Origin of the sequence: Cognataquiflexum aquatile (assembly GCF_003316845.1) — a bacterium.
Lineage (GTDB): Bacteria > Bacteroidota > Bacteroidia > Cytophagales > Cyclobacteriaceae > Cognataquiflexum > Cognataquiflexum aquatile.
Window position 1 is genome coordinate 1 of the sequence record NZ_QMIK01000011.1, and the last position, 57,671, is coordinate 57,671.

Below are 57,671 nucleotides of genomic sequence, written 5' to 3' on the forward strand. Positions count from 1 at the left end.
GTGCCGATCAAGTCGGCACTACACAAGGTAAACATCCAAGTGAACGATCACTGTATGCTTCCTCTCCGGTATCGTAAAGGTAAAAAAAATTAAAATAATCTTGATTTTAAAGATAGTACCTACACCTAGATTCACCATCAAAAGTCAAACTACACTCAGAAAGGGGTTCATGACGGAAAAGCCGTCAAACTTCTCAATAGCCTCCAATAAAACCTTGGGTAAAGATGAAATAGGTTAGGCTTTAAAAAACCCCCGAGGGGATTATTTCAAACTGGGAAATTAAGTTCACCTTCTAATAAACATTTTGAAAGGTAATCTAAACTTGCATTATGTAAATTTTTCCTCTTTCTAATTCTTGTTGGATTATCTAATTGTTCTCGAAGTTTAATTACGAAGGCTTTTTCGGGAAATAGCTTTTCAAAAATGTTTTTTCTATACCTGTTGATAAAGTAATGTCCTAGCTTCCAAATCTGTTCGTTGTCAAGTTTGTTAATTGTCCTGATAGTTTTATTTAAATTAAACTCCATCCAAAAAGGAGAAAAGCGATATTCTTTGTTTAGGTCTTGAACTTTTTCAATGAAAGCACTATAGTCGTTTTGGAAAAGTTTAAATAAATTTTCCAATTCATTGTCATTAGTTGTTTCCCTGAGCGAATTATTTATTTCTAGACAAAACCTAACTATTTCAATAACATCATCTTTAAATTCTAAATCCTCGCTAACTGACATGTAAAAATCTATATTTGAGAGGTATTTATAATTTGGTCTACCTTTTAAAATGCCTTTTTTAAATCTCTTTTTTAGTTTAATAAAATTTAAATTTAGAATGTTATTAAATCGAGTTGCGAAATGAAAAATTGTTCCATATTGTTGAAGCTGATATTTCCCTTCATCTAGGAATGATAACATTTTAAAAGTTTTTTCGCGGTATTCTTTATCGCTTAGGTTTAAACAATTAAAATAACCTAAATCATTTAAAATTTTTTCTTGATCAGGAACTAATCCATCTTTGATTATGAAATATGCCTCAAGCTCTTCCTTCAATTCATCGATCTTGAATGCCCTAGTACCTGTTATGTAATCAAAAATGGATTTAAAAAAATAGTAGTTCTTATTTGTATAATACTTCTTCTTAAAAATTTCAATGTAATCCAGTTCTTCGGATTCAACTCCTTTCTTTTTTATTTTATCTAAAAAGCTATTAGAATCAACAAATTCAAAACGACCTTTGTCTATATCAATTATATCTTCAAGGTTTGTAGAGTTTAGTAAACCAAGTTTATACTCAATAGAAATAGCTAAAGTGAAATCTAAAATGGCTTTTTGTTTTTCATTTTTTAGAACTGAAAAATTATCATCCGCTTGAAATATGCTTTCAATAGGGCCAAAAATTTGTTTGAAATGCTCTATAAAGAAAACTAAGTTTCGGAAATTGTTATTATTTACTTCAATGGTTCTTACAATTTCATCTTCTGAATTAATAAGAAATTTATGATAAATACTAAATGCAGATGAATATCGACTGTCGATTATTTGGTTGTAGATTTTTTTGGGATTTGGGTTGTACTGAATAGAAACTCCAATAACTTTCTCCCTTAGGTTAGATGAATAGTTCGTGTCTTTAATTAGTTGCTCCTCATTTGCAATAATAAGAATTTTGGCGCCTTGATTTTCTACTAAAGAATTTATAAATCCAAAAACGTCTCTTAAGTCCAGTGAATCACTTTTACGGTCTAAGTCGTCAAAACAAATAACTAATTCATCATACTTAAGCCAATCATCAGCATCTTGGTTTATATCTCCAATATATTTATCAATGTCCCCTGCTTGATTAAGTTGTGCAATACCTCGAATTATTGATTTCCCGATTCCTGCTGCAAGTTTAAGTCCCTTACTTTTAAGAATAGGAAATAGTTCTATGAAAATTGCTGTTTGTATTTCTTCTAAACTCTTGAAACCAAATAAGGAAATATGAATAGGAGTAAATTTTTTAGATTCGTCTTTTATCAAGGTAGTTTTTTTTATTTCTGGGGCAAGCTCATTTTTATAAAAATGTGTTTTACCAACCCCATATTGCCCGTTAATAATCACCGCATAATTTGTCTCTATTTTAAGATATTGTAAAACAATATCGATTTGATGTGTGCTCATTTTTATGTATTTTTTCATGGGGAATATTTAAATATCTGATTAGTTTATCATTAATCCAATCCTTCCTTCAAACATTCTGTTTATTCAAATCCTCTGTTTTCCATCCCCTAAACCCCACAAAAAAACCACCGCAATTGCAGTGGTATTTGAGGTTTGATTGTGTTAGTGTTAGTAGTAAATATTGTGATGTGCTTACCTGAGGGTAAAGGAAGGCAGCTTCATGATCTGACCACCGGCCATCGCGGACTCATGGGCAAGGATTCCTACGCAGGTGATATTGGCGGACTGTCTTGCATCAGGATAGGGAGCCCTTCCTTCGTGCAGGGCTGACAGAAATTCATTGACAAGGTGCGGATGCGAACCGCCGTGTCCCGCCCCTTGGATAAAGGAAAGGTGTTGGTTGTCATCCGAATCATACACCCCTGCGGTGGTGAAGGAAGCGATTTCCTTTGGCAGCAGGTGGGCATAATCAGGGATTTTGACCCGCTCGGGGACTTCCCCGGTATGGATGACGGAGTCCTCATGCTCGATCAGTGTCCATTCAAATGACTTTTTGGAACCATAGACATCAAAGCTTTCGCGGTATTGTCTCGCCGTGTTGAAGAGCGAGCGGGTAACTTCTGCAGAGAGGTCGGAGTCTTTGAGTTTGATATGGCAGGTTTCAATGGCAAAGGGAGAACCGTATTTTGGGATGAGGTTTTCGTCTATTCTTCCCGACCCAAAGCATGACACGTATTCGGCCTGTGCTTTTGGCAGTGCCAATACCGGTCCCACGCAGTGTGTCGCGTAGTGCATCGGCGGCAGCCCTTCCCAGTATCCCGGCCAACCGGCCATCTCCTGTTGGTGACTTGCTCTCAGAAACTGGATTTTACCCAATTCCCCTTTCTCATACATCTCCTTGACAAAAAGGAATTCACGGGAATAGATCACCGTCTCCATCATCATGTACGTCAGTCCTGTTTTCTCACAGGCTTCGACGATCTGACGGCACTCTTCCACAGTCGTGGCCATAGGCACGGTGCAGGCGACATGCTTGCCGGCCCTGAGTGCTTTGAGCGATTGCTCGGCATGGGATTGGATCGGGGTGTTGATATGGACTGCGTCTATGTTTGGATCTTTGAGGAGCTCATCGTAGTCGCTGTAGCGTTTCGCTACGCCAAAGGCATCTCCGATTTCATTGAGCTTGTCTTCGTTTCTTTGGCAGATGGCATACATATTGGCTAGCGGATGCTTCTGGTAGATGGGGATGAATTCCGCCCCAAAACCAAGTCCGACGATGGCGATGTTGAGTTGTTTTGGCATATGGCTTTTATGGTTATTTGTTAGAGGTTAAATGGTTATTGGGTTAATGGTTATTGGTTAAGGGTAAGTGGTAAGAGGTAAAAGGTAAGAGGTAAGAAGATTTTGGGGCTCTCCAGCTCCGTGCTCCCTGTGTGCTTTGTGGTGAAAGACCTCCCTAGTGTGTGAATTGTTTGCCGGAAAGCCAGTCCTTGAGGAAATGAAGTCCGCGGGAAGCAAATTCATCCTGACTTGGTGCAAGGGGTTTCCAGATGCAGACAGCACCGGCGAGTTCCTGCACATTTGGCGTAAAGCTCTCAATCGAAATCACTCCGGTATAGTTCACGGCAGCCAATCCCCTTTTGAAGGAGAACCAACTTGTCTGACCAGTTCCGGGGATGCCGCGGTGGTTTTCGGAAACCTGCACGTGGAGCAATTTATCCCCGACATGCCTGACGGCTTCTTCCAGATTGGATTCTTCAATGCTCATATGAAACCCATCCAAGAGCACTTTGGCAGCGGGATGGTTGATGTCTGAGATGAGCTGCATGAGTTCCTTCGTGGTATTGATCAGGTCAGTTTCGAAGCGGTTCAAAGCTTCCAAAGCAATCTCCTGTCCCATGGACTCAGCCATCTGGCAGACTTTGTGTAGGTTGGTGACGGCGCGGTCCCACTCTATCTTTCGCTGCTCGGGAGAGACGAGCCTTGCTTTTCCCACCGCAGAGTACATCGGCCCGGCCACGAACTTGGCGCCGAGAGCAGAACTGATCTCAAAGCATTTTTGCAGGTAGTCAAAGCTTGTCTTGTGAAAACTCGGATCATCATGCGTCAGGTCCCTTGTCGGCCCAAAAGCCCCACAAATGATGGGCTGCAGGCTGAATTCTGCAAGTGCTTTTTTGACGGAAGGAATGTCGATCAGATCCGGGTTTTCGACGGGTATTTCTACCGCGTCGAAGCCCATTTCTTTGATTTTTGAGAATAATCCAATTGTATCTTTTTGGAAAGGAGATGTCCAAAGCCAGGTGCTGACACCAAAAGTTGCATTTATTGCCATAATTTCCCGGTTTTTACTCGACGATCATTTTACCGTTCATGATGCGCCAATGACCCGGTACAGTACATACAAAAGGATATTCTCCTTTTTGGGTAGGTGCAGTGAAAATGATGGATTCGAGCCCTTCAGGATCCACAAGCTTGGAAGCGATAATGATCTCAGGGATATTGGGGACATAGTTTTTTTCGATTCCTTTTGGATCTCTTGCCATTTCGTCAGCGGCTTTTCCTACCTTTTCGAGCGAACCAATCTTGGCAACGATCAGGTTGTGCTGCATGAAATCTTTGTTTTCGAAGTCAATGATCACTTGCTGTCCGGCTTTCACCTTGAAGCTTGTCACATTGTACTTCATTTCATGGGGAATGACGCCGATCTTCACTACCAAGGCATTTTCCCTTGATACCGGAGAGGCTTTTTCAGGTCCTTTGGCCAAATATTCCTGCAGGTTGAAGTTGGGATCTTTGAGGCTGAGGTAGCTGTCTCTACCCATTCTTCCCCTTAGCCAAGAGAAACCTTCGTAGTCACCGACCTGATTTTCTTCACCCATGTCATTGCCGACACGGATTCTGTCCGGAGTCAAGGGAGCGGTAAATAGGGAAGGTGCTTTTGCTTTGGCAACCGGATTGTCATTGACCTGCAATGTCATCACTCCGCCCTCAAGGAGCTTTGCTTCCACCTTAAACAGTTCCTTTGGCAGGTTGCCGGCGGTGATTTTATAGGTTTTGCCGTTTTGTTTTACCACCCAATTCAAGGTAGATTTTTTTACAAAAAGGGAATACCCGTTCATCTTGTTTCCCTGCGCGGCGATGACTCCTTCGAGCGGTTCGTTTCCTTCCGCCAACTCGGTGACGATATGGATTTCTTTGTTGCTGACATCAGGAGGATAGACGATCGCTGCCCTTCTGTCGAGGTTGTATTGCTCGACGACAAGACTCTTGGTCAGCTTTTCTGTCAGGGTGTAGAGAGAATCTACTTTTTCTTCAGGGAAAAGCGTGGCAAGGTTTTGTTCAAAATAACTTGGATGGGCGAGTACCCCGGAAAAAATCACCTGAGGAAGATAGGCGTCTTTGCCGTTGGCTTCGTCCTGACTTGCTTCATAGATCAAAGAGCTGATCTCAGGAGATGTCGGGATTTCTGCCAACGCAAGGAAAGTAGCTTTCCTTACATTGAGGTCTTGGTCCTGATGGAGTTTGTTGGATTGGATCAGTGCAAAAGTTTCCTGTGTTTTTGGAAGAACTTCAATGGCGTTTTTCCTGACACCTGCAGAAGGGTGACTGAGTGCTTTGCCGACTATTTTGAGGGCATTGGCATCATCACCGCTCAGTGCGCCGAGGCCATGCAATGCCCAAAGGGCATGGTTGGCAGCGGTATTGAGACCGATTTCATCCACATCCGTATTTTCAACCAGCTTGTATAGGTCACCGATGATGCTTTTGTTTTGGGTTTCGACAATGAGCCTTTGGGCAGTCATTCTCCAAAACATGTTGTCGCTTTTCAAGCCTGCGATCAGGTCAGCGTTTTTGGTCGGATCAATGGAGAATCCTTTGTATTCCGGCGCGCCTCTGTATACCAATCTGTAAATCCTGCCGTGCTTGGCATCTCGCATCGGGTTGATGTAGGCATTTCCGGCACCGTTTTCAAATCCTTTTGGAGTAGGATTGTGCTGGATGATAAAATCATACCAATCCGCAATCCAAAGAGAACCATCCGGTCCGACTTCAGCATGCACTGGAGAGAACCATTCGTCTGAACTTGCTACGATATTGAAGCCGTTCTTTTCTTTGAATCCTGATCCGTCTTTGGTGATGATGGCATTGTGAAGTACCCTTCCTGTTGGTTCGGCCACAAAAGCCACCCTATTCCAATAGGATTTAGGGAAAGTTCTTGCTGTGTAGAAGTTATGTCCTGCAGCAGCGGTATAGCCGCCATGGTAATCCACCTGTCTCAAAAACTGCGTCAGGTGCGGCATGTCGTAGTGGCTGTCAATACCAAAGACGGTATTGTTCATCCCACCTGCAATGGGTCTTTTGACGTTTTTGTTGGTCATAGCCAAGTAGGCAGAGTGCTGACCGTTGGCAGTGGAAATGAAGACATTGAAATCTTCCGAGAAGCCAAGTCCCCAGGTATTGTTACTTGTCGAACCTAAAAACTCAAAATTGGATGCATCAGGAGCGAATCTATAGACACCTTGGGAGAAATTGAATTCCTGCCCGCCAACAGTTCCTTTGAAACCTGAATATCCCAAAACACCCCAAATGTTATTGTCATAGCCATACTTCAGGTTGGAAGGTCCGGCGTGTGTATCGCTTTTGCCCCAACCTGTGATCAATACTTCTCTTACATCGGCTTTGTCGTCACCGTCTGTATCTTTTAAGAATACAAAATCCGGAGCCATGGAGATGAGGATACCTCTGTTCATGGCCATGATGCTTGTGGGGATGTTGAGTCCATCAGCAAAGACAGTTACTTTGTCAGCTTTGCCGTCGCCGTCGGTATCTTCAAGGATTTTGATGCGGTCATTTCCGCCTTCAGTGCGGACTTCGTTAGGATAATCTTCTGTTTCGATCACATACAACCTTCCCTTTTCATCCCAACACATTGCCATTGGATTGACGATCTGAGGCTCAGAAGCGAATAGCTGCAATTCAAATCCTACAGGAATCTGAATCAATTTCATGGATTCTTCCGGAGAAAGCGGATGTTGGTATCTCGGTGCCGGGTCTTTGTTTTCGTAGTTTGGAATGACGGCCTCTTCAAAAACCGGTTGAGGGATTTTGAAATCGGCCACCTGCTTGGCTACATCATCTCCTATCGCCCAAATTACGCCATTGGCGACAAGGGTATGGAAGTTCGGCTGAGACCAAGTGCGTTCATTGTGTCCATAAGCGGTATAAAATACACGTCCTTTTCCTTGATTTCTCACCCAAGTCCAAGGCTCGCGGTGTCCGTTTTCTTCCCTTTCCATCAGGACGGTCATGTCGGGATTGATCCGGGTATGGATATAGGTTTCATCCCATGTTTCAAATACTTCCACGCCCTGCATTACGGGATGCTCAGCGGCAATGATATCAACCTTGAAATCACCCGTGCCATGCGATTGGAACTGTCCGCCTACGGCTTCGACATACCAATCAGAATTCTGGAAACAGAAAGAGGCACTGTGGAGGGGAATAAAACCTTTGCCGCTTTCCACATACTCTTTGAGGGCAGCTTCCTGTTCTACAGTAATACTGTCGTGGTTGGCATAGATCATGATCCCGTCATACTGATTCAGGTTGTCCAGGTTCAGGTCATTTGGATCAGAAGTATAGGTGAGGTTTATGCCTTTTTGGAAAAGTGGTCGAGCCAGATAAGGCATCAGTTTCTCCGAATCATGGTGCTTGCTGTCATGTCCGAGGAAAAGGATTTCTGCTCTTCTTGGCCCTGTGGGAAGCTCCGGTAAATTGGACTTTTTGCCACAACCGATGACAGAGAAGAGGAGAAGGAGGAGGAGTAAATGAGAATATCTCATGGATGGTTTTATTTAGGGGAATTTAGGGTTTATTGGAAGATTCAAATTCCACATTTATCAAATGGCAATCTTCCTTTTTTTTTGCTGATTATGACTTTATTTTGTTCAAAAATTTAATTTTCATGTATAATTATGGCATAATTGACTAATCATGAAACAGGCACTTCAAAAATCAAGGATTCCTGAGGACAAAGCTTTCGTTGCCAAAGCGCTTGTTGCCCCTAATTTTGACAAACATTGGCACTTTCACAATGAGTACCAATTGTTCTTGGTTTTGGAAGGAAAAGGGACAAGGTTTATCGGCGATCAGATGAAGCCTTTCCGTGAATTTGACATGGTTTTTACCGGTCCAAATCTCCCGCATCTGTGGCGGAACGACCCGCAGTACTTTGATAAAGACAGCGGCCTGAGGACCAAAGGGATTGTGGTGTACTTTGGCAAGGACTTTTTGGGAAATGCCATTCATGATAAAGAGGAGTTTGAAGGCATCAAGACCCTGCTCCAAAAATCAGAGCGGGGATTGGAGATAACCGGAAAGACCAATGAATTGCTCCGCCCTCAATTTGAGAAATTGACGGAATCAAAAGGAATTGACAGCATCCTGAAATTGCTGGAAATCCTGAAAGTCCTGTCCGAATCCTCCGATTGCCATCCGATCACTCAGGCCGGCTATATCAACACCAACAAAGAATCCGAAAAAGACCGGATGAGCAAGGTATATGAGTATGTAATGGAAAATTTCCGCCAAAAAATCCTGCTTGAGGAGGTGGCCTCCATGGCCAATATGACGGAAAGTGCTTTTAGCAGGTACTTTTCTTCGAGGATGAACAAATCCTTTTCGGAGTTTCTCACCGATGTCAGGATCGGGCATGCCTGCAAATTGCTCCATGAGATGGACGCCAATATCAGTGAAATCTGTTATGAGAGCGGTTTCAATACCCTTTCCAATTTCAACAGGCAGTTCAAAGAAAGGATCGGCGTGACTCCTTTGGTTTACAAAAAGGATTTCTTGAAAACACTTGGGTAGAAGAAACCCTCCAAGGGTTCTGAACCCTTGGAGAGTTGGATATTTATAGATCAATCCGCAGTCCCGCCTTCGATCACCTGACCAAAGAATATGGCATTGAGGAAAAGCTTGTTGGTTCCGTACCATATCGCCCTGAAGTTGGGGTTGTCTACCATGCCGATGACACGTCCCCGGCCGAGGCGCTTGACCTGAATGGCGCTGCTGTTTCTGACCATTTCGAGGTTTTCGGGATGGACATAGCCACTAGCCAAAGGCTTGTCTGTATAGACCATGGGATTGGAGTAAGGATTTTTTCCCGGTTCGAGCACTTGGTTGCTGTTTCTGAAAGTGAAAATTTCCGACTTGCCATATCCATAACCAATCGGATGGGTCACATCTAGCTTTGCATGGAAAATCGTACCGCTTGTCATCCTTGCTCCGGTGTTTTCTGTATAGTCTGCATAGGGTAGGTCAGGCTTTTTCTCTTCTTCAAGGGTATCCTTTTTGAAGGTAAAAGAAACCAATTCATTGCTATTGAGCCAGGTCATGGCATTTCCCCGGGCGATCAAAGTATTTCCGGCACTTGCCCAGGATTTGATTTCTTCGGCTTCGGATTTTCCCCAACTTGAATAATTGCCATTCGGCATGATAAGGACATTGTACCTGCTGAGGTCTGTATTTCCCAGTCTTTCTACAGGGAGCAAAGTTATCGGCATGTCAAATCTTTGGTCTAGCAAATGCCACATTTCACCGGCTTCTCCACTCGCTACACCTGTCCCGACCAAGACGGCGACTTCAGGTTTTTTCAGTACATCTATGCTTGGTGAACCGATATTGACACCTGCAGTATATCCCGTGCTGATGCCATAGACGGTGATTCCCGTTTCGGCAGCAAGGGAAGTTAATGAAGAGTGAAGTTTGGTGGCAGCATCTTCTTCAGCATCTCTTTGTGTACTGACTAGAATACTTCCTCTTTTCAGGACCTTTCCGTCAGCAAGGGTGATCGGTTCATGGGTCAGGCGAACCAAAAATCCTTCATCCATCAATTTGTAAGCAGCCTTTGGCGCATAATAATCTGCCCATTCAAAGGCGTAGGCATAGGCGTTTTTTTCACCGATCAGGGCTCCGGCTTTTTTGCCAAAATCCTCCTCGAGAAGTGTGACATCGGCAAGATTCATGATTTTGCTGCTCAGCGCGGTGTAGTCAAGGTTGAAGGACATCGGCAATGTCCATGCGGAGACGTCGTAGAAAAGACTGTCTTGAAAGTTGTTTCGGGTTTCAAAGATCGCTTTGATCAGCTTGTATTGGGGCTGGTCAAGGGGGACGATATAGGCTTTTTCTTTCTCAAAAGAGACACCGTTGACAATGATATTTTGGTTGAGGGAGTAGACATCGATCTGATGCTGTTGAATCATTTCAGCCAGGTGAAAACCACGTGCGGCATCTGCGGTATCACCAAAGATATATGCCTTGTTGGTGTCCACGGCAGATTCTTTCAAGGATTCAGCATAGAAATCCTGCATAAACTTGTTGATTTCTCCCCGCATGTTTTTGGCGGCCTCAAAGGAACTCACGCTGGTGCGGAACTGATTTCTGATTGTAAAGGAAAAAGGCAGCGGTCCGTAGATACTTTCCTGCAAATGCCCTCTTGAAGAAGCCTGCTCAAACAAAATGCCTATCGAACCCTGGATATCCGGATAAGTGGAGCCATAGCCAAAATAATACTCGTCAAAACTTTCCCTCGAATGGTAAAGGGAACCCATCTCATCCATGGCCTTGGCGTGGTATTGGGCGATTTTTTCAGTCAGTTCCAGATTTTTCTTTGGAGTCAGTGGATGGTCCCGGCTTGGGATTCCCGGCTGAAAAAAGAATGTGTTATTGGTTCCCATTTCATGGTAATCCAGATAAATATTTGGAAGCCATTCCTGAAATTTAGCAACCCTGTTTTGTGATTCCGGATGCTGCACGAGCAGCCAATCCCTGTTGAGGTCAAACCAATAATGGTTTCCTCTTCCGCCCGGCCAAGCTTCGCTGTGTTCACGGTTTGCAGGATCGCCGTTGAGGTTGTATGATCGGTGGGTATTGACCCAAGAAGCGTAGCGGTTACTTCCGTCAGGATTCAGTGCGGGATCTATCAGGACGATGATATTTTTCAGATCTGCCTCGATTTCATTGGCAGCTGCAAAATGGTAAGCGGTCAAAATCGAGGAATTGATAGCACTTGCCTCATTGCCATGGACCGAATATCCCGCTGCCATGACCAAGGGCATTTTATCAAAATCAATCTTGGCATTTGGGTCACGGAGTTGCTGTCTGTCGGATTTGATTTTATCGATGTTGGCGAGGTTTTCGGGAGAGGTGATCGTCAGCATGATTTGGGGCCGCTTTTCATAGGTATATCCGATGATTTCAAACTTTACCCGGGGAGAACTGTCTGCAAGTTTTTCAAAATAGCGGATGACCTGATCGTACCCTGCATTCCATTCGCCCACTTCAAACCCCAAAATGTCTTTTGGCTTGGGGATTTTTTCATTGTAAGTAAAACCTGGGGGAAGGTAATATTGAAGGGAGATGTCTGCGGTTCCGGCAGGACTTTTTTGTCCAAAAACAGAGAGGGTGGACAAAAGGAAAAACAGGAAAAGACTTTGTAATTTTTTCATGGGAAGGTGGTTTTGAAGGCGGAAAGGAAAATAAGGAAGAAAATTTATTTTTTGCCAATTCGTTCACAAAATGCAATGCTTCCTTATTTGTTCAAATACCCCTCGTGTAAAAGCTTATATTGAAAGATTTCATTGTATTTTATAATTCACGCAGAGACGCAGAGGAAAAGGAAAAAAGGAGGGAATTAAAAATGCTGAATGAATAATGGTTTGGGAGGTACTATCATCGGCGGGTGATATGATCCTGAAGGGATCAAATAATAATAACCCCGAGTAATCCCGATAGCTATCGGGATTACTCGGGGATAAAGACAAAAAATACGATTTTGGTTTTTGGCCGAAACAAGGAGAAGAGAGTTATTAGAGTTTCCGCCAAAAACAGTGAAGCTCAAAATCCTTTGCGTTAAAAAATATACCCCACGCAAGTACGCAGAAGAAATAAAGAAAAAAGCACATGATGCAACGTAAGCAAAAGATTAAACCACCAAGGAACAAAAGGGAACAAAGAGAATAAGAATACAAAATTTTCCAAAGTCGGGTGTTTGAATATGCTTTCGCAGTATAAAAAGGTCAAACACAAAGGAACAAAAGGGAAAAAGATCGGGCTTTTGTTTTATTTGTTTCTTTGGGTTCAATAAATACTGATGTAATATTATAAAACAAAACTGCCCTTCGGAATTACCTAAGGGCAGTTTCATGGTTTATATCAATTTTTTACCAAAATCTAAATAGGTATTTTAAACCCACCTTTCACCTCTTACCTGTCACCTTTTTTTTCTACCCTTTAGCCAATAACCTATTTATTCCACCGTCACCGACTTCGCCAGATTCCTTGGTTGATCGACATTACAGCCTCTCATGACTGCGATGTGGTAGGAGAGTTGCTGCAAAGGAACCACTGCAATTAAAGGTACAAAGGCTTCTTCAGTATCAGGGATTTCAATCACGTGGTCAGCGAGGCCTCTTACAGTCGTATCGCCTTCGGTTACTACTGCGATGATTTTACCTTTTCGAGCTTTCACTTCCTGAATATTGCTCACCACCTTATCATACGAACTGTCTTTGGTCGCAATGAATACCACCGGCATTTCTGCATCAATCAAGGCAATAGGGCCATGTTTCATCTCCGCCGCAGGATAACCTTCAGCATGGATGTAGGAAATTTCTTTCAGTTTTAAAGCACCTTCCAAAGCTACAGGGAAGTTATACCCTCTTCCCAAATACAGGAAGTTGCGGGAATCTTTGTACTCGGCTGCAATGACTTTGATTTTTGCATCAAGTTTCAGTGCCCTTTCGACTTTGGATGGAATAGTAGCCAATTCATTCAACAAATGCATGTACCGTGTTTCAGACAAAGTGCCTCTTTGGTATCCCAATTTCAAGGCCATCATGGTCAAAACAGAAATCTGTGCCGTGAAGGCTTTGGTGGAGGCCACTCCGATTTCAGGACCTGCGTGGGTATAGGAACCCGCGTGCGTTGCCCTCGGGATCGAAGATCCCACGACATTACATACTCCGAAGATGGTCGCTCCTTTGGATTTGGCCAACTCGATGGCGGCCAAAGTATCGGCTGTTTCACCTGATTGGGAAATGGCGATGACAAAGTCTTTTTCTGATATGACGGGGTTTCTATACCTGAATTCGGAAGCGTATTCTACTTCCACAGGGATTCTTGCAAATTCCTCAAAGAGGTATTCGGCTACCAAACCCGCGTGCCATGAAGTTCCGCAGGCAGTGATGATGATCCTGTCGGCATTTTGGAATTTGTTCATATAATCCCTCAGGCCACCAAGTACCAACCTGCCGTTTTTGGCATCCAACCTCCCCCGCATACAATCGGCAATAGACCTTGGCTGCTCGTTGATTTCTTTCAACATGAAATGCTCATAACCGCCTTTTTCGATGGCTTCGAGTTCCATTTCCAATTGGTTGATATATGGATTGGTCTCGACGTTCTCAATGGTTTTGATCTGGAGCTTGTTGTCACGGATGACCGCGATTTCATAATCATCCAAATAGACCACCTGATTGGTGTATTCAATGATGGGAGTGGCATCTGAAGCCAAAAAGTATTCATTCTCGCCAACGCCGATCACAAGCGGTGAACCCTTTCTTGCCGCAATCAGCGTGTCAGGTTCTTCAATGTTCATGATCACGATGGCGTAAGCACCGACTACTTTGTGCAAAGCCAACCTTACTGCTTCCTCTAGGCTGCAATAATTATTAAAATAGATGTCTTCTATGAATTTGATAAAAACCTCAGAGTCTGTTTCACTTTGGAATTTGTACCCCTTGTTGATCAGGTCTGTTTTCAAGACATCATAATTTTCAATGATGCCGTTATGGATCATTGCAAATTTTTCATTGGAAGAATAATGGGGATGGGCATTGACATCATTGGGTTCGCCGTGGGTGGCCCAACGTGTATGTCCTATGCCGATTTTTGAATTCAGGTTTTGGAAAGAACCAAGATGGTTTTCCAATTCTGATACCTTGCCCTTTTTTTTGTAAATACTCAGGCCGTCTTTGTTGAGAAGGGCTACCCCGGCGCTATCATAGCCGCGGTATTCCAGTCTTTTAAGTCCTTTGATGATGATTGGCAGGGCTTCTTGTTGCCCCACATAAGCTACGATTCCACACATATATAAAAATTTAAAAGCCCAAATCTAAACTTTTTCGAATTACAAGTGCAAATTCTAGGTGAAAAATTATACTTCTACAAAATTTCTCGTGGATTGCTCCGACTTCTTTAAAATTACTTGCCTACAAAGATCTGCTTCTTGAATAAAAGATTTTCAGTTTGATGGTGTTTTGGTCAAAAACATAATCTCTCAATGATTGAATGATACTTCTGTCCTGGGTGGAGGAACCAGGGTATAAAAGGAAGTCTTTTCTGACCAGTTTTTTTCTGTAAATAGCATTCATATGCGAGGTAATGAACTGTCTGTAATTCTTTTCATCCTTGATGAAAGCTAGCAAAGCAGGTTGGTCAGAATATATTGGTTCTGAAGTGGTGGGGTCCACCTGAGTCCTTCCATCGGGCTGTACCGCCATAGGAAGTCCATCGGTCCTAAAGAGTACCTCATTGGTTTCATTCGTGAAAAACATCATGTGGAATTGTGGAGGTAACCTATCTTTAGAATAGTTGACCAAGGGACCCATTTCTAATGTCACTTGATTGAAATTCGCATTGACCAATGTATCCAAAAATTCATCTAAGGGGCTCATGTCTAATTTCACATACATTCCAAAAGTAGATTTGCCACCTACAAATTGGCCAACATCATATGCGGTAGTGGGTTCAGTAACACCCTCAATTGGTGTACCTGTGGGATCGTTGATCACTTGACTGAAATGTCTCGCCAAATTGAAATTGATTCCTGTCGCGATAGGATATGCCCGAGAGACAGTGTCTCCTTCGTTTTTGAAGTAAAAAATAAATCCGGTGTTATTTCCCACAATTGTGCTGAAACCTACATTTTCACCTTCTTCGGCTTTGAAAGCAAGGCCGGGCAAAAACTCACGAAAGGAAAAGATATCCTGAAAATACCTGCCGTTTTTTAATTCTGCGAAAATTTCTTGGGTCAGTGCATTATTGATTTTGGTAGATACGATAGTATCCTGCCTGTCGGTAAAATCAAATTTGGCACTAAAAGAAGGGGTAGGTTCGTAGGCTACACTGCTGAAATTAAAATAATCTACGTCCCTGATCTGCTCTGTGAGTAGGTGGACGTGTATAGTTTTGGGATTGATGGTATCTGCCGTCAGAACCTCCCGCATGTTAATCAGAAACCTGACCGAATCCAGGACTGCATTTTCTTTGGGCCTAGCGATATCCCTGTTGAAGAAGAGTCGGGTATACCCTATGCTTTCTGTCTTTCCAAAAAAATCACTTTCTTCATTTCCGTATACGAGTACACCGCTGTTGGTGGTACTCAGGGAATCTTGTAGGACTACAGTAGCAGACAGGGATATTTCTTGGTAGAATACCCCTATCTGATTGTTTTCCGGATCGAGTTCCAAACCTATATTGGAAGGATCCTCACAGGAAGTTGCAATGGTAAGAACAATGAATAATATCGCGGACAGCTTAGCCGGCCAAGTCATTATAGATGTTGTAATAACTTTCAAAAAGTTTCTCTTCTTCGTTGTTAATCTCACACTGTTTTTCTTTAGAGCACTCCTCGATGAGTTTGCTGAGGTTTTCGGATATGTCTTCACTTTTGATGACTACGTCGGCATATTCCATTCCTATTTTTAGGAAGCCTTCGTAATCTTTGGATTTGAGTGGTGCAAGAATGGCATCATCGATATCCACCATTTTGACTTTCTCAAACAAATCGTCGCCAAATTTATGGGTAAATCCGGTATTGTAAATAGCAAAAACCGATTTTGTATCCTTAAAGAGAGGCTCGTTTTTGTAGGTAGTTTTGAGGTACATGGGGATCAGACTTGTCATCCAATCATTGCAATGTACCACATCAGGAGCCCAGCCTAATTTTTTTACTGTTTCTATGACTCCTTTGCAAAAGAAAATTGCCCTTTCGTCATTGTCTTCGTAGAATTTTTCATGCTTGTCATGAAACACACTTTTTCTCTGGAAATAGTCTTCATTGTCGATGAAATAAACCTGAAGCTTGGCATTTGGAATGGAGGCAACCTTGATGATCAAAGGTTTCTCTTCTTCTCCTACGGCAATGTTGATCCCTGACAGCCTCACTACTTCATGCAATCTGTTCTTCCTTTCATTGATGAGCCCAAATCTCGGCACAAGAATACGGATTTCCATCCCCATTTCCTGCATCGCCTGGGGCAGGGCCCTGACGAAATTTGCCACCTCAGAAGTCTGTAAAAACGGATTGATTTCACTTGCAACGTAGAGAATACGGAGTTTGGACATACCTTGTTGTGTTTAGATGAGTGATAATAAACGCACAAATATACAAAAAAAAGCGGTAAATCCATTGTATTTCTAAGGAATAACATAGTTTTGCCTCTATTTTACATTCGCAAAGTACAACAATAGTGTATATCCTTGGGACCAAAGAAGAGGTAAACAGTAACCTTCAAATTTTCCGAAACCGCAATAAAACCATTGGTTTGGTGCCCACCATGGGCGCTTTACACCAAGGTCATTTGGAATTAGTCAAAATCGCAAAACAATATTCTGACCTTGTGGTAGTGTCTATTTTCATTAATCCAACCCAATTCAACAACCAGGAGGACTTTGAAAAATATCCAAAAACTTTGGATAAAGACTTGGAACTGTTGGATAAATCCGGGGTGGATTACCTTTTTCTGCCAGATACCATGGAGATTTATCCCTCAAAGCCTATGCTCTCCATAGATTTTGGACATTTGGATAAAATTTTGGAAGGTTCCTTTCGGCCGGGCCATTTTAATGGCGTGGGGATAGTTGTTTCCAAACTGTTAAATATTGTTAAACCCCATCATGCCTACTTCGGACAGAAGGATCTGCAGCAGGTGGCGATCATCAAAAGGCTTGTCCTTGACCTTTCATTTGATGTCAGAATAAATGTCGTCCCCACTGTCCGTGAAGAAGACGGGATGGCGCTTTCTTCCAGAAACCTCAGGTTGGATTCAGAATCCAGGCAATCGGCAAGGATTATTTCCAAGGCATTATTTTTAGCAAAATCAGAACTTTTAGATGGCAGACCTTGGTTAAACATCCGGAAAAAGATCAACCAGATGTTTGAATCCGAGCCAAAAGCGAAATTGGAATATTTCGAATTGGTAACTTCTGATTCCTTTTACGTATTAGAGGATATCGGAGAAGAGAAAAATGTTTCAATCTGTACCGCGGCTTACTTCGGCGATGTCAGGTTGATCGACAACATTTCCATATTTGATTAAATTCGCGCAAAATTTCCCCACATGCACATTCAGGTTTTAAAATCTAAAATCCACAGGGTAAAAATTACCCAGGCAGAATTACATTATGTCGGTAGCATTACCATAGATGAAGACATCTTGGACGCTGCCAATATGATAGAGAATGAAAAAGTAGCCATCGTCAACATCAACAACGGCGAAAGACTCGAAACTTATATCATCAAAGGAGAAAGAGGAAGCGGCATGGTTTGTCTCAATGGTCCCGCTGCAAGAAAAGCGCAGGTCGGCGATATCGTCATCATTATTTCCTATGCTTCTATGGATTTTGAAGAAGCTAAAAAACACAAACCGGTCATCGTATTTCCTGATGAGCACAATAAACTGATTTAAAGGTGAAATTAAACCTCAAGCAATGGGTCCAGGTGGCATTGTCTATGATAGTTGCCGTCTGGATTTTTTGGTTTTTGTACAAAGACATCAGTCTAGATAGTCTCTTGAAGGCAGTTTCAGAAACCTCCTTCCTTTTGATAGGGATTTCTGTTTTGGTTTCCCTTCTTGGATTTTGGCTTAGGGCCTGGCGATGGGCACTCCTTATAGATGCTGATCAATCCATTAAAACCCAGACTTCACGGACTTTTTGGGCACTCATGGTTGGTTACTTGACCAATATGCTTGTGCCGAGAGCCGGAGAATTGGCTCGCTGTGGGGTTTTGGCAAAAACCGATGGCTTACAAATGGGCAAATTATTCGGGACGGTAATCCTCGAAAGAACAGTTGACCTTCTATTTCTCGTTTTCACCATCTTCCTGGCATTTGTCATTGAAAGAAACCTGTTTCTGGAGCTTTTTTCGGAACTTGTTTCTGTGGAAACTTTGGTAGAAAAAGTAACCCAATACCTTCCTCTTCTAATCGGAGGCTTATTGGTAATGGCCATTTTCTTTTATTTTGCTTTTCTGAAATACAGAGAAAGTAATATTTTTAGAAAATTAAGGCACTTTACCCGCGATTTGGTCAAAGGCATCATCAGCATCAGGCAAGTCCGAAACCAATCCGGGTTTTGGGGAAGCTCTTTTGCAATCTGGATGATTTATTATGTTACCTTGGTTTTGGTAGCTTGGGCCATACCTTCTACTGCCAACTTGTCACTGAGCTCACTGCTGATGGTGATGGTAATGGGAAGTATTGGCATGGTTGCACCGGTTCAGGGGGGGATTGGGACCTTTCACGCATTGGTGGCCTTTATTTTGATAGCTTATGGTCTGAGTGAGGCGGATGGGAAAATATTCGCTGTGATCGTTCATAGCAGTCAGGTTTTGACGATTGTTATCCTTGGGCTTGTTTCCTTGGGAATTGTCTTTAAAATAATTGGCAAAAAAGTATCCAAATCTTCTTAATTTCGTAAACACTTAAGCAAAAAATAAAAACTATGATTATTCTAATTCTTATTGTCGTTGTCTTCGCAGGACTTGGATTTGTGGTTAGCTCAAAGCTGAAAAGCAAGTTCAAAAAGTATTCACAGACTCCTTTGATGGCAAATCTTTCAGGTAAAGAAATTGCCGAATTGATGTTGGCAGATAATAATATCCGTGATGTCAAGGTAGTGTCTGTGGAAGGTCAGCTTACTGACCACTATAACCCTATGAACAAAACGGTCAACCTCAGCCCGGATGTATTCTATGGCAGAAATGCAGCTGCTGCTGCTGTGTCCGCTCACGAGTGTGGCCACGCTGTGCAGCATGCGCGTTCTTACGCTTGGCTCAATCTCCGATCTGCCATGGTTCCCGTACAGAACGCGAGCGGCAAAATATTGAACATTGTATTGATAGCTTCTTTATTTGGAGGCTTTATGTTGGGTCTTCCAAAAGAATTTATTGGGTATATAGTAGTAGGGTCATACAGCATCTTGACTTTATTCACCTTGGTGACATTGCCTGTAGAATTTGATGCAAGTAATCGTGCCTTGGCTTGGGTAAAAGAAAGAAACATTGTCACACCTTCAGAGTTTGAAATGTCCAAAGATGCTTTGAAATGGGCAGCTATGACTTACGTAGTAGCAGCACTTGCCTCATTGGCAACTTTGGCTTACTATATTTTCGTTTTCTTTGGAAACAGAGATTAAGGAAACTTAAATTGACCAAATGAGTTTACTTTAAGGGGCAAGAAATTGCCCCTTATTTTTTTTTCTTATATCTTCCGACCGAAATTATTAACCCAAATATTCTTATGAATTTTGAATATACAGAAGAGCATATAGCCGTCCGAGACGCCGCAAGGGAGTTTGCCCATTCCGAACTATTGGCAGGTGTAATTGACAGAGATACAGAAGGTAGGTTTCCCAAGGAGCAGGTCAAAAAAATGGGTGAACTTGGATTCATGGGCATGATGGTAGACCCCAAATACAACGGGGGAGGAATGGACACCATCTCGTATGTGTTGGCGATGGAAGAAATTTCCAAGATCGATGCCTCAGCCTCGGTCTGTATGTCGGTTAACAATTCCCTGGTTTGTTGGGGTTTGGAAAAATATGGTTCTGAAGCGCAAAAAGAGAAGTATTTGAAGAGATTGGCGGCCGGTGAAATCATCGGTGCTTTTTGTCTGTCAGAACCAGAAGCCGGTTCGGATGCTACTTCCCAAAAGACTACTGCTGAATTGGCAGGTGACCACTACGTCCTCAATGGAACAAAAAACTGGATTACAAATGGCAGTTCGGCCTCTGTCTATCTTGTCATAGCCCAGACAGATGCTTCGAAAGGTCATAAAGGGATTTCTGTATTTATTGTAGAAAAAGGTCAGGAAGGATTTGTAATTGGAAAAAAAGAAGATAAATTGGGCATTCGAGGCTCTGACACCCATTCCTTGATGTTTTCTGATGTAAAAGTTCCTGTTGCCAATAGGATTGGAGAGGAAGGATTTGGTTTTACTTTCGCCATGGAAACACTCAACGGCGGAAGAATCGGAATCGCAGCCCAAGCATTGGGTATAGCTTCAGGAGCCTATGAATTGGCACTTGCTTACTCCAAGGAGCGGAAAGCTTTCGGAAAGCCTATCAATCAGCACCAAGCCATCCAATTCAAATTGGCGGATATGGCTACCCAGATTGAAGCGGCAAGGCTTCTTGTCCTAAAAGCTGCTTGGCTGAAGGATGAAGGAAAGGATTATGCCTTTGCAAGTGCGATGGCAAAACTCTATGCTTCTGAGGTTGCGATGAATGTCACCATTGAAGCAGTTCAGGTTCACGGTGGCTATGGTTATGTCAAAGAGTACCATGTGGAGCGTTTGATGCGTGATGCAAAAATTACACAGATTTATGAAGGAACAAGCGAAATTCAAAAAATAGTCATATCAAGAAGTATAATAAGATAATCAATTTTTATTTGGTAAAAAGGGCATAAAATCTATTTTTTATGCCTTTTTTCTTTTTATATCAAAAAAATATTGAATAATCACCTTGCTTTTAGAAAATTGTGATAGTTTTACGCCACAACCTATAATAACTGCTTTCATGGAATATTACAATAAGGTAATCGAATCTGTCGGGGTTAGGTTTCTGAAGGGAAACAATTTTAAAATTGAAAAACCTGTGACAGTATTGGATTACAGTGATACTGAAAATACCGTTTTATTGCTTCACCAGGGATCACTCAAGTTTTCTGAAGAAATGGAATTGGTAAACGAAGGAGAAATTCTTTTTATTCCTGCGGGAAGAAGGACAAATATTTCTTTTGGCCAACAGGGAAAAAAAACCGAAACCAATATTGAAGGATTTTTAGACAACAAAAGGAAATACCTTCAGACAATATCATTCAAGGAGATAAAAAGTGTCGAAGAGGATTGTGTCACCATCCTTAATTTTGAAGCAAAAGTCTTTGATGTCGTCAACTTTTTCCACTCTTTGGGAATTCCCCCATTCGTCATCAGGTTCAATGACCGGATAGCGACCATAGTGGAAGATATCATCAAAGAATCGGAGCAAAACACCCCTGGAAAAGAAAGGGTAATCAAGCTATATACGGAGCTTTTGGTGATTGAAATTGTCCGTCACGTCCTAAAGAACAGGTTGTTTGTCGAAGAACTTTCTACAAACAGCACTTACTTTAAAGATCCTAGGCTGATTGATTTGTTTAATTATATCAAGAAAAATATTGGTGGAGACTTGTCCAATAAAGTTTTGGCCAAAGTTGCCAATGTATCCGAGGATTATGTGGGTCAATATTTCAAAATGTTGACCGGAATCAATCCGCAGGATTATATTGAATACCAAAGAATGGAGGCGGCAGTGGAACTGCTCAGAACATCCAAGAAAAGTATCCGCGATATCGGCAAAGATGTAGGCTACAAAGATACAGCCTACTTCTGTAGAAGATTTAAGATGATGTATGGTTTGCCTGCCGGAAAAATGAGAAGACGAGAATCCTTGATCAACGTACAATAAACCCAATCAATTTGACTAAAAAAACCGTCCCCTGCCTAGTTGGGGGACGGTTTTTTCATGTTATTCCAAAGGAGATTTTTAGAATTCTACAATAATCCCAATGGTCGGAAGGATAGTGCCCGCAGGATTGTCTATAAATCTCATCTGGTACCTGGTCGGGTCATTTGGGTCAATTTTGATATTTCCGTCAGTATCCCTTACCGGAATCAAAACCGGAGGTTGTTCGGCCTGAAAGTTGAAAACATTCTGCACATCAAAATACCAGTTGAGGTTCCATTTATTGAAGAAATACCGCTTGTCAACCCTGAAATCAAGTTGGTTGAATGCTGAAAGTCTTTGACTGTTGATCTGATTGAAATCCAAAACTGCACGTCCGGTCAAGTCCCAAACTTCTATCAGCGAAGAAGTTTCTACATCCACAGGAGTGAATGGTAATCCTCCCAAATACCTCCATCTGGCACCGATTTCCCAGTTTTTCTTGAATCTTCTTCCTGCTGTCAAGCTGACAATAACCCTGTTGTCCCATGCAGAGGGTACAAATCCTTCAGTATTGGGGTTGGTAAACTCACTTCTAACCAAAGTGACCGCGGCGATTCCATAGAAATTGTTGAAAAAGCGTTGCTGGGCCAAGAACTCAAGACCATAAGCCCGACCATCAGAATTGGAGATGACCGGTTCATTTCCGATAACCCCGAAATCCGCCCCGAGATTGGCAAGTGAAATACCATTTCTGATCGAAGAGGGATAATTGGAGTATAGTTTATAAAATCCTTCCACACTGAACCTTCTGCTTTTCTCAGGAATCACTTTTTCAATCCCTGTGATAAAATGCGTGGACCTGATAAATCGGATATCATTTATCTGGTTTTCAAGTTCTCCTTCACTGTTTCTATAGCCTAAGGCAGTGTAAGGTGGCTTTTGGTAGTATATGCCGACATTTGCAGTCCAAAAAAGCTGTGGTTTAATCTGGTAAGACACTGAGGCCCGTGGACTTAGCTGGTTGAGCGGGTTTTGGGCAGTTTTACCAAAGGTACTTCCGTCCATTCTCAAACCTGCCGTCAGTAAGAGGCGCTCATTGTTGAAATATTTACTCGCCGAAACAAAACCTCCATAACTGTTAAAAAAGGCCTCTGCTTCCGTGGTGATTACCTCGCCTTCGGCAGCCAATGTGCTTCTGTCAAAGTCGCTGATGAAGTACCTGGCATATTCGTAATTTACCCCGTACTTCAGGTTAAAGCCTTTGGCAAAAATCGAATTCTCCGCACGGAACTTGTTTTCGCTTTCCTGCGAAGTGTAGTCAAACAATAGGTTATCTGGGTTGCTGCTATCGTTTTTTGCATATTTATAGGACCTGTTGTTGAGCATATTCCTGCTCAAAATGAAAGTCCAGAATCCATTTTCCCTAAACCTTTTCAATTTCAAACCTGTGGTATAATTCCATTGGGTAGAAACAGGGAGATTTTCTAGGGTGTAGAGCCTTTGTTCTCTTTCTTCCTCTGTTTCGTCTTCCGGAACATCAAAATTCAAAGCGAAGTCATCAATCGCACCCACACCGATAAAAGTCAGTTCGGTTTTTGCATTGAGTTTTGTTGTAGTTTTTAACTGAAAATCATTGAAAGTCGGAAGGAATGGAAGTTGAAGCTGTCTGAAGAGAAACTGAAGGTAAGATCTTCTGGCAGAAAGGATATAAGTCGTTTTTTCACCGATCGGACCTTCATTGGATAGTGTCAGTTCACTCGCTCCCAAAGTCATCTGGGTAAACATTTTGTCTTTTCTTCCTTCCTTCAACTGGAATTCAAAGAATGAACTGAGCGAGTTCATCCTGTCTGCAGGGAAGCCACCGGTAATGACATCGACATTTTTGATCAGGTTTACGTTGAGAATACCGACTGGACCGCCTGAGGAACCCTGTGTCGAAAAGTGATTGATAACAGGTACCTCGATTTCATCGATAAAGAATTTATTCTCATTTGGCGCTCCGCCTCTGATGATGATGTCATTTCTAAAACTTGCAGTACTCGCCACACCTGGCAAAGATTGGATTACCCTGCTGATATCCCTGTTTCCTCCCGGATACCGCTCGATTTCATTGGTATTGAGCCGCCTTACGGAAATGGGTGTCTCCTCAGACCTGCTGAATTCTGCATCTACTGTCACTTCGGTGAGTTCTGAAGCCTCTTCCCGGAGGTCAAAATCAAGCCTGACTGCCCTTGCCAAGGTCACTTGGATTTCAAAGAAAGTCTTGGCCCGGTAGCCAATAAAACTCGCCCTGATATTGTAAAGGCCTGCAGGAAGGTCTGACAATACGTAATTTCCGTTTTCATCTGTCACTGTCCCAAAGTCAGTTCCCAAAACGATCACGTTGGCAAAGGGAATTCCCTCGTTGTTGACTGGATTGAAAACCCTGCCCCGGACTTCGGCTCCTTGGGCAAATAAATCTGAAAGCGTAAATGAAAGTAAGATAATTGTAAATAATAGTCTCATATGCTGGTATTAGTTTTCAAAGTACTAATCTGTTTATAGTCAAGATTGTTCAAATAATTTTAAAAAATTGACAAGTGTTAAATTAACCCCCTTTTTCGAAATCTTCTTTTACCTTCCAAAGTCTCCACCAGGGTGTCCCCGGAGAATCATGATGCTCGAAATGGTAGCCAAAAAAATAACAGGAAATAAAGGCCCAAAAGTGGTTTTTGGATTGACTTTTTGAATGGTGTTTGTTGTCTGATTCTCCCATATGGGGAAGGTAAGTACCAAAATGAAACAGCTGAAGGGTAGAAAGTACCGCCGGCAACATCCAAAAAACCACCAGATTCTCTGTTGGTAAAAAAAGTTTCAGGATATTAAAAGTAACTGCCATCAGGATAATTTGCCAGACTGAAACATATTGTCTAATAAAACTCAGATACCAAATCAAAAACTTACCGGAAGGGTGATAATCAGGGTCTTTGTCCGTGGCTACGAACCGGTGATGCTCATGGTGTTTTGGAAACAGTCTCCAATAAAAATTGTAGGAAAAAAGGATTGCGGCAAACCAGCCAATGGCATGGTTCAGTTTTTTGTTTTCTGACACAATCCCGTGCATGGCGTCATGGGCGGTGATAAACAAACCTGTATAGAGATGCATCTGAACTAGGATTCCCAAATACACTATCGGATTTGACCAAGAAATAGTCAGATTCAAAAGGAAATATAAGGATGCAAACCACAATAGTATAACGGTCGCCGCGATGAGGACACCGGTTTTTCCTATGGAAGGAGAAGATTTTTTAACGAGAGACACGCTGCAAATTTAGCAAAGAAAGACTAAAAAGTTTCGATTCTTTCTTTTACTTGTTCCATCAGCCACATTGGGGTGGAGGTAGCGCCACATATCCCGACTGTTTCATTTTGGCCAAACCAATCCTTTTCTACCTGATCGGGATTGGACACAAAATAAGTGTTCGGGTTTTTCTCTTTGCAGACATTATAAAGGACTTTCCCGTTGGATGATTTTGTACCACTGACGAAAATGATCTTGTCAAATTTCTCTGCAAAAATCCGCAACTCCTTATCTCTATTGGATACCTGTCTACAGATGGTATCGTTAGTGTTCACCTCGATACCGCTCTGTTTGAAAGCTTCATTTATTTTGTAGAAGTTATCGGTACTTTTTGTGGTTTGGCTATAAAGGGTCAGGTTCTTGGGAAGCGATGGCAAATCGAGTTCTTTGATGTCTTGGAAAACAACGGCTTTATTGTTGGTCTGACCGAGAAGTCCGATCACTTCAGCATGCCCGTGTTTGCCATAGATGTAGATCGTTTCATCTTTGTCAAATGAATTTTTGATACGGTTTTGAAGTTTCAGGACAACCGGACAGCTTGCATCTATCAAAGTCAGGTTATTTTGGATGGCAAGCTGATAGGTAGAGGGCGGTTCGCCATGTGCCCGGATCAGGACTTTTTCATTGAAAAGGTTTTTCAATTCCTCATGATCAATGATTTTCAGCCCTTTTTTGGTCAATCTAGTTACTTCTTCATCATTGTGTACAATATCTCCAAGGCAATATAGATAACCTTGTTCCTCAAGTACTTCTTCTGCCATTTCGATGGCATAGACGACCCCAAAACAAAAACCGGAATGCTGATCTATTTGTACATTCAAATTCATCATAGTTGATAAACTTTGGACTTGGATAATTGTTTTAAGCTTTTATTTTTAGGTTATATGAGTCAAGTTTTGGCTTGACCTTCGGTTCTTTGGAAATATCAGTTGAATCCCAATTTTGATTCGAAATAGGTACTTAGAAGGAGTGACAGTTTTCTGCTGTTTGGAATTCGGATTCTTTGATGTGTGATGGTCTCCGGGGGTAAGCTTTTGATTTTGTCAAACAGTTTTTGGTAATAGAGGTAAGCCACTTTAACTCCCATTTTGGCACCGGATGGCAGCCTTCGGATTCCGTCCAAAGCTTCATCAAAATCCTTTTGAATATCTTCTTCAATAAGTTGTTTTGTTGATTTGTCAAAAGAATTGAAATCTACTCCGGGAAAGTAAACCCTGCCTCTTTCCTCAAAATCACTCTTGATATCCCTCAGGAAGTTTACTTTTTGGAAAGCAGCACCCAACTTGCAGGCCGGTGATTTGAGGCTTTCGTATTGTTGCGTATCTCCCTCACAGAATACCTTGAGACACATCAATCCCACTACCTCCGCTGACCCATAAATGTATTCGTGGTACCGCGAATCATTGTATGTTTTGAAATCAAGATCCATTTCCATGCTCCGCAAAAAAGCCTCAATCAGATCTTTATCGATTTTGTATTGGTTGACAATCAATTGAAACGCATGCAGAACCGGGTTGAGGCTTATTTGGTCATCAATGGCTTCGTAGGCATCGCTTTTGAATCTGTCGAGAAGGGCTTTTTTGTCTTTGTCGTGAAATGTGTCTACAATTTCATCGGCATACCTTACAAAACCATATATGGCATAGATAGGCAAATGAAATTTTTTATCCAATGTTTTGATTCCTAACGTAAAGCTAGTGCTGTACCGTTGGGTGATCAATTTACTGCATTCGAAAGTTGTATTGTCAAAAAGGCTCCTTGCATTCATCCCTTTAATATACCAATTTATTTACAGTTTGTTTTCCTTGACAACTTCTCTGGCAACTACATGGCCTGAAATAAGACTAGGCGGGACACCCGGTCCCGGAACAGTCAGTTGGCCGGTATAGTACAGATTTTTGACTTTTTTATTTTTTAGGGAGGGTTTCAATATTGCTGTCTGCAATAAAGTATTGGCAAGTCCATAAGCATTACCTTTGAAAGCATGGTAATCAGCCTTGAAGTCGCTGTGGGCATACGAGCGTTTGTAAATCACATGACTTCGGATTTCTTGGCCGGTGAGTTTCTCCAGTCTGTCCATCACCATATGGTAATATTTTTCCCGGACTTCCTCTCCATCTTCCAGATCAGGGGCAAGTGGAATCAGGATAACTAGGTTTTCCATTCCTTCAGGAGCCACGCTAGGATCTGTTTTGGAGGCGGCGGAAAGGTAGAAAAGAGGTCTTTCCGGCCATCTTGGATGAGTATAAATGGCATCCGCATGAGGGCCCATTTGTTCGTCAAAAAAGAGGCAGTGATGGGTTACGTTTTCGATTTTTTTGTCCACGCCAAGATAGAAGAGTAAGCTTGATGGTGCCATGACACGCTTATCCCAATAGTTGGCATCGTAGTTTCTATATTCCGGAGCCAGTAAAACACTTTCCACATGATGGTAATCCGCACCGGCTACCAAAATATCTGTTTCGATTTTTTCACCGTTTTTCAAAACCACATTGCGGGCTATCCCATTGGTGACATTGATATGGTCAACTTCAGCGCCCAACCTGAATTTCACGCCTTTTTCTTCGGCTAGGCTGATCATGCCTTCCACGATTTTGAACATGCCTCCCATGGGATACCATGTGCCCAAAGCAATGTCGGCATAATTCATCAAGCTGTAGAGTGCGGGAATATTGTCAGCCGTTCCTCCCAAAAAAAGAACGGGAAACTCCATCAGTCTGATGATTTTCTCATGTTTGAAAAACTTCCTGACATGTTTGGACATGGACTGAAACACATCCATCCTGACTACGTCGATCAGTAATTTTGGGCTGGTGAATTCCGTCAAAGACCTGCTTGGCTTATAGACCAAATCCTCAATCCCCACTTTGTATTTGTATGCCGCCTGCTTCAGGAATTCATCCAGTTTTGGTCCCACACCCGGTTCCAATGACTCTAATAAGCCTTTGAATTCTTCCAGATTTGCAGGGATTTCCATGAAATCGTTTTCCCCGAAGACCACGGTGTATGAAGGGCTGAGGCGCTTCAGATCATAATAATCAGAGACCTTTTTCCCAAAATATCCGAAATAGGTTTCAAACACGTCCGGCATCCAATACCAACTGGGACCCATATCAAAAACAAAACCCTCGGATTCGAACTGTCTGGCTCTTCCCCCGGGGGTATCATTTTTTTCTAAAAGTGTCACTTGGTATCCGGCATGTGCCAGATGCGTGGCTGCTGATAGTCCTGCAAAGCCGGAACCTATCACAACCACATTTTTCTTTGATATTGACATTAATTTCTATGTTTGTACATATGCAGGTCGTCTTTCAAAAGCTTCCTCGCTATATGTATTCTGTTTTTTACAGTTCCAATGGGAATCTCTAATTTATCTGCAATCTCATGGTATTTGAAACCTCTGAAGTGCATCATAAATGGAGTCTTGTACACGGCTTCAAGGTTTTCGATTGCCAATTGGATATCGTTCATCGCAAAATCGCCATAAGCGCCGTTTTCGACAAGTACATCCCCTGAGTTCAGATAATGCAAGTTATCCGTCGTGTCTACAAAGGTACCTCTTCTTACCATCCTTTGGTAGTTGGTGATAAAGGTATTTTTCATGATGGTATAAAGCCACGCTTTCAAATTAGTCCCCTCAGTGAACTTATCTTTATTGGTAAAAGCTTTGACCATGGTATCCTGAAGAAGATCATTAGCATCATCTGTATCCCTGGTCAATTTTAGTGCAAAAGGTTTCAAAGAACTTGAAAGCTTCTGTAGCGAGTAACTGAATTCTAGAGTCGTCATGGCTTTTTGATTTTGTTTAATCAAAGGTAAATAACTCTAAACAAAAACCAAACATTTTGTCTAATAAAAAAATAAAAAACTTAAACAAAATGAATCATGAGATTTTCAAAATATCTAAATTAACTATCAGAGGCTTATTTTGTATTTAAAGGGATAAAAAAAAGGTGAGAATGGTATTTCTCACCTTGTTTAATTTTTTGTTCAATTTATAAAACTATTTCTCTACAAGGACTTGGTCCATTTCTTCAATAAATTCCTTCAATTGCTTGATATAATGCATAGCACGGACGTTTTTAGGGAAATCCAGGTCCTGTCCCACGATTTGGTAGCCGGACAGAATAATTTCTGATTTATCGAATCTTTCAGAGATGCTATAAATATAGTCTTGGATTTGTTCACTGTTTGGCGAAGTTGTGATCACTGTCATCAAAAACTCAGGCTGATGGAGTCTGTACACAATCTGAAGGTCTTCATCCGGCGTGTTTTGTCCAAGATAGATCAACTTGTGACCTTTGAGTTTGATCAGGTAAGCAGCAAAGAGAATGGATATTTCATGCAATTCCCCTTCAGGTAAGTAAAGCAAGAACTTTTTACCTCCCCCTTTGTAGATTTGGCCATCGATCGCGACGATCAGTTTTTGTCGGATCAGGTTGCTGATAAAATGCTCCTGTGCCGGATTGATCGCACCTGTCTGCCACAATACGCCTATTTTTGACATAAAAGGATAGATGATATTGAGCATGGTTTGTTCAAAACCTATTTTCAGGATATTGGTTGAAAGCACCTTTTCGAATCTCTCTTCATCCATCTCGATCATGCAGATGGTCAATGCATGGATCTGATCGTCATGAGTGAGGGTTTTTTCAGTGAGTTTGACGACTTCTTCCTTCATCTCAGCCTCAGTCATATTGGCGATTTTGCTGATTTTGAAACCGTTGTCATTCAACAAAGCCACATTTAAAATGAGTTTGAGACTGGCATCATCATAAAATCTGATGTTGGTGTCTGTCCTCATGGGCTGCAACAAATTGTAACGCTGTTCCCAAATACGTAAAGTGTGGGCCTTGATGCCCGACATTTGTTCCAGATCTTTGATTGAATAAGTACTCACAATTAGTAGCGTTTAAAGTATTTCTTGGGTACTATGAATAAGCCGAAAGAAACGGCATCATGTTTTTTATTTGTGGCGTGATGGGCTTGATGGGCTCTGAAGATTCCCAGTAGGAAACTGTTTTTTGGCCTGTCAAACCATTTTGCTCTCCGGTGTACCAATACATCGTGGATGATGAAATACAATACCCCATACAAGCTGATCCCTATTCCTATCCAAAACCGGTAGTCCAAATTGTCCACTCCCAGAAAGATCAATGCGATCGCGATACTTCCGAAAAGAAGTGAAAACAAATCATTGAGCTCAAAGAAAGATTTGGAAGGCTCATGGTGTGTTTTGTGGATATTCCAGAGTGGCCCATGCATGATATACTTATGGATAAACCAACCTGAAAATTCCATTATTGCGAATCCGATCAATATAAATAGTACAGCAATCATTATTGTCATAACTCCAAGTGAATTAGATTGTTTATTGGTGAATTTTGATTTAGGCAATAAAATTCAAAATGGCAAAGAATGTAACCAAATTGATTAATAGATAGGTGGAAATTGCGTTTTCTTTAATAAATACTGATTTCCTGTAGCTGATTTGGAGGATAAATGCCACACCAAACCAACCAAGATAATTGGAAAGTGGAATCACATTCCCTTCCCATGTCCAGAAATCAAGATTTACTGCCACCGGTTCAATCAAGTAATCGATAGCAACCATCAAGGCCGCAGCAATTCCTGCTGCCAACCAATCGTTTTTTATTTTCGAAGAAAACAGATTTCCTACTGAATAAACCAAAAGCAGCCAGTTTACTCCGATGACCAAAGGGACCTCAAAAAGTTTATAGCCTAAGGTTTCGCCATATTGATAATTACCAAATGGAAATCCCGTATGGATGCCCAATACTTCTGATCCAAATCCCAAAACCATGGCCGAAAATGCAAAAATCCAAAACGACCTATTCCATCCGGTATGAAATAACAATAAGATACCAAGACTCAGGATCAAGGTAAATGGTGTCATCATTTGAAAGTAAGGGCGAACCATAGGCATTGCCAATCCGATTATTCCAAAGACGTAAAAAGCAGTAATTATTCCCCTGAAAAGCTGAATCTTGTTTTTTTGGATTTCTTGAATGATTCCAAAAACGGGTTGATGTTCTTTATTTTTGGTAAGACTGGAGGACATATTGCCGAAATGATTTTGGATTATTCACGGGTGATTAACAACATGAACTTATATTTGTTGGTAAATGAATGCCACAAAATTAAAGATAAATGTAAGGAAATATGATATTATATAATGTAACGGTCAATATAGAGAAAGAATCCGAAGCGGAATGGGTAGCTTGGATGAAAGAAACACATATCCCGGACGTATTGGCCACAGGGATGTTTTTGGAAAACAGGTTTTATAAGATACTCCATGACAACGAGGACGGATCGACCAATTATTCTGTGCAGTATTTTACTGACAACATGGAAAAGATTATGGAATACCAACAAAGTTTTGCCGCAAAGCTTCAGGAAGATGTAAATCAGAAATTTAGAGATAGGTTTGTGGTATTCAGAACTTTACTTGAAACCGTAGAATAAGCCATGAAAAATATATTCAAATTGATCATTTCAATTATTATTCCTCAGATAGTCGGAGGATTAGGAGCCTTGGCCACTATTTCCTCAGTGCAAAGCTGGTATCAGACGATTAACAAGCCATTTTTCACGCCTCCTTCTTGGGTTTTTGGACCGGCATGGACAACACTTTATTTGTTGATCGGGATTGCGTTGTTTTTAATCTGGAAATCAAACCATCCCATGAAAAAAAAGGCTCTTTGGCTGTTTGGGATCCAGCTTTTCCTCAATGGTATCTGGTCCCCTGCATTTTTTGGCATGGAATCTCCCATCCTTGGATTGTTGGTTATTGTTCCGCTTTGGATCATGATCGTCGTCTGCATCCGGGTGTTTTTCCCGATCAATAAAATTGCGTCGTACCTGATGGTTCCTTATTTGCTTTGGGTAAGTTTTGCCACGGCATTGAATGCCGGGATTTGGTATCTCAATTAAATTATGGCAATAGAACAGGAAAACGGAAAATTTAGATGCCCATGGTGTCTGGGTTTTGAAGATTATGTCAAATACCATGATGAAGAATGGGGAGTTCCCGTTTTCGACGACCAAAAACAGTTCGAATTTTTGGTCTTGGAAAGTGCACAGGCTGGGTTAAGCTGGTCTACGATTTTGAAAAAAAGGGAGGGTTATCGGAAAGCTTTTGCAGAATTTGATTACCGCGTAGTGGCAGATTTGCCGGATGGATATGTACAGGAATTATTGTTGGATTCGGGCATCATCAGGAATGAAATGAAAATCCGGGCGGCCATCAACAATGCCAAAAGGTTTATGGAAATCCAAGCTTCACATGGAAGCTTTAGAAACTACATCTGGGATTTTGTAGGAGGAAAACCTGTTCAAAACCAATTGAAATCCATGTCCGAAGCTCTTGCGACCAGCCCGATATCCGATAGACTTGCCAAGGACATGAAATCCCGGGGGTTCAAATTTTTGGGAAGCACCACATTATACGCCCACATGCAGGCTACAGGACTGGTCAATGACCACTTGGTCGATTGCTTTAGGTATGAAGAAGTCAGAGCCTTGGGAATATAAAAAGCCAAGCCTAAGGAGATTCCTTTTTGCTTGGCTTTGATTTTTTTTACAAAAAACGGAATTTAATCTAACTTTTTTCCCCTATTCATGGAGTTGGACAGACTCGCCCAAGTTGGTGTCCACACAACCTTTAACCTCATCTACCAACTATTTGACAGGGTTATATGCTTTGCTATAGGCAGACCAGATTTCATAGATAGGATTTCCGGTGGAGCTCAGGCCGCTATGGTGCCATTCGCCATCAATAACCTCGTATTTGAATTCAAGACTTGCACCGACTCTGCTATTGTCTCTGGAGAAGAACTCGATTTTTTCAATGTAGGTGCCGTTTTCAGCAGTGTAAGTTCCACCGCCTGTCCCGCTAAATTCTTTGGTTTCGGAATTGAAAGCCACCCATTGGAAGCGTCCTCCGCTCAGGATTTTGATTGTTCGTCGTGCCCCGGGAGTACTTCTTGCGATTTCATTGTCTCTTTTTCTACCCGTAATTACCCAGTTTCGGGTCAGGTCATCTTTTGCATCACTTACTTTTTCCCATATTTCGACCAATGTTTTGCCTTCCATTTCTGTAGAAATCACCATTTTCCCTCCCACCATATCCAAGCTGAAATCAGTCCTTTGTCCCACCATCTCGGGATTGACGGTGTAAAAATCCAGTATTTCCTGATAAAGATTGTCTTTGATGGTGTATGGTCCGCCACCTGCACTTACAAACGCATTGGTGGCTGTTTCTTTTGCCCCAAAAGAAAAATAACCATCCTGGTATATTTTGATGTACTCTTTTTCTGTCATCGCCTTGCCGTTTTGGTGGGTCATTTTCCAGGCACCTTCGAGATTTTGGGCAAAAATCGCCCCGGCAAGAAACAGGAAGGGCAACAATATTATTTTTTTCATGGTATGATTATATTAGGTTTAGGATTCTAAATTACCATTTTAAACTTGCTTATGAAAACATTTACCCTTGGACAAAGTAAAGAGCAGGTGCTTCAGATGATTCCGGAAAAGCGGATCAAACTTGTCCAATTGGGAGGTGAGAAAATCTGCATTTCCAGAAATGGGGAGGCTTTTTTTGCTTTCGAACCATTTTGTCCACACCGTATGGCCTCTTTGCTGCAAGGTACCATCATCCGAGATGAAATTGTTTGCCCCCTTCATCAATATAGGTTTGACCTCAGGTCGGGCCAGGTGCTATCGGGACAATGTCCGGATCTAAAAGTGTATAAAGTCGGCCTTTCTGAAAAAGGACTTGAAATATGGATATGACCTGATGTCCATCAATGCAGTTTTGATCCATTGGGAACTGCTTTGTCGGCAGAGGCCAATACAATCTGACCACTTCCATCGTCAAATCCCGTCACCAAAACCTCAGACATGAAATCCGCTATTTGTTTTGGGGCGAAATTGCAAACACAAAGCACCTGCTTTCCAATCAGTTGTTCAGTTTGGTAATGGCCTGTGATTTGGGCAGATGACTTTTTTATACCAAGCTCCCCTAAATCAACCCAGATTTTATAAGCAGGCCTCTTCGTTTTAGCAAAGATTTCGGCACGGACTATTGTTCCGATCCGAAGGTCTATTCTTTGAAATTCGATAAAGTCAATCGTTTGCATTGATTAAGATTTTTTATATATTTGAAAACTTTCTCCTCCAAAGAGGAGTTATAAATCTACTCAAACCTCCATTATAAATGTTGCAAGTGTCAAAAATCTCTACTTCGGGAATGAAAAAACTTCAACTTACCTTTTTACTGGGTTTCATGATGAGTTTTGTTGCCTTTGCGCAGACAGAAAGAGAAAGGAATTATCCAGACTTACCAAAAAACTCCGAATCCGCTACCCAATTCGAAAGCCATGAATCTTCATCGGCAGATTCTAAGCAGGATAACGGTCAAAAAACCAATCTGAACCCGATCAAAGACCCTAAGTCTTCTACAGCAGCCGGTCTGAAAAAAGACAATACTTTGTACCGGCAAGGAGGTGAAAAAGACACTAAAAAAGAAGAAATATCAACGCTGTCCTTCAACCTATTCCTTTACATAGTGGACAGATTTAAAGAAGATTAATGCAAATACCATAATTAAGAAAGTAAAAAAGAGACTAGGTTAGTCTCTTTTTTTTGTCACTTTTTATTCAAAATCCCCATTTTCACAATAAAATCCCACAATGCAATTCCCATAGAAACAGAAATATTGAGTGAATGCTTGGTCCCGAGTTGTGGGATTTCGATAACAAAATCCGAAGCTTTGATTACATCTTCTTCCACCCCAAAAACCTCATTTCCAAACACCAAAGCAAACTTTTGATCGGGATCAGGGAGGAATTCATGAAGCTTTATGCTTTTTTCAACCTGTTCCAATGGACAGACGGTGTATCCTTCCTGCTTTAACTTCAGGATTGCAGCGACGGTAGTGTCTGCATATTCCCAAGCCACGGATTCCGTCGCCCCAAGTGCGGTTTTTTGGATGTCTTTGTGTGGCGGTGTCCCTGTGATGCCGCAGAGGTAGATTTTTTCGACTAGAAAAGCATCAGAGGTCCTGAAGGCAGAACCCACATTGTTGAGACTTCTCACATTGTCCAAAACAATGACAATCGGAGATTTTCTTTCCGATTTAAATTCCTCCACTGTAAGGCGGTTCAGTTCGGCCATGTTTAATTTTCGCATGCGGTTTTGTTTCCCTTTTGATATCTTTTAATTTCAGCCTTATATATATAACATTCAAAATTAACACAAAGAATCAAATCAGGGACCATATGGCCAAGGAGAAGGAAAATGAAGTGAAGGAAACCCCTTTGATGAAACAATACAACGCCATCAAAGCAAAGCACCCCGGCGCCTTGCTCCTTTTTAGGGTGGGGGATTTTTATGAGACTTTTGGGGAGGATGCCATCAAAGCCAGTAAAGTATTGGACATTGTCCTGACCAAGAGAGCAAATGGTTCCGCTTCCCACATTGAATTGGCCGGTTTTCCACATCATTCTTTGGATACCTATTTGCCCAAATTGGTCCGGGCCGGCAACAGGGTGGCGATATGCGACCAACTCGAAGACCCAAAAGATGTCAAAGGAATCGTCAAAAGAGGAGTGACTGAGCTTGTGACTCCGGGTCTTTCATTCAATGACAATGTTCTTGACAAAAGGAAAAACAATTACCTCGCATCGGTTTATTTTGGGAAAGAAGTATTGGGAATAGCGTTTTTGGATCTTTCCACGGGGGAATTTATGTGTTCGGAAGGCTCACAATCTTACATAGAAAAGCTTTTGCAGAGTTTTAGCCCTTCAGAGGTAATCTATTCCAAAGCTGCAAGGGCAAAGGCACAGGAGATACTCAAAGACCAGTTTACGACCTTTCATTGTGAAGATTGGGTGTTCCAGCTCGACTATACCTATGAAAAGCTCACAGGACATTTCGCTACTGCAAACTTGAAAGGCTTCGGGATTGAAAATCTCGAACATGGGATCATTTCCTCAGGAGCGATATTATATTACCTCGAAGAAACAGAGCACAAAGAGGTCAAGCATATTTCTTCGATTTCCAGGATTGCAGAAGAAAAGTATGTGTGGTTGGATAAGTTTACGATCCGCAACCTCGAGCTCGTCTATTCCCAACAGGATGGTGGCGTTCCTTTGATCAATATTCTCGATCAGACCATTACTCCGATGGGCTCCAGAATGATGAAAAAATGGATGGTCCTTCCCCTCAAAGAGAAAGAACCGATTGAGGAAAGGCTTAAAGTGGTGGAGTATTTTTTTGAATCGCCGGAATTGTGCGAGGAAATTGTGGTCCACCTGAAACATATTGGGGATTTGGAAAGATTGATTTCAAAAGTTGCTGTGGGTAGGATCAATCCCCGGGAAATGAACCAACTCAAAAGGGCTTTGAAAAATACCCTGCCCATCAAAGAAGTATTGAAAAACTCCAAAAACGGTTCCCTCAAAAAACTTTCCGACCAGATCAGTCCCTGTGAATTTTTATTGGACAAAATAGAAAAAGAGCTTCTCGAAGATGCCCCTATGTTGATTCATCAAGGGGGAATTATCAAACCAGGAGTCGACGAGGAGTTGGATGAATACAGGAATCTTGCCAACACTGGCAAGGATTACCTTGTTTCCCTTCAACAACGGGAAACTCAAAGGACTGGCATCTCATCACTCAAGGTAGCTTTTAATAAAGTGTTTGGCTATTACCTGGAGGTGACTAATTCCCACAAAGACAAAGTGCCCCAAGATTGGATCCGAAAACAGACATTGGTCAACGCTGAGCGGTACATCACTCCGGAACTGAAAGAGTATGAAGAAAAAATCCTGAATGCCGAAGACCGGATGCTCGCGATTGAGCAGAGGTATTTTCTGGCACTTGTCATGGATGCTGCGGAGTATGTCAGTCAGATCCAACAAAATGCAAGGATACTGGCCACGGTAGATTGTTTGCTTTCTTTTTCCATGGTGGCAAAAAAGAACAATTACTGCAAGCCTAAAATCTCAGACACTGATTCCCTGGAAATCAAAGATGGAAGGCATCCGGTTATAGAAAGACAGCTGCCGATAGGAGAAGAGTATGTCCCCAATGACATCTACCTAGACAATGAAAGCCAACAGATCATCATCATCACAGGTCCAAATATGGCAGGTAAATCCGCCCTGCTGAGACAGACCGCCCTGATCGTGCTGATGGCCCAAATGGGAAGCTTCGTACCTGCGACTTACGCAAGGATTGGCATCATTGACAAAGTTTTTACAAGGGTGGGCGCCTCCGATAACTTGTCCAAAGGAGAGTCTACCTTTATGGTGGAAATGACCGAAACGGCAAGTATATTAAATAACCTTTCCGACAGAAGTCTCGTACTGATGGATGAAATAGGCCGCGGGACCTCTACCTATGACGGCATATCTATCGCTTGGTCGATAGTGGAGTTTTTGCACAATCACCCAAAATTCAGAGCAAAAACCCTATTTGCAACCCATTACCATGAATTGAATCAGTTAGCTGACGATTTCCCCAAAATCAAAAATTTCAATGTTTCTGTAAAAGAGGTAGGAAACAAAGTCATTTTTATGCGAAAATTGAAGGAAGGCGGGAGCGAGCATAGCTTTGGGATCCACGTAGCCCAGATGGCAGGAATGCCAAATCCTGTGGTTTTGAGGGCTTCCGAAATCATGGTGCATTTGGAAAAAGACAAAGAAATGAATGCACCAAAGGACAGGATCAAAGACATGCCCAAGCGCAATTATCAATTGAGTCTCTTTGATGCTGATCCCAAATTCAAAGAGGCACAGGAAATGCTTTCGGCCATTGATATCAATACCATTTCTCCAATCGAGGCATTGATCAAGCTGAATGAAATCAAGAAGAAATTAGGGAATTGAAACATGATTGGAATTGTGTAAATTGAATATAAAATTATAAAGTGATAGCTTTAGATTGTGTATATGGATATTTCGTTGTTGGAAGAATTAAGAAATCAGAATAAGTTATCGGAATTTTTTTCGTACAAAAATGACAGGGAATTTATTCCCCACCCCGATGAGGACTCGCTCATCAAAGATCTTGAGAAAATCAGCCTAAGCCTTGGGATGAAAGACGGGATAATCATTGGATGCTTTGATTATAGGGACATGAGCCTGCCTTTTTTTACTGAAAACATTGAGGAACTAAGCGGCTATTCGGCTGAATTTTTAAGGGAAAATGGTCTTGTAGGCGTTATTTCCGCATTGCATCCTGAGGATGCCAAGGAGCATGTAGCCTTCAATAATATTTTTTTAGAAGTATTTCAAAATGCGAGTATTCGGGAAAAAAAGACTTTTGAATTGTCTTACACCCTGCGTTGGATACATAAAGAATCAAAAAAAGAAATCTGGTTTTTTACCAAAGCAAAACCATATCTGATTGATGAAAAGGGGAACTTCATTTATGACCTCCATATCGGGCTTCAGATAACCAACAATGAGCATCTCAAAGAATATGACTGGAGTTACTCTTACACCAAAGACGATGGCTCCAAAATCACCCACCAAAAAGAAAAGCCCCCTATTCAGGACCTTTCCCTTTCCAAAAAAGAAAAAGAAGTCGCTTTACTTTTATTAGAGGGAATGGATTCGCAGGAAATCGCAGAAAATTTATTTATTTCTATAAACACTGTCTTCACACACAGAAAAAGGATTCTGAAAAAACTGGGAGCAAAGAATTCAAATGATTTAATGAAAATTCTTATCTCAAATAATTTTAAATAAATGCCTGAGTATCAATTTTGGAGAGGCAGAAAGGAGTAGAAGCAAAATTTTTTAACGTTGTACTTTTGCTATTTTGGAAAACTGCTATACATTTGCACTCACAAAAGACAAAGGCGTAAGGTTTTTGCTTCAAATTGTTGAATATACTGCGAGAGTAGCTCAGTTGGTAGAGCACGACCTTGCCAAGGTCGGGGTCGCGAGTTCGAATCTCGTCTCTCGCTCAAAAAGGCCCTTGAAGAAGGGCTTTGTTGTTTTCGGTAATTTCGAATCTCTAATCACGTTAGAGAATGCCGGGATGGTGGAACAGGTAGACACGCAAGACTTAAAATCTTGTGAGAGCAATCTCGTGCGGGTTCGATTCCCGCTCCTGGTACAAGCCTCGCTTTTTAGCGGGGCTTTTTTTTATTTACTTTTTCCATTTGTTTAAAATATCATCAAATATTTGTCTGTTATTTTAACAATAGTATTATTTTTGGTATGAATTCTATGGGCTTGTTTCCAAATATCCTGCAAGATGTACCTGAGCGCCAACATTAAAATCCTTAGAAAAAGAAAATCTATCACTCAAGAAACGATGGCTGCTTCCATAGGCATCAGCAGGTCCAAGCTCGCAGGTTATGAGCTCAACATCAATCCCCCTTTGGAGACGTTGCTGCTGATAGCCGATTACCTTGGGGTATCGATTGATTTGCTGTTGAGAAAAAACCTCGAGGAGCTTTCAGAATTTAAGCTGAGGGAATTATTGGACACGGACCGTTTTTTGAAAGGAAAAAACCTCAGAATTTTGGCTACAACAGTAGATGCTGAAGGAAAGGAACTGATAGAGGTGGTTTCCCAAAAAGTGAAAGCGAGTTATCTCGCCGGATTTTCTGATCCTGATTTTATTGGGGAACTTCCCCGTTTCTCGCTCCCGTTTTTACCTCAGGATAAAAAATACCGTGTTTTCCAGATTGATGGGGATTCTATGCTTCCCATTCCTGACGGGGCCTGGATTGTGTGCGAGTACGTGGATGATTGGACAAGGATCAAGGATGGAGAAAAATATGTTGTCCTGACGGAATCTGAAGGAATCACTTTTAAAATTGCATACAACACGGTCAAGGAAAATGAAAAACTGTTGCTTTGTTCGTCCAATCCGATATTCAAACCTTTTGAAGTCGATATCAGGTCGATAAGGGAAGTATGGATGTTCAGATTGATGATCGTATAAAGGTTTTGAGATAATATTTTGCCGACCGGATTATTTATATTATTTTTTTATTTAAAATTGAATTGATCCAAATTTTAAACTGATTTTTAAATAAAGTAAGATTTTGTAAGACAAATTGGGTTTTAAATCGTTGTAAGTCTATGATTGCGGAAATGTTTATTGACAAATGGAATAATAACCTTAAACGATCAGTAAATATGAGAGAATTTGCGGTATTAGAGACACCACTTGGAAATGTCAGGGCAGAAGTCTGGGATGGATACCTGGTTAGTTTGAAATTTACTGAAGAAGATCCCACTGATGATTCTTTTGATGGGATACTGATGGATGTTTGGATCCAATTAGGGCTGTACTTTCAGGGAAAACTCAAAACGTTTGATGTTCCGGTCGCACTCGGAGGGACTGACTTCCAACATAAAGTATGGATGGAGGTCAATAAAATACCTTTTGGTCAGACTGTTTCTTATCAAAAAATCGCCAACAGTCTTGGCAATCCCCAAGCGGTCAGGGCAGTGGGAACGGCTATAGGAGCAAATCCTATATTGATTATGCTACCCTGCCACAGGATTGTCGGACAATTTGGACAACTTACCGGATATGCCGGGGGCTTATGGAGGAAATCCAAATTACTTGAATTGGAGCAAAAAGATAAGATCGGAAAACAGGTGCAGCTTAATTTCTAAATTGGAGTCTAAGCTTCCGTATTTAAAAAATTGAAATAATTTATCGATGACAAAAGCCTGATTGGGAAACCTCTCAGGCTTTTCTTATTTTTATCTCAACTATTTCCGACCGCGTTTTTCAAACCTTCCTAGCCTATTTTCTTTTAATTATGGTCCAAATCATTGATTATTCACCGGAACTTCAGCCTCAATTCGAAAAGATCAATAAAGAATGGGTGGAGAAATATTTCACCTTGGAACCATTTGATTTGGAACAATTGGGAAATCCCCAAGAAATAATTTTAAATAAAGGAGGAGCGATCCTTTTTGCAAAAGAAGGTGAAGAAATCATCGGAACAGTAGGTTTGGCAAAATCGGGAGAGAATACATTTGAAATGATAAAAATGGCGGTCATCCCAAAGGCCCAAGGTAAAAAAGTAGGTCAGCTACTTGCGACTTCGATTTTGGAAAAAGCGAAATCAATGGGTGCCAAAAAGGTTGTCCTTTATTCTAACACCAAATTGGAGGCTGCCTTGAACCTATACAGGAAGTTTGGATTCAAGGAAACACCGCCCGAATGCGGAAAATATGGAAGGTGTGATATCAAAATGGAAATTGAATTGTAATGGAAATCCAAATCAGGAAAGGAACGATTGCCGAAGTGGTGGCTCTAAGCCGGGAAGTAACTGAATTTTTTCAGCCATACTCCCAAAAAACCTATGAGGAAAGGCTTTCTGACGTACCTCATTTAATTTTGATTGCAACTGTATATGGCAAACCTGTTGGATTTAAAGTCGGATACCGTCGGTACGGGCATAATGTATTTTACTCATGGATGGGTGGGGTGTTGGACCAATACAGGAGAAAAGGAATTGCAACCAAGTTAGCGGACACTCAGGAGACTTGGGCAAAAACCCATGGATTTGTCAAAGTGACTTTCAAAACCAGAAACAGGCTTTCCAAAATGATCCATTTCGGACTCAATAGAGGTTTTATGATTGTGGATTTGATCAAAAAAGGAGAAGTTAAAGACTACAGGATTGTGATGGAAAAGGTTCTTTGAGTGAATAGACTTTAGCCGCTTCCAATCTTCCAACATTTCTACCTTTCAATTTTCCAATCCCCCATTCTCTCAATTTTTAGCATTCTACCTTTTTTACCCTACCTTTGCAGACCAAAAATCAAAGATTTACCCAGCGGTTCAATTACCCGCTTCATCAAAAATTATGGAAAATATCAAAATACAAGTTTCGGAAGGAACGATGCTTCCTGTGATGGAAGCTTTTTACACGATTCAGGGAGAAGGAACCTTCTCCGGTAGCCCTACCTATTTTATCAGACTTGGAGGCTGTGATGTGGGCTGTGTATGGTGTGATGTCAAAGAATCTTGGGAAGCTGAGAAATGGCCGATCTTGTCCGTTGACTCCATGGTGAAGGAGGCTAAGAACTTTCCCAGCAGGACGGTGGTCATCACAGGAGGAGAACCTCTGATGTACAATCTCGGTCCATTGACAGCGGCCTTGAAGGGAAATGGTTTTAGGATCCACATAGAGACTTCCGGGGCCCATCCTTTTTCGGGTACATTTGATTGGGTCTGCTTTTCACCCAAAAAATTTAAAAAGCCCCACCCCAGCATTTACGAAAAAGCAGATGAATTGAAAGTCATCGCTTACCATAATTCGGATTTTGCATTTGCCGAGGAGCATGCATCCAAGGTAAAACCCACCTGTCAAAAACTGCTCCAACCCGAGTGGAGCAAAAAAGAGACTATGACCAAAAAGGTGATTGATTACGTAAAATCAAATCCAAATTGGAAAATATCGCTACAAACACATAAATTTATGGACATCCCTTAGCCCATGAAAATAAGCCTTCTCAGTTTAGCCCTGTTTTTTTTCATCTCTTTCTCATTTGGGCAGGGCTATTCTATCATTGACAGCAAGGCGATCAAAATGCATCAGGAAGGTGATGAATTGGTGCAGAAAAGGATGTACGATGAGGCCATTGAAAAATACAAGGCTTCCATCCAAAGGGAAGCGGGCTTTTTGGAATCTTATATCAAGTGGGGAAGGATTCTTTTGACCAAAGGAAAACCTCAGGAAGCAATTGAAGTGGCTGAAAGGGGCGAGGCAAGAGCAAAACAGGCAAAAAACCAGATCAAAGGGGAATTCAAATGGCTCAAACTCCATTGCTATCTGTCCATGGGCAATTTTCAGGAAGCCTTGGAAGAATATGGAAAAGCAAGTGCCTTGTTAGAGCCAAGTTTCAAACAACGTCTCGACTACCGGGAGACGGAAAGTCAGATGCGGTTTATCCGTCAGCAGCTTGACAGGACCCTTTCTATAGACAAGCAAAAATTACCAGAACCGTTAAACAAGTTTTCCCTGCAGTATTTCCCTGTCCTGACTGCCGACAGCAAAAAGATCATTTTTGTAAAAAGAGATGGCCTCGAAAACTTTGAACATGAGGATTTATTTATCAGCAATTTTTCAGAAAAAGACAGTCTATGGTCCGAACCGGAGAGTATTTCAAATGTCATTAATACCAATTATAATGAGGGAACTTGCACCATCTCAGCAGATGGTAAGATTCTGATTTTTTCATCCTGCGAGACCCCTGATTCGTTTGGAGACTGTGACCTCTATATTGCTTACAAAATTAACGATGCCTGGCAAAGGCCATCCAATATGGGAAAAAACGTGAATTCCCGGTCTTGGGATTCCCAACCATCCCTATCTGCTGACGGCAGGATCTTGTTTTTCTCCTCCAACAGAAAAGGAGGTTTTGGGGGAAGGGATCTTTGGTATGCACTTAGAATGCCAAACAGTAGTTGGTCAGAAGCCAAAAACCTAGGGTCCTTGGTCAATACCTCAAAAGACGAAGTGTCTCCTTTTATTTATTTCAACAATGAGATATTGTTCTTTGCCTCGGATGGGCACAGGGGTTTTGGAGGTCAGGATATTTTTGTTTCAAGGGTTGAAAAAGGGCTTTTTACCAACCCTGAAAATCTTGGATATCCTATCAATGACCATTTGGATCAGTTTTCCCTATTTATTACAGCCCAAAGGGATTATGCCTACTATACAGAGAACACTTTCAATGAAAGCATGGAGGAGAGGTCTTACCTGTATAAATTTAAATTTCCCAAAGAAATTTCTCTGGGCGAAAACCTGATTGTAACCCAAGGCAAGGTATTCAACAGCAAAACCGGCGATCCGGTAGATGCGCGGCTTTCGCTCGTCAGTCTCAGCAACGACAGTACACTATATGAGTTTCGGTCAGATGGAAAGACAGGAGAATTTTTGATGCTTTATCCTGACAAATCTTTTTCCGGTCTGTATGTCGAGAAGGAAGGTTATTTGCCAAAAATATACAATGTGGATCGCGACAACCTCAAAAATCAAAAGGATCTGATGGTTTCATTGGTCCCTATAGGTCCGGGAGAGGAGTTTGTCTTTGAAAATATATTTTTTGACTTGGACAAGGACGAATTAAAACCCGAATCCTCAAGTTCACTCAAACGCCTCTACAATTTCTTGGTCGAAAACAGCAAAGTGTCCATCACGATCATTGGGCATACCGATAACCAGGGTAGTCCGGTATACAATGAAAATTTGAGTTTGAGAAGGGCAGAGAGTGTGAAGAGGTTTTTGATGGATAAGGGTATCCCTGTGGATCGGGTATCTACGGAAGGCAAAGGAGACCGGGAGCCCATCCGTCCTAATGACTCTGCCGAAAACAAAGCACTCAACAGGCGGGTGACCATCTCCATTAAATAATGTTAGAGTTCCTCGCTTTCATCACCAATTGATGTCTATACATTATTTTTTAAAAATATACAATCCGCAATAAAAATTTTGATATTTAGAACTAAACCTGCAATAAACACCTTAAACAGCCATTAATTCGATATAAAATATGGCAAAAAGAACATTTTTTAGGCAATTTGGGCAAGTTTGAATAATTACATTTTTTATCGGTTATTGTCTATAAATAAAAATATCTCGAAATAATAAAATCAAAATTTATATGTTTTAATCAATTTTGATTTTTAAGAAACTAAACTCTCCATTATTTTTCATTCTGAAAATAATGTTAACAAAAGTTAAAAAATATTTTATTTGGTTAACCTTGAGATAACAAACCATTAACTCTTTTCAATGTAAGTCAAATCTCATTTTGGTGATTTAAAATTTTAATATTTCGTTGCAGGCCAAATATTCTTCAATCGATGTATCCCTTCCACATATGTAATTTTTTTAAACGATTTTGGATTATCAGAGGTTATTGGATAAAATTGGCCAATCGTTAAACCAAAAAAATTAATTATGAAGAAAGTTTTACTTCTAGGACTAATGCTACTTTTCGTAGGTGCAGCTGCATTTGCGCAAGGTCGTGTGGTGACTGGAACGGTGACATCCGGTGAGGATCGTCTTCCGTTACCAGGTGCGTCAGTCGTGGTGAAAGGTACTACAATCGGTGCAGCCACCGATTTGGACGGTAAGTTTTCACTCAATGTACCAGATGGCAGCAATGTCCTGGTATTCAGTTTCACAGGTTTTGTTAATCAAGAGGTATCTCTTGGTAACAGATCCCAAATCGTTGTTGAATTGCAACCGGACCTTGCGAGTTTGGAAGAAGTAATCGTAACAGGTTATGGAACTCAGCAAAAAAGGGAAGTCACAGGTGCAATATCCTCGGTAAAAGGCGAATTGATCCAAAACTTGCCGATGCAGTCGTTTGACAGGGCATTGCAAGGTAGGGCTGCAGGTGTGCAGGTAAGGTCTGCAAACGGTCTTCCAGGTGGTGCGGTCAATATCCGTATCAGAGGTGTCGGTTCCATCAACGCAGGTAATGAGCCTTTGTTCATTGTCGACGGTGTTCAATTGAACAACCAATCTAACGCTTCTTTTACACAATCTAACCCGCTTGCTTTCTTGAACCCAAATGACATTGAGTCAATGGAAATCCTGAAAGATGCTGCATCTGCCGCCATCTACGGTTCTCAAGCCGCTAACGGGGTTGTAATCATCACTACCAAAAGAGGTAAGCAAGGAAAAGCAAGATTTGAATTCAATGCTTTTGGTGGAGCTACCCAGCCAATGAAATACTTGGATGTATTAAGTGGTCCTGAGTGGTTTCAATCAAGGAAACTTGGCAACCTAAACAGTGGTAGTCCTGAAAGAACTGCATCATTTAACGCATTGAACAGCATGCTTCACCCAAATCAAAGACCTGCAGATTTTGCAAATTTGACTTTGGAGCAATTGGATGCCTTTGGAAATAGCCTTCCAACTTATGATTGGCAAGATGAGGTTATGGGAACAGGAAAAATTCAAAACTATGAGCTATCAGTTTCCGGTGGTGATGATAAAACCACCTTCTTCCTTTCAGGATCATACAATTATCAAGAATCATCTTTCAAACCTGTTGACTTTGAAAGAGGAACAGTTAGAGTGGCGTTGACACATCAGGCCAATGCAAGGTTAAATCTTGAAACAAGCATCAACCTTTCTACATTCCAACAGAATGTTCCATTCGCTGTAGACGGTGCGTTCTTGGGTAACCCCGCATTCTCTGCTTCTGCTGTACTTCCTCATAACGCAATCTACAATGAAGACGGTACCTTCAACACTTCTATAGGTGGGGTATTGGGACAAAACGTCGTCCAAGTCAATGCTTACAACTCCGGTCTTCAAAGAACCAATACAGTGGTAGGTAACATTGCTGGTAACTACAAAATTCTAGATAACCTAGTTTTCAGATCCCTATTTGGTTTGGATTACAGGTTACTCCAAGGTGATTCATACAGAGATCCTAGGACTCCGGATGGTGCTGGTGTTGTCGGTAGAAGTTCTGTCCAGTCAGATTGGAGAACAAGATTCATCACTACCCAGACTTTGAACTGGAACAAAACCTTCAATTCAGTACACAATGTGTCAGGGATCTTCGGTTTGGAATACGTTTCCGAGACAAGAGAAGGCCTTTCAGGTGCAGGTATCGGTTTCCCAACCTTCCAGTTCAGAAACATCCAATCATCCGCAACTCCTGAATCCATTACAGGTTTCTGGACAGGTTACAAAAGAGCCGGTGCATTCATTTCCGGTAGTTATGATTACAAGAAAAAATATTTGGCAACTTTTACTGCCCGTTATGATGGATCCTCAAGATTCGGTGAGAACAACAGATACGGTTTGTTCCCTTCCATCAGATTGGGATGGAATATCGTAGAGGAAAGTTTCCTAGAAAACAGTGAGGCTGTTTCTGATTTGAAATTGAGAGCATCTTATGGAAAGACCGGTAATGACCAGATTGGGAACTTTGCTGCTAGAGGCCTTTACGGTGGTGCAGGTAACTACGCAGGTCAGGCAGGTATCAGACCTACTTCGCTTGCTAACCTTAATCTGGGTTGGGAATCAAACGTAACCTTTAACCTCGGTATTGATTATGGTTTCCTAAGCAACAGGATTACAGGTTCATTGGATGTGTTTGACAGAAGAACCAAAGACTTGCTTTTGGATCAGCCGATCCTTTGGACAAACGGTTTTGGAACAATCGCAAACAACGTAGGGGAATTGCAGAACAAGGGTGTTGAATTTGAAGTTTCTACCATCAACATCGATAAGGGTGGTTTCAGATGGAATACTTCCTTCAACTTCACGTATATCAAAAATCAGATCATCAGTCTATATGACGGCTTACAATTCCTTCCTGCTAACCCAGGATTGGCAGTTGGTCAACCGGTAGGTAACCCTGCCAATGATCTAGCACCTGCTCCGGGTGCCTGGTTCGTGGCGGAATATGCCGGTGTCAATCCAGCCACAGGCCGTCCAATGTGGTATGATATCAATGGAAACATTACCTACCAGCCTCTCGCAGCAGACAGACAGTACAATGGATCTAATTTGGCAACAACATTTGGTGGTTTGAACAACACCTTTACTTACAAAGGATTTGAATTGACCGCCTTCTTCACTTACGAATACGGTGCTATCGTATCCGATGGTCAGTATAACTTCTTGAGAGAAAATGGGACAAGGTTGTCCCTGAATGGACTATCTGTTGTCAATGATAGAAAATGGCTAGCCCCTGGTGATATTACAGATATACCTCGTGACGTTACTACCAATGCGGGTAATGAAGCAAGAGGTCTTGGAAGGAATACAGGTTCAGCGTCTTTGTTGAAAGCAGATTTTATCAGATTGGCGCAGGTTACTTTTGCCTACAGCTTAAGCCCAACTTTGGCAAGAAGTCTTGGATTGTCAAGAGTAAGAATATATGCACAGGGATTGAATCTATGGACTTACGCAGACTATCCGGGATATGACCCAGAGTTCGTCGGTGCAGGTACAGGTCAGATTCCTTTGACTAGGAACTATACTCTAGGTGTTCAAATCGGATTCTAAACATCTTAAGGAAATGAAAAATATGAAATTTATAAATAAAATTGTCTTATCCTTTGTCCTTGCAGGTTCGTTTTTGATTACCTCCTGCGATGACTTGCTACAAGTTGATCCAAGAACAGCAATTGATGCTAATGGAGCATTGAATACTCCTGACGCGGTAAATGCTGCCCTCAACTCTGTGTATGCGAGATTGAGACCAGTTTCGAATTATGGTAGGGATTTGTTGGCGCTTTCAGATGCTTTGGCAGATGTTGGTGTTACTACTTCTAACTCCGGTCGTTTGATTAATGAAAACAACAACCAACCCAATGCACATTTTGGGGCAGGTTTTTGGCAAAACAGTTATTTTGCCATTAACGAAGCTAACCTGATTATCGCTGCGTTGCCTACAGTTGAAGGGGCTTCTGCTGCTCAATTGGCAAGATGGGAAGGCGAAGCCAAGTTCTTAAGGGCTTTGTATTACTTTGATTTGGTTAAAGTTTATTCTTATATCCCTACTGCTGTTTACGCTCCAGGTGTCACAGATGAAGGTGGTATTCCTTTGGTATTGGAAGGAGTGATAACTTCGGATGCAGCTTTGTCACGTCAATCTCCAAGGTCTACCGTTGACCAGGTTTACGCACAGATTTACACTGATCTTGAATCCGCAAAAACTTTGCTGACTTCCAGAGGAACTCAATTTGCATCTTCAGCTGCAGCTTCAGCTTTGCTTTCAAGGGTCGCTTTGTACAAAGGTGATTGGGCAAAAGCAGCAGCAGAAGCCACTACTGCACTTGCCAGCAATGTCGGAACAGTTTTGGCGGGTCAAGCCTATGTCAACGGTTGGAGAGCAGATATTAATCCTGAGTCTATGTTTGAGGTAAGGTTTGCCATTGCGGCCGAATCAATTGGTGTGAATGAGTCTCTTCAGACTTCTTACACTACACTTCTTAGCTTGACTGCCAATAAAAATTCTCAAGGAGGTTGGGGTGACTTTATCCCAAATGCAACTGTGAGAGGCTTCTTCGGTTTGACCCAACTTCAAATCGGTAACCCTGCTTCTGACAACAACAATTGGGATGTGACAAGAAACAGTGACATCAGAGCATTCTTGTACACTACAGGAAATACAGTAAGAGGTGCAGGCCGTCAGATCGAGTGTATCAAATTTGCTTCAAAAAATGGATTTGCTTACGGAGACAACGTACCAGTGATCAGAAAATCCGAAATGCACCTTAACAGGGCAGAAGCCAACTACCATATACCGGGTAATGAAGCTTCAGCATTGACTGAACTGAATGCTTTCAAAGCTTTGAGAGGTTTGCCTGCTGTTTCACTTTCAGGTCAAGCCCTTTTGGATGAGATTCTTTTGGAGCGTTTCAAAGAGTTTGCCTTTGAAGGTCAAAGATGGTTTGATCTTAAAAGATATGGTAGGAATGTTGTGAAAACTACACCGGTTGTCAATTTGACATTTGATGATTTCAAAATCCTTCCTCCAATCCCTCAAAGAGAAGTTGATGGTAACCCTAACTTGAACCAAAATAGAGGCTACTAAAAAGAATTGAATATGAAAAAGATACTATCATTATTATCATTGGCCTTGGTTTTGGCTTTCTCTTCTTGTATTGAGCAAAACTATCCAACTTGGTCAGGCGCTGTTGTAGAATTCCAGGATGCCGTTGTTAGGGCTCCTGCTCCGGGAGTGACATATCCAAGAATTACTGTTGCCAACACAGTAGGCACTGTAAACCTTCAGGTAAATCTTGTTGCTGCCCAAAGGACTGCAGACGAAACAATAACTTTCAAAGTTGTTCCTGCAGGAACGACAGGTGTCGCTGGAACTGATTTCACTGTAACTGGATCTTTGGTAATTCCTGCCAACTCAAGTACTGCAAATGCGGTGGTTACCATTCCAAATACAGGTGCATTGGGAGGTTCTGTTGATGTGTTACTTGAATTAGAAGGCAATGCGCAGATTCCTGCCAGTGCAAACCACAAGCAAGTACAGATCAGGATTACAAGACCTAATCCTGCTCCATAATAAATTAAAATTTAATTACATAAAAAGGCTGGATATCCAGCCTTTTTTTTATTTTTGGATATGAATAAGTTTAGTTTAAAAGTTATTGCAGTATTGCTTTTGACAGGATTGATTCATCCTGCTATGGCACAGTTGAAATTATTAAAAGACAATGCCTCCGGTGGAAGGCCTGTGATTATAAGCCCTTTTGCGGATGTAGAAGGATCTCCCTACTTATTGGATTTCCAATATGGTAGTATCCTTTTTTTTGAAAAAGATACCTTACCCAATCAGGTGATTGCCTTCAATGCTTATGAAAACACCTTAGAACAACGAAAAGAGGATGGGAAGTTTGTTTCATTTGAGTCTACAAAAATAGAAGGATTCATTCTCAATGATGGAAACTCGCTAAGACAATTCAGGTCGGGTTATGATATTCCAAAAGTCGGTAAAAACATCTTTGCTGAGGTTCATGTAGATGGGAAGTATACCTTCATCAGCCATCATTTCAAAATCATAGGTGATGTCGTAAGTGCTAATTATGGATCCCAGAAATCCAAATCTTTTCAAGATGTAGAGCAATACTACATTGTAAAAGATGGAAAAGTAATTTTGCTCAAATCAAAAAGCATCAATGAGATTTTTGGTCAGGATGCTGCGGAAGTCAGTAAATTCGTCAAGAACCATGGCATCGATTTCAAAAACCAATCAGAGATCACCATTCTTATAAAAATGATCAACAGCAAATAAAATAACCTGACAACCCTTTTACTATAGGATTTTTTCATTTCCATCGATTTTTCTATCCTTAACCTTTTTATGTACTTTTGCACCTCATTAGAATTCGAGGATGGTACACGTTTGTAGAAAAGAGCATTTCAACGCCGCCCATAAGCTTTGGAATCCCAATTGGTCAGAGGAGAAAAACACTGCTGTATTTGGACCCTGCGCCAATGTCAATTGGCATGGGCATAATTTTGAGCTGATTGTCACAGTAAAAGGTCTCCCTGATCCCGAGACAGGATTTGTGGTGGACTTAAAGCAATTGAGCACATTGATCAGAACCTTGGTCATTGACAAAGTGGACCACAAAAACCTCAATGTGGACGTGGATTTTATGAAGGGCAAAATGGCAAGTTGCGAAAATCTTGTCATGGAATTCTGGAAAATCCTCGAGCCTGCCGTCAACAAAATCGTCCCTCAGGGTAAATTGTACAAACTCACGCTCTACGAAACCCCAAGAAATTTTGTGGAGTACTTTGGGGAGTAGTAATTTGGTTGGGAAAAAGCCGAGTTTTATTTGTGGTAAGAAGTAAAAGGTGAGAGGTGGGGTCAGCCATGAATTTGAGATTTTTTTTGATTTGGAATCCTTTCATTTTTTGTTAAATTAATAAGTTAATTTAACAGATTTGCTCGTGACCTTTGTAAACAACTACAAAAACCTGGAAGTTTATTTGTTGTCAAGATCTTTGGCTTCAAATATTTTCTTATTGACAAAAAAATTCCCGAAGGAGGAAATGTTTTCACTTACCGATCAAATTCGAAGATCATCCAGGTCAGTAGGTGCTCCGATAGCAGAATCATGGGCCAAAAGAAGATATGAAAAACATTTTATCAGTAAGTTGACCGATGCTGATGCAGAAATTTTGGAAACCCAGCATTGGATTGAAATCGCCTTTGACCTTCAACTTATATCAGAAGAGGAACTGGCAAAAGTATTGAACGATTGTGCTTCGATAAATAGGATGCTAAATTCAATGATCAATAAATCATCCCAATTCTGCAAATAGCATAACTTACCTCTTACCAGTTACCTTTAACTTCTTACCTCTCACCTTTTACCTTCTACCTCTTACCTTTAACCTCTTACCTTTAACCTCTTACCAAAAGAATGAAATACTACATCATATCAGGTGAAAGATCAGGAGACCTCCATGCCTCCAACCTTATCCGGGCCATCAAAGCCTTGGATCCTAAAGCTACCTTTCGAGGTATGGGGGGAGATTATTCCAAAAATGAAGGACTTTCTCTCTGTGCCCATTATGATGAAGTAGCGGTGATGGGTTTTGTAGAAGTACTTTTTGGGTTCAGGAAAGTATTGAAATACCTCTCTCTAGTCAAAAAGGATATCTTAGACGCCAGACCTGATATCCTCATTTTGGTGGATTATGGGGGTTTCAATATGAAAATGGCAGCATTTGGGAAAAAGCAAAACATCCCTGTCCACTATTATATTCCACCCAAAGTTTGGGCTTGGAACCAAAAAAGAGCAATCAAAATTAAAGAGTTTACCGATCAGGTATATTCAATTCTTCCATTTGAACCAGCGTTTTTTGAGCGGTATGGAGTTAATATTGAATATGTTGGAAATCCCTTGCTCGACGAAATCGCCAAATTTGAACCCCATCCTTTTTTTCATCAAAAAAATAGCCTGAGCTATAGTCCCATCATCGCTTTGCTACCGGGAAGCCGAAAGCAGGAACTCACCAACATGATGCAGGTCATGCTGCAGGTGGTTAAGAAGTTTCCAAATGCACAGTTTTTCATTGCAGGAGTAGACAATCTTGGCGCAACCTTATATGAACCTGCCATCAAAGCCGGTATCAAAGTCATCTACAATCAGACCTATGACCTGTTGCACCATGCCAATGCAGCCATTGTCACCTCCGGAACAGCCACTTTGGAAACAGCCCTTTTCCGTGTTCCCCAAGTGGTCGTCTACAAAACCTCAGGTATCAGCTATGCCATCGCCAAAAGATTGATCCGGGTTCCGTTTATTTCTCTTGTCAACTTGATCGCCGACCGGAAAGTCGTTGCAGAATTGATCCAAGATGATTACAACGTTGAGAACCTTAGTCAGGAACTGAACCTGATCCTGTCCAATATTTTACACAAAGCTGAAATTTTGGATGGCTATACTGAAATCAAAGAAAAGCTGGGGACAGGTTCAGCTTCAGAAACTGCTGCAAAGATGATTTGTAGCAGTCTAGCGATTAGCCATTGAGATTTACCATATAGACACATAGTCCACATAGATTTTTAAAGGGAATTAATAAAGGATTTAAAGCGCCGATTTAATTTGATATCAAAAAAAGTTTGGACAAGAACTATGTGTTCTATATGAGCTATATGGTTAATCTTTCTTTAGGAATATTGGAATTGTCAGTGGACAAAAAAATTTGAGGTATCAAAGCGATCTAATTTTAAGGTTATTTAATTTACCATATAGACACATAGTGCACATAACATAAAGAGAGATTTAAAAGGGTTTATTTTATCAATTAGATTTTTGAAAACCCATTGAGACTTAAATAAGTCCTATGTTGTCTATGTGCGCTATATGGTAATTATTTTTTCTCCCACTATGTTTTTTGTTTTGAATTTTAGAAATTAAGAGATTATTCAAAAATGACTCTTTAATTTAACCTCTGTCCAAATGGAAATGTCCAAAAAACAACTTGATAAGTTAAGCTATAATGTAATTGGGGCCGCTATTGAGGTTCATAGGATTTTGGGCCCCGGTTTGTTAGAAAAAGTTTATCAAAAATGTCTGGCTAGGGAGTTAACATTAAGAGGGATTAAATTCAAAGAACAAGTTAAAATGCCTTTTGACTACAAAGGGGAGTTTGTGGACTTAGACCTAACTTTTGATTTCTATATTGAAGAGTCATTGGTGCTTGAAATAAAAGCTGTCCAAGAAGTCATTCCCCTCTTTCATGCCCAAACATTGGCTTATATGAAACTGCTAAAAGCTCCAAAAGGCATCATCATAAATTTTAACGTGACCAATATTTTCCATCATGGCCAAAAAACTTTTGTAAATGAATATTTTGAAACCCTGATTGATGAATAATTGAAATTAAAAAAACCGCAGAAGTCCTTTTGGTTTCTTCTGCGGTTTTAAAACTGATCACTGAAAACTGATCACTCCATTAGGCTACCTGTAGTTTTTTAAACTTAGACTTGTCAAACTGCTCCTGAGCATATTTGGCATCAATGACCAATTCCTTGATCGAATCATCCGAAGGCAATTCATACATCGCATCAGTAATGATGGCTTCGCAGATAGACCGCAATCCCCTCGCTCCAAGATTGTATTCCACTGCTTTCTCCACAATATAATCGATACCGCTTTCTTCAAAAACCAATTTGACACCTTCCATTTCTATCAGCTTTTTATACTGCTTGGTTAGCGCGTTTTTTGGTTCGGTCAGGATGCTTTTCAGGGTATCTCTATCCAAAGGATCCAAGTGGGTTACTACAGGAAGTCTACCGATCAACTCAGGGATCAGACCAAAAGATTTTAAATCCTGTGCGGTGACATATTGGAGCAGGTTGGCCCTGTCTACTTGTCTGTCTTCCACATATTTATTGAATCCCATGGGTTGGGTATTCAGCCTCTTGGCAATGTGTCTTCCGATTCCGTCAAATGCCCCACCGCAAATGAATAGGATGTTCTCCGTATTGACGGCGATCATTTTCTGGTCAGGATGCTTTCTGCCACCTTGCGGCGGCACATTTACCACAGTTCCTTCCAACAACTTCAACAAAGCCTGCTGCACGCCTTCGCCACTCACATCACGGGTGATGGATGGATTATCAGATTTCCTTGCGATTTTATCGATTTCATCAATGTAAACGATGCCTTTTTCCGCCGCTTCTACATTGTAATCAGCTGCTTGAAGCAACCTTGTCAGGATACTTTCCACATCCTCACCCACATATCCTGCTTCGGTAAGTACAGTGGCATCAGCAATACAAAATGGCACTTCCAATATCTTGGCCAATGTTTTGGCGAGATAGGTCTTACCTGTTCCTGTATCACCGACCATGATGATGTTGGATTTTTCGATCCTGATATCGTCATTTTCTTCCCCTTTCTGAAGCAACCTTTTGAAGTGGTTGTACACCGCTACGGTCAGTACTTTTTTAGCTTCATATTGACCGATCACATATTGGTTTAGAAATTCAGTAAGCTCCTTTGGCTTTTTGAGCTTGACCTTGACATTCTTGCCGGGCTTTTTGTTTTTATCTTCCTCGCCAAGAATCTGGTAGGCCTGATCAATACAGAAATTGCAGATATGTGCCGAAATCCCGGAGACCATGAGGTCTACGTCTTTCTTGTTTCTTCCGCAAAATGAACAGGTAATTTGTGCCATTATTTAGTTTTTTTGATCAATACTTCATCAATTAAGCCATATTCTTTGGCCTCCGGTGCTTTCATCCAATAATCTCTATCAGAATCTCTTTCGATTTCGTCAAAAGTCTTACCTGAATGGTCCGCAAGGATCTGATACAGTTCCTGCTTCATTGATAAGATCAATTTCAGTGAAATCTCCATGTCCTTGGATTGTCCCTGCATGCCTCCTGAAGGCTGATGAATCATCACCCTGGAATGTTGCAACGCAGATCTCTTGTCTTTGGCACCACCTGCAAGTAAAACCGCGCCCATGGAAGCTGCAATACCGGTACAGATCGTGGCCACGTCAGGATTGATATACTGCATGGTATCGTAGATTCCAAGTCCAGCGGTCACAGAACCTCCGGGGCTGTTGACATACAGAAGCACGTCTTTTTTGGGATCCGTGGATTCCAAAAACAACAACTGTGCAGTGATGATATTGGCAATAAAATCATCCACCTGGGTACCTAAAAAGATGATTCTGTCCATGATCAATCTTGAAAACACATCAATTTCACGGAAATTGGTAGGTCTTTCTTCAATTACTGACCTGGTCATGTTTTCTACAAAGGTATTGTATTGGTCAAAAGCGTTGCCACTGATGCCCCTGCTGTGAACAGCGTATTTTCTGAATTCGTCTCTGTTTATCATAATTTCTGTTTTAGTCTTGTACAAAAATAAAAAAAGCCCTTAAAGAAGGACTTTTTGATAACGATTTTATCCAAAAATTAGTTTTCTAACAGTTCTTTGAATTTGTCGATTTTGATGACTTCTTCTTTCAGATTTCCTTTTTCTCTTACAAAATCAAGGACTTTTTCATTCTGTACAGAAGTCAGCATCTGCATATAGTTTTGGCCTTCATTGCCTTTAAGGTAATTGTCGACGAACATATCCATGCTAGCTTCCATCTGTGAACCAAGTCCTGAAGAAGCAAATTGCTCGCGGATCATTTCTTTGGTTTTTTCGATGACATCTGCATGTTCTGCCTGAATGTCATTGTCTTTCGCAATTTTGTTAGAGATCAATGTCCATGTCAGTTGCTTGGCGTAGATTGGATATTCCTGCTCTACTTGTTCCATCGTCACCTTTCCTTCATTGGCCCTTAGCAACCACTCTTTAAGGAAGTCTTCCGGCAAATCAATATTGGCTTTGGCAACGAGTTTTTCTTTTATTTTTTCTTCTCCAAAGACCCTCAGCTCTTTGTTGTAGTTTTCTGAAAGAATTTCTTTCACTTTATTTCTCATCGCTTCCTCTGAATCGACCTGACCTTCACCAAACAGTTTGTCAAAAAAATCTTGGTTCAGTTCTGCCAATTCAGTCCTGTTGATGTTTTGAACAGTGAAAGTGCATTTACCTTTAAGGTCAGCAGCTTCTTCCTCAGTGACACCTACAGTGGCAGCAAGGTTTTCCTTGATGGCTTTGGAAGGATCAAAGGTCACTACATCTCCTTTTTTCAATCCGATAAATTGCTTCAGTGAACCGGCTTCCACAGCAGAAAGTGGCATGGAGAAGGTTTTTTCAAATGAACCGTCATCAGATTTCAGGTCTCCATATAGAAAATCATTTTCTTGGCTGACCTCAGGATTGGTCATTTTTCCGTATTGGCTTCGAAGGTTTTGGATGGCGTCATCTACTTCCTTTTCTTCCATTTCCATCTTATAGCTGGTAGCATCAATGCCATCAATTTTGACGGAGATATCTTCTACAAAACCTATCTTGTACTTGAACTCAAATTCTTTTTGGCTATCCCAATTGATATTTGCGGCATCTTCAACCATCGGAAGTGGATCTCCCAATATTTTAAAAGTCTGGGCTTTCAGATAATCATTCAGGGAAGAAGTAAGGATTGAATTGATTTCATCCACGAGTACCGAGGTTCCATACATCTTTTTTACCATGGTGATGGGAGCTTTGCCTGGTCTAAAACCTCTTATTGTGGCTTTTTTGGCGTAGTCCTTGATTTTCGCATCCACCTTTGGTTGATAATCTGCTTCATTTAGTTTAATTTTAACTGAAGCCTGATTTGCTGCGTGCTTGTCTAATGAGATTTCCAATTTGCTGTATTTTGGTGTGATTTGAATTTAAAAACCCCCAATCCCATTTCTTATTTCGATGGCCTGTATTAGGCTCGAAGCCGGAAAGTTGATTGAGGGTTAAGAAGCGTGCGG

Annotated in this window: 51 protein-coding genes and 3 tRNA genes (1 of these 54 running past the window's edge); 30 read left to right on the plus strand and 24 right to left on the minus strand. The window is 41.3% G+C overall.

The window, feature by feature from the left end:
* Positions 1–266: 266 nt before the first annotated feature.
* The 4 genes from DQW11_RS21825 to DQW11_RS21840 form a co-directional block, all read right to left on the minus strand.
* Positions 267–2,168: a P-loop NTPase fold protein gene (locus DQW11_RS21825; protein WP_113926265.1), complete on the minus strand. Its 1,902-nt coding sequence runs from the start codon at positions 2,166–2,168 to the stop codon at positions 267–269.
* A gap of 174 nt (positions 2,169–2,342) precedes the next feature.
* The gene (locus DQW11_RS21830; protein ID WP_113926266.1) at positions 2,343–3,452 is read right to left on the minus strand and encodes a Gfo/Idh/MocA family protein; all 1,110 of its coding nucleotides are present in this window, start codon (positions 3,450–3,452) and stop codon (positions 2,343–2,345) included.
* Positions 3,453–3,606: 154 nt separating this feature from the next.
* The gene (locus DQW11_RS21835; protein WP_113926267.1) at positions 3,607–4,482 is read right to left on the minus strand and encodes a sugar phosphate isomerase/epimerase family protein; all 876 of its coding nucleotides are present in this window, start codon (positions 4,480–4,482) and stop codon (positions 3,607–3,609) included.
* 13 nt (positions 4,483–4,495) lie between these two features.
* Positions 4,496–7,993: a PVC-type heme-binding CxxCH protein gene (locus tag DQW11_RS21840; RefSeq protein WP_113926268.1), complete on the minus strand. Its 3,498-nt coding sequence runs from the start codon at positions 7,991–7,993 to the stop codon at positions 4,496–4,498.
* A 151-nt stretch (positions 7,994–8,144) separates the two neighbouring features.
* Between DQW11_RS21840 and DQW11_RS21845 the strand changes: the two genes are divergently transcribed.
* On the plus strand, positions 8,145–9,020 hold the full coding sequence (locus DQW11_RS21845; RefSeq protein ID WP_113926269.1) for an AraC family transcriptional regulator: 876 nt from the start codon (positions 8,145–8,147) through the stop codon (positions 9,018–9,020).
* A 50-nt stretch (positions 9,021–9,070) separates the two neighbouring features.
* Here the strand turns inward: DQW11_RS21845 and DQW11_RS21850 are convergent, their stop codons facing one another.
* The 4 genes from DQW11_RS21850 to DQW11_RS21865 form a co-directional block, all read right to left on the minus strand.
* Positions 9,071–11,659, minus strand: coding sequence for a M14 family zinc carboxypeptidase (locus DQW11_RS21850; protein ID WP_113926270.1), 2,589 nt, complete (start codon positions 11,657–11,659; stop codon positions 9,071–9,073).
* Between the two features lie 800 nt (positions 11,660–12,459).
* On the minus strand, positions 12,460–14,301 hold the full coding sequence (gene glmS / locus DQW11_RS21855; RefSeq protein WP_113926271.1) for a glutamine--fructose-6-phosphate transaminase (isomerizing): 1,842 nt from the start codon (positions 14,299–14,301) through the stop codon (positions 12,460–12,462).
* A gap of 121 nt (positions 14,302–14,422) precedes the next feature.
* Complete coding sequence (locus DQW11_RS21860) at positions 14,423–15,766, minus strand: DUF4270 family protein (protein WP_113926272.1); 1,344 nt, start codon at positions 15,764–15,766, stop codon at positions 14,423–14,425.
* Positions 15,750–16,559, minus strand: a complete 810-nt coding sequence (locus DQW11_RS21865) for a glycogen/starch synthase (RefSeq protein WP_113926273.1) — start codon at positions 16,557–16,559, stop codon at positions 15,750–15,752. Before DQW11_RS21865 ends, DQW11_RS21860 begins: the two co-directional genes overlap by 17 nt.
* Before the next feature lie 125 nt (positions 16,560–16,684).
* On the opposite strand from DQW11_RS21865, the gene panC reads away from it, so the two are divergent.
* The 6 genes from panC to DQW11_RS21895 all read left to right on the plus strand — a co-directional run bounded on the left by panC (position 16,685) and on the right by DQW11_RS21895 (position 21,944).
* Positions 16,685–17,533 (plus strand): pantoate--beta-alanine ligase, encoded by an 849-nt coding sequence (gene panC, locus DQW11_RS21870; RefSeq protein ID WP_113926274.1) that lies wholly within the window; start codon positions 16,685–16,687, stop codon positions 17,531–17,533.
* 21 nt (positions 17,534–17,554) lie between these two features.
* Positions 17,555–17,902 carry an aspartate 1-decarboxylase gene (panD, locus tag DQW11_RS21875; RefSeq protein WP_113926275.1) on the plus strand — a complete coding sequence of 116 codons (348 nt, stop codon included), beginning with the start codon at positions 17,555–17,557 and terminating at the stop codon, positions 17,900–17,902.
* 2 nt (positions 17,903–17,904) lie between these two features.
* Positions 17,905–18,906 (plus strand): lysylphosphatidylglycerol synthase transmembrane domain-containing protein, encoded by a 1,002-nt coding sequence (locus DQW11_RS21880; RefSeq protein ID WP_113926276.1) that lies wholly within the window; start codon positions 17,905–17,907, stop codon positions 18,904–18,906.
* A gap of 32 nt (positions 18,907–18,938) precedes the next feature.
* On the plus strand, positions 18,939–19,631 hold the full coding sequence (locus DQW11_RS21885; RefSeq protein ID WP_394337154.1) for a zinc metallopeptidase: 693 nt from the start codon (positions 18,939–18,941) through the stop codon (positions 19,629–19,631).
* Positions 19,632–19,735: 104 nt separating this feature from the next.
* Positions 19,736–20,875: an acyl-CoA dehydrogenase gene (locus DQW11_RS21890; protein WP_113926277.1), complete on the plus strand. Its 1,140-nt coding sequence runs from the start codon at positions 19,736–19,738 to the stop codon at positions 20,873–20,875.
* A gap of 139 nt (positions 20,876–21,014) precedes the next feature.
* On the plus strand, positions 21,015–21,944 hold the full coding sequence (locus DQW11_RS21895) for an AraC family transcriptional regulator (protein WP_113926278.1): 930 nt from the start codon (positions 21,015–21,017) through the stop codon (positions 21,942–21,944).
* 78 nt (positions 21,945–22,022) lie between these two features.
* Here DQW11_RS21895 and DQW11_RS21900 read toward each other — a convergent pair whose 3' ends face one another.
* The 9 genes from DQW11_RS21900 to DQW11_RS21940 all read right to left on the minus strand — a co-directional run bounded on the left by DQW11_RS21900 (position 22,023) and on the right by DQW11_RS21940 (position 31,345).
* Positions 22,023–24,428 carry a TonB-dependent receptor gene (locus DQW11_RS21900; RefSeq protein WP_113926279.1) on the minus strand — a complete coding sequence of 802 codons (2,406 nt, stop codon included), beginning with the start codon at positions 24,426–24,428 and terminating at the stop codon, positions 22,023–22,025.
* A gap of 82 nt (positions 24,429–24,510) precedes the next feature.
* On the minus strand, positions 24,511–25,224 hold the full coding sequence (locus DQW11_RS21905) for a fatty acid desaturase (protein ID WP_113926280.1): 714 nt from the start codon (positions 25,222–25,224) through the stop codon (positions 24,511–24,513).
* 23 nt (positions 25,225–25,247) lie between these two features.
* Positions 25,248–26,093: a 4-hydroxy-3-methylbut-2-enyl diphosphate reductase gene (locus tag DQW11_RS21910; protein ID WP_198669946.1), complete on the minus strand. Its 846-nt coding sequence runs from the start codon at positions 26,091–26,093 to the stop codon at positions 25,248–25,250.
* A 95-nt stretch (positions 26,094–26,188) separates the two neighbouring features.
* Positions 26,189–27,031: a phytoene/squalene synthase family protein gene (locus DQW11_RS21915; protein ID WP_113926282.1), complete on the minus strand. Its 843-nt coding sequence runs from the start codon at positions 27,029–27,031 to the stop codon at positions 26,189–26,191.
* Between the two features lie 21 nt (positions 27,032–27,052).
* The gene (locus DQW11_RS21920; protein WP_394337155.1) at positions 27,053–28,540 is read right to left on the minus strand and encodes a phytoene desaturase family protein; all 1,488 of its coding nucleotides are present in this window, start codon (positions 28,538–28,540) and stop codon (positions 27,053–27,055) included.
* A complete protein-coding gene (locus tag DQW11_RS21925) occupies positions 28,540–29,052 on the minus strand; it encodes an RNA polymerase sigma factor (protein WP_113926283.1) in 513 nt (170 codons plus the stop codon). The genes DQW11_RS21920 and DQW11_RS21925 overlap by 1 nt, the downstream gene beginning before the upstream one ends.
* 214 nt (positions 29,053–29,266) lie before the next feature.
* The gene (locus DQW11_RS21930) at positions 29,267–30,163 is read right to left on the minus strand and encodes a MerR family transcriptional regulator (RefSeq protein ID WP_113926284.1); all 897 of its coding nucleotides are present in this window, start codon (positions 30,161–30,163) and stop codon (positions 29,267–29,269) included.
* A gap of 2 nt (positions 30,164–30,165) precedes the next feature.
* On the minus strand, positions 30,166–30,606 hold the full coding sequence (locus DQW11_RS21935; RefSeq protein WP_198669947.1) for a sterol desaturase family protein: 441 nt from the start codon (positions 30,604–30,606) through the stop codon (positions 30,166–30,168).
* Between the two features lie 46 nt (positions 30,607–30,652).
* Positions 30,653–31,345 (minus strand): carotenoid biosynthesis protein, encoded by a 693-nt coding sequence (locus DQW11_RS21940; protein WP_113926286.1) that lies wholly within the window; start codon positions 31,343–31,345, stop codon positions 30,653–30,655.
* A 101-nt stretch (positions 31,346–31,446) separates the two neighbouring features.
* Between DQW11_RS21940 and DQW11_RS21945 the strand changes: the two genes are divergently transcribed.
* The 3 genes from DQW11_RS21945 to DQW11_RS21955 are packed head-to-tail and all read left to right on the plus strand — an operon-like array spanning position 31,447 to position 32,820.
* Complete coding sequence (locus DQW11_RS21945) at positions 31,447–31,752, plus strand: DUF4286 family protein (protein ID WP_113926287.1); 306 nt, start codon at positions 31,447–31,449, stop codon at positions 31,750–31,752.
* A 3-nt stretch (positions 31,753–31,755) separates the two neighbouring features.
* Positions 31,756–32,220: a TspO/MBR family protein gene (locus DQW11_RS21950; protein WP_113926288.1), complete on the plus strand. Its 465-nt coding sequence runs from the start codon at positions 31,756–31,758 to the stop codon at positions 32,218–32,220.
* A 3-nt stretch (positions 32,221–32,223) separates the two neighbouring features.
* The gene (locus DQW11_RS21955; RefSeq protein ID WP_113926289.1) at positions 32,224–32,820 is read left to right on the plus strand and encodes a DNA-3-methyladenine glycosylase I; all 597 of its coding nucleotides are present in this window, start codon (positions 32,224–32,226) and stop codon (positions 32,818–32,820) included.
* Positions 32,821–32,967: 147 nt separating this feature from the next.
* On the opposite strand, the gene DQW11_RS21960 is transcribed toward DQW11_RS21955, so the two are convergent.
* Positions 32,968–33,711 carry a hypothetical protein gene (locus tag DQW11_RS21960; RefSeq protein ID WP_113926290.1) on the minus strand — a complete coding sequence of 248 codons (744 nt, stop codon included), beginning with the start codon at positions 33,709–33,711 and terminating at the stop codon, positions 32,968–32,970.
* 51 nt (positions 33,712–33,762) lie between these two features.
* Here DQW11_RS21960 and DQW11_RS21965 point away from each other — a divergent pair, with 51 nt between their 5' ends.
* Positions 33,763–34,080, plus strand: a complete 318-nt coding sequence (locus DQW11_RS21965) for a Rieske (2Fe-2S) protein (protein WP_113926291.1) — start codon at positions 33,763–33,765, stop codon at positions 34,078–34,080.
* A gap of 11 nt (positions 34,081–34,091) precedes the next feature.
* Here DQW11_RS21965 and DQW11_RS21970 read toward each other — a convergent pair whose 3' ends face one another.
* Positions 34,092–34,427, minus strand: coding sequence for a tRNA-binding protein (locus DQW11_RS21970; protein WP_113926292.1), 336 nt, complete (start codon positions 34,425–34,427; stop codon positions 34,092–34,094).
* A 110-nt stretch (positions 34,428–34,537) separates the two neighbouring features.
* Here DQW11_RS21970 and DQW11_RS21975 point away from each other — a divergent pair, with 110 nt between their 5' ends.
* On the plus strand, positions 34,538–34,879 hold the full coding sequence (locus DQW11_RS21975) for a hypothetical protein (protein ID WP_157966173.1): 342 nt from the start codon (positions 34,538–34,540) through the stop codon (positions 34,877–34,879).
* Positions 34,880–34,935: 56 nt separating this feature from the next.
* On the opposite strand, the gene DQW11_RS21980 is transcribed toward DQW11_RS21975, so the two are convergent.
* Positions 34,936–35,478: an RNA methyltransferase gene (locus DQW11_RS21980; RefSeq protein ID WP_113926294.1), complete on the minus strand. Its 543-nt coding sequence runs from the start codon at positions 35,476–35,478 to the stop codon at positions 34,936–34,938.
* Positions 35,479–35,567: 89 nt separating this feature from the next.
* On the opposite strand from DQW11_RS21980, the gene mutS reads away from it, so the two are divergent.
* The 18 genes from mutS (at position 35,568) to DQW11_RS22070 (ending at position 54,174) form a co-directional block, all read left to right on the plus strand.
* Positions 35,568–38,180 (plus strand): DNA mismatch repair protein MutS, encoded by a 2,613-nt coding sequence (gene mutS / locus DQW11_RS21985; protein ID WP_113926295.1) that lies wholly within the window; start codon positions 35,568–35,570, stop codon positions 38,178–38,180.
* 63 nt (positions 38,181–38,243) lie between these two features.
* Positions 38,244–39,044 (plus strand): response regulator transcription factor, encoded by an 801-nt coding sequence (locus DQW11_RS21990; RefSeq protein WP_113926296.1) that lies wholly within the window; start codon positions 38,244–38,246, stop codon positions 39,042–39,044.
* A gap of 148 nt (positions 39,045–39,192) precedes the next feature.
* A tRNA-Gly gene (locus tag DQW11_RS21995) sits at positions 39,193–39,265 on the plus strand.
* A 68-nt stretch (positions 39,266–39,333) separates the two neighbouring features.
* Positions 39,334–39,417: transfer RNA gene (locus tag DQW11_RS22000), tRNA-Leu, on the plus strand.
* Between the two features lie 141 nt (positions 39,418–39,558).
* Positions 39,559–40,254, plus strand: coding sequence for an XRE family transcriptional regulator (locus DQW11_RS22005; protein WP_113926297.1), 696 nt, complete (start codon positions 39,559–39,561; stop codon positions 40,252–40,254).
* Positions 40,255–40,451: 197 nt separating this feature from the next.
* A complete protein-coding gene (locus tag DQW11_RS22010) occupies positions 40,452–40,937 on the plus strand; it encodes a methylated-DNA--[protein]-cysteine S-methyltransferase (RefSeq protein ID WP_113926320.1) in 486 nt (161 codons plus the stop codon).
* Positions 40,938–41,086: 149 nt separating this feature from the next.
* The gene (locus DQW11_RS22015; protein WP_113926298.1) at positions 41,087–41,542 is read left to right on the plus strand and encodes a GNAT family N-acetyltransferase; all 456 of its coding nucleotides are present in this window, start codon (positions 41,087–41,089) and stop codon (positions 41,540–41,542) included.
* On the plus strand, positions 41,542–41,979 hold the full coding sequence (locus DQW11_RS22020) for a GNAT family N-acetyltransferase (protein WP_113926299.1): 438 nt from the start codon (positions 41,542–41,544) through the stop codon (positions 41,977–41,979). Before DQW11_RS22015 ends, DQW11_RS22020 begins: the two co-directional genes overlap by 1 nt.
* A 163-nt stretch (positions 41,980–42,142) precedes the next feature.
* Positions 42,143–42,772, plus strand: coding sequence for a 7-carboxy-7-deazaguanine synthase QueE (locus DQW11_RS22025; RefSeq protein WP_113926300.1), 630 nt, complete (start codon positions 42,143–42,145; stop codon positions 42,770–42,772).
* 3 nt (positions 42,773–42,775) lie between these two features.
* Positions 42,776–44,695, plus strand: a complete 1,920-nt coding sequence (locus DQW11_RS22030; RefSeq protein ID WP_113926301.1) for an OmpA family protein — start codon at positions 42,776–42,778, stop codon at positions 44,693–44,695.
* Between the two features lie 549 nt (positions 44,696–45,244).
* Entirely contained in the window at positions 45,245–48,322 is a 3,078-nt protein-coding gene (locus DQW11_RS22035) for a SusC/RagA family TonB-linked outer membrane protein (protein ID WP_113926302.1), read from the plus strand.
* Positions 48,323–48,335: 13 nt separating this feature from the next.
* Complete coding sequence (locus tag DQW11_RS22040) at positions 48,336–49,856, plus strand: RagB/SusD family nutrient uptake outer membrane protein (protein ID WP_113926321.1); 1,521 nt, start codon at positions 48,336–48,338, stop codon at positions 49,854–49,856.
* Positions 49,857–49,868: 12 nt separating this feature from the next.
* A complete protein-coding gene (locus DQW11_RS22045) occupies positions 49,869–50,342 on the plus strand; it encodes a DUF4843 domain-containing protein (RefSeq protein ID WP_113926303.1) in 474 nt (157 codons plus the stop codon).
* 60 nt (positions 50,343–50,402) lie between these two features.
* The gene (locus tag DQW11_RS22050) at positions 50,403–51,071 is read left to right on the plus strand and encodes a hypothetical protein (RefSeq protein WP_113926304.1); all 669 of its coding nucleotides are present in this window, start codon (positions 50,403–50,405) and stop codon (positions 51,069–51,071) included.
* Between the two features lie 100 nt (positions 51,072–51,171).
* Positions 51,172–51,591, plus strand: a complete 420-nt coding sequence (locus DQW11_RS22055; protein WP_113926305.1) for a 6-pyruvoyl trahydropterin synthase family protein — start codon at positions 51,172–51,174, stop codon at positions 51,589–51,591.
* 145 nt (positions 51,592–51,736) lie between these two features.
* Positions 51,737–52,111: a four helix bundle protein gene (locus DQW11_RS22060; protein ID WP_113926322.1), complete on the plus strand. Its 375-nt coding sequence runs from the start codon at positions 51,737–51,739 to the stop codon at positions 52,109–52,111.
* A 101-nt stretch (positions 52,112–52,212) separates the two neighbouring features.
* The gene (gene lpxB / locus DQW11_RS22065; protein WP_113926306.1) at positions 52,213–53,325 is read left to right on the plus strand and encodes a lipid-A-disaccharide synthase; all 1,113 of its coding nucleotides are present in this window, start codon (positions 52,213–52,215) and stop codon (positions 53,323–53,325) included.
* 432 nt (positions 53,326–53,757) lie between these two features.
* Entirely contained in the window at positions 53,758–54,174 is a 417-nt protein-coding gene (locus tag DQW11_RS22070) for a GxxExxY protein (RefSeq protein ID WP_113926307.1), read from the plus strand.
* A 79-nt stretch (positions 54,175–54,253) separates the two neighbouring features.
* Here the strand turns inward: DQW11_RS22070 and clpX are convergent, their stop codons facing one another.
* The 4 genes from clpX to DQW11_RS22090 form a co-directional block, all read right to left on the minus strand.
* On the minus strand, positions 54,254–55,480 hold the full coding sequence (gene clpX / locus DQW11_RS22075) for an ATP-dependent Clp protease ATP-binding subunit ClpX (RefSeq protein WP_113926308.1): 1,227 nt from the start codon (positions 55,478–55,480) through the stop codon (positions 54,254–54,256).
* A complete protein-coding gene (locus DQW11_RS22080) occupies positions 55,480–56,154 on the minus strand; it encodes a ClpP family protease (RefSeq protein WP_113926309.1) in 675 nt (224 codons plus the stop codon). The genes clpX and DQW11_RS22080 overlap by 1 nt, the downstream gene beginning before the upstream one ends.
* A 77-nt stretch (positions 56,155–56,231) precedes the next feature.
* The gene (tig, locus tag DQW11_RS22085) at positions 56,232–57,557 is read right to left on the minus strand and encodes a trigger factor (RefSeq protein WP_113926310.1); all 1,326 of its coding nucleotides are present in this window, start codon (positions 57,555–57,557) and stop codon (positions 56,232–56,234) included.
* 109 nt (positions 57,558–57,666) lie between these two features.
* Positions 57,667–57,671: transfer RNA gene (locus tag DQW11_RS22090), tRNA-Leu, on the minus strand; it runs 77 nt beyond the window's last position.

What these genes read in the sequence shown, in the direction of transcription:
- DQW11_RS21825 (WP_113926265.1), bottom strand. Translation starts at nt 2,168, where the DNA reads ATGAAAAAATACATAAAAATGAGCACACATCAAATCGATATTGTTTTA.
- DQW11_RS21830 (WP_113926266.1), bottom strand. Translation starts at nt 3,452, where the DNA reads ATGCCAAAACAACTCAACATCGCCATCGTCGGACTTGGTTTTGGGGCG.
- DQW11_RS21835 (WP_113926267.1), bottom strand. Translation starts at nt 4,482, where the DNA reads ATGGCAATAAATGCAACTTTTGGTGTCAGCACCTGGCTTTGGACATCT.
- DQW11_RS21840 (WP_113926268.1), bottom strand. Translation starts at nt 7,993, where the DNA reads ATGAGATATTCTCATTTACTCCTCCTCCTTCTCCTCTTCTCTGTCATC.
- DQW11_RS21845 (WP_113926269.1), top strand. Translation starts at nt 8,145, where the DNA reads ATGAAACAGGCACTTCAAAAATCAAGGATTCCTGAGGACAAAGCTTTC.
- DQW11_RS21850 (WP_113926270.1), bottom strand. Translation starts at nt 11,659, where the DNA reads ATGAAAAAATTACAAAGTCTTTTCCTGTTTTTCCTTTTGTCCACCCTC.
- glmS (WP_113926271.1), bottom strand. Translation starts at nt 14,301, where the DNA reads ATGTGTGGAATCGTAGCTTATGTGGGGCAACAAGAAGCCCTGCCAATC.
- DQW11_RS21860 (WP_113926272.1), bottom strand. Translation starts at nt 15,766, where the DNA reads ATGACTTGGCCGGCTAAGCTGTCCGCGATATTATTCATTGTTCTTACC.
- DQW11_RS21865 (WP_113926273.1), bottom strand. Translation starts at nt 16,559, where the DNA reads ATGTCCAAACTCCGTATTCTCTACGTTGCAAGTGAAATCAATCCGTTT.
- panD (WP_113926275.1), top strand. Translation starts at nt 17,555, where the DNA reads ATGCACATTCAGGTTTTAAAATCTAAAATCCACAGGGTAAAAATTACC.
- DQW11_RS21885 (WP_394337154.1), top strand. Translation starts at nt 18,939, where the DNA reads ATGATTATTCTAATTCTTATTGTCGTTGTCTTCGCAGGACTTGGATTT.
- DQW11_RS21890 (WP_113926277.1), top strand. Translation starts at nt 19,736, where the DNA reads ATGAATTTTGAATATACAGAAGAGCATATAGCCGTCCGAGACGCCGCA.
- DQW11_RS21895 (WP_113926278.1), top strand. Translation starts at nt 21,015, where the DNA reads ATGGAATATTACAATAAGGTAATCGAATCTGTCGGGGTTAGGTTTCTG.
- DQW11_RS21900 (WP_113926279.1), bottom strand. Translation starts at nt 24,428, where the DNA reads ATGAGACTATTATTTACAATTATCTTACTTTCATTTACGCTTTCAGAT.
- DQW11_RS21910 (WP_198669946.1), bottom strand. Translation starts at nt 26,093, where the DNA reads ATGATGAATTTGAATGTACAAATAGATCAGCATTCCGGTTTTTGTTTT.
- DQW11_RS21915 (WP_113926282.1), bottom strand. Translation starts at nt 27,031, where the DNA reads ATGAATGCAAGGAGCCTTTTTGACAATACAACTTTCGAATGCAGTAAA.
- DQW11_RS21920 (WP_394337155.1), bottom strand. Translation starts at nt 28,540, where the DNA reads ATGTCAATATCAAAGAAAAATGTGGTTGTGATAGGTTCCGGCTTTGCA.
- DQW11_RS21925 (WP_113926283.1), bottom strand. Translation starts at nt 29,052, where the DNA reads ATGACGACTCTAGAATTCAGTTACTCGCTACAGAAGCTTTCAAGTTCT.
- DQW11_RS21940 (WP_113926286.1), bottom strand. Translation starts at nt 31,345, where the DNA reads ATGTCCTCCAGTCTTACCAAAAATAAAGAACATCAACCCGTTTTTGGA.
- DQW11_RS21945 (WP_113926287.1), top strand. Translation starts at nt 31,447, where the DNA reads ATGATATTATATAATGTAACGGTCAATATAGAGAAAGAATCCGAAGCG.
- DQW11_RS21950 (WP_113926288.1), top strand. Translation starts at nt 31,756, where the DNA reads ATGAAAAATATATTCAAATTGATCATTTCAATTATTATTCCTCAGATA.
- DQW11_RS21955 (WP_113926289.1), top strand. Translation starts at nt 32,224, where the DNA reads ATGGCAATAGAACAGGAAAACGGAAAATTTAGATGCCCATGGTGTCTG.
- DQW11_RS21960 (WP_113926290.1), bottom strand. Translation starts at nt 33,711, where the DNA reads ATGAAAAAAATAATATTGTTGCCCTTCCTGTTTCTTGCCGGGGCGATT.
- DQW11_RS21965 (WP_113926291.1), top strand. Translation starts at nt 33,763, where the DNA reads ATGAAAACATTTACCCTTGGACAAAGTAAAGAGCAGGTGCTTCAGATG.
- DQW11_RS21970 (WP_113926292.1), bottom strand. Translation starts at nt 34,427, where the DNA reads ATGCAAACGATTGACTTTATCGAATTTCAAAGAATAGACCTTCGGATC.
- DQW11_RS21975 (WP_157966173.1), top strand. Translation starts at nt 34,538, where the DNA reads ATGAAAAAACTTCAACTTACCTTTTTACTGGGTTTCATGATGAGTTTT.
- DQW11_RS21980 (WP_113926294.1), bottom strand. Translation starts at nt 35,478, where the DNA reads ATGCGAAAATTAAACATGGCCGAACTGAACCGCCTTACAGTGGAGGAA.
- mutS (WP_113926295.1), top strand. Translation starts at nt 35,568, where the DNA reads ATGGCCAAGGAGAAGGAAAATGAAGTGAAGGAAACCCCTTTGATGAAA.
- DQW11_RS21990 (WP_113926296.1), top strand. Translation starts at nt 38,244, where the DNA reads ATGGATATTTCGTTGTTGGAAGAATTAAGAAATCAGAATAAGTTATCG.
- DQW11_RS22005 (WP_113926297.1), top strand. Translation starts at nt 39,559, where the DNA reads ATGTACCTGAGCGCCAACATTAAAATCCTTAGAAAAAGAAAATCTATC.
- DQW11_RS22010 (WP_113926320.1), top strand. Translation starts at nt 40,452, where the DNA reads ATGAGAGAATTTGCGGTATTAGAGACACCACTTGGAAATGTCAGGGCA.
- DQW11_RS22015 (WP_113926298.1), top strand. Translation starts at nt 41,087, where the DNA reads ATGGTCCAAATCATTGATTATTCACCGGAACTTCAGCCTCAATTCGAA.
- DQW11_RS22020 (WP_113926299.1), top strand. Translation starts at nt 41,542, where the DNA reads ATGGAAATCCAAATCAGGAAAGGAACGATTGCCGAAGTGGTGGCTCTA.
- DQW11_RS22025 (WP_113926300.1), top strand. Translation starts at nt 42,143, where the DNA reads ATGGAAAATATCAAAATACAAGTTTCGGAAGGAACGATGCTTCCTGTG.
- DQW11_RS22030 (WP_113926301.1), top strand. Translation starts at nt 42,776, where the DNA reads ATGAAAATAAGCCTTCTCAGTTTAGCCCTGTTTTTTTTCATCTCTTTC.
- DQW11_RS22035 (WP_113926302.1), top strand. Translation starts at nt 45,245, where the DNA reads ATGAAGAAAGTTTTACTTCTAGGACTAATGCTACTTTTCGTAGGTGCA.
- DQW11_RS22040 (WP_113926321.1), top strand. Translation starts at nt 48,336, where the DNA reads ATGAAAAATATGAAATTTATAAATAAAATTGTCTTATCCTTTGTCCTT.
- DQW11_RS22045 (WP_113926303.1), top strand. Translation starts at nt 49,869, where the DNA reads ATGAAAAAGATACTATCATTATTATCATTGGCCTTGGTTTTGGCTTTC.
- DQW11_RS22050 (WP_113926304.1), top strand. Translation starts at nt 50,403, where the DNA reads ATGAATAAGTTTAGTTTAAAAGTTATTGCAGTATTGCTTTTGACAGGA.
- DQW11_RS22055 (WP_113926305.1), top strand. Translation starts at nt 51,172, where the DNA reads ATGGTACACGTTTGTAGAAAAGAGCATTTCAACGCCGCCCATAAGCTT.
- lpxB (WP_113926306.1), top strand. Translation starts at nt 52,213, where the DNA reads ATGAAATACTACATCATATCAGGTGAAAGATCAGGAGACCTCCATGCC.
- DQW11_RS22070 (WP_113926307.1), top strand. Translation starts at nt 53,758, where the DNA reads ATGGAAATGTCCAAAAAACAACTTGATAAGTTAAGCTATAATGTAATT.
- clpX (WP_113926308.1), bottom strand. Translation starts at nt 55,480, where the DNA reads ATGGCACAAATTACCTGTTCATTTTGCGGAAGAAACAAGAAAGACGTA.
- DQW11_RS22080 (WP_113926309.1), bottom strand. Translation starts at nt 56,154, where the DNA reads ATGATAAACAGAGACGAATTCAGAAAATACGCTGTTCACAGCAGGGGC.